General features: G+C 57.6%; 43 protein-coding genes, 1 tRNA gene and 3 pseudogenes. 23 read left to right on the top strand and 24 right to left on the bottom strand.

The annotated features are described in order from the left end of the window. The 4 genes from AC07XF_RS22225 to AC07XF_RS22210 all read right to left on the bottom strand — a co-directional run. Nucleotides 1-248, bottom strand: a 248-nt coding sequence (locus AC07XF_RS22225; RefSeq protein WP_495028192.1) for a DUF2790 domain-containing protein, incomplete at its 3' end; no start/stop codon positions are given. Nucleotides 249-806: 558 nt separating this feature from the next. Further along, on the bottom strand, nucleotides 807-1,547 hold the full coding sequence (locus tag AC07XF_RS22220; protein WP_495028191.1) for a Mut7-C RNAse domain-containing protein: 741 nt from the start codon (nucleotides 1,545-1,547) through the stop codon (nucleotides 807-809). A gap of 74 nt (nucleotides 1,548-1,621) precedes the next feature. Next, nucleotides 1,622-2,755, bottom strand: coding sequence for an ATP-binding response regulator (locus AC07XF_RS22215; RefSeq protein ID WP_495028190.1), 1,134 nt, complete (start codon nucleotides 2,753-2,755; stop codon nucleotides 1,622-1,624). Nucleotides 2,756-2,871: 116 nt separating this feature from the next. Continuing rightward, complete coding sequence (locus tag AC07XF_RS22210; protein WP_495028189.1) at nucleotides 2,872-7,725, bottom strand: HAMP domain-containing protein; 4,854 nt, start codon at nucleotides 7,723-7,725, stop codon at nucleotides 2,872-2,874. A gap of 283 nt (nucleotides 7,726-8,008) precedes the next feature. On the opposite strand from AC07XF_RS22210, the gene AC07XF_RS22205 reads away from it, so the two are divergent. Then, the gene (locus tag AC07XF_RS22205; RefSeq protein ID WP_495028188.1) at nucleotides 8,009-8,650 is read left to right on the top strand and encodes a response regulator; all 642 of its coding nucleotides are present in this window, start codon (nucleotides 8,009-8,011) and stop codon (nucleotides 8,648-8,650) included. A 195-nt stretch (nucleotides 8,651-8,845) separates the two neighbouring features. On the opposite strand, the gene AC07XF_RS22200 is transcribed toward AC07XF_RS22205, so the two are convergent. Continuing rightward, on the bottom strand, nucleotides 8,846-8,974 hold the full coding sequence (locus AC07XF_RS22200; RefSeq protein WP_495028187.1) for a hypothetical protein: 129 nt from the start codon (nucleotides 8,972-8,974) through the stop codon (nucleotides 8,846-8,848). Nucleotides 8,975-9,136: 162 nt separating this feature from the next. On the opposite strand from AC07XF_RS22200, the gene AC07XF_RS22195 reads away from it, so the two are divergent. Both AC07XF_RS22195 and AC07XF_RS22190 read left to right on the top strand, forming a co-directional pair. Continuing rightward, nucleotides 9,137-9,655 carry a response regulator gene (locus AC07XF_RS22195; RefSeq protein WP_495028186.1) on the top strand — a complete coding sequence of 173 codons (519 nt, stop codon included), beginning with the start codon at nucleotides 9,137-9,139 and terminating at the stop codon, nucleotides 9,653-9,655. 57 nt (nucleotides 9,656-9,712) lie between these two features. Next, nucleotides 9,713-10,009: a hypothetical protein gene (locus AC07XF_RS22190; protein ID WP_495028185.1), complete on the top strand. Its 297-nt coding sequence runs from the start codon at nucleotides 9,713-9,715 to the stop codon at nucleotides 10,007-10,009. 106 nt (nucleotides 10,010-10,115) lie between these two features. On the opposite strand, the gene AC07XF_RS22185 is transcribed toward AC07XF_RS22190, so the two are convergent. Further along, nucleotides 10,116-11,216: an alkene reductase gene (locus tag AC07XF_RS22185; protein WP_495028184.1), complete on the bottom strand. Its 1,101-nt coding sequence runs from the start codon at nucleotides 11,214-11,216 to the stop codon at nucleotides 10,116-10,118. 147 nt (nucleotides 11,217-11,363) lie between these two features. On the opposite strand from AC07XF_RS22185, the gene AC07XF_RS22180 reads away from it, so the two are divergent. Both AC07XF_RS22180 and AC07XF_RS22175 read left to right on the top strand, forming a co-directional pair. Beyond that, the gene (locus AC07XF_RS22180) at nucleotides 11,364-12,248 is read left to right on the top strand and encodes a LysR family transcriptional regulator (protein WP_495028183.1); all 885 of its coding nucleotides are present in this window, start codon (nucleotides 11,364-11,366) and stop codon (nucleotides 12,246-12,248) included. A gap of 165 nt (nucleotides 12,249-12,413) precedes the next feature. After that, a pseudogene (locus AC07XF_RS22175) lies at nucleotides 12,414-12,527 on the top strand (DNA adenine methylase); the annotation flags it as partial. Between the two features lie 30 nt (nucleotides 12,528-12,557). Here AC07XF_RS22175 and AC07XF_RS22170 read toward each other — a convergent pair. The 3 genes from AC07XF_RS22170 to AC07XF_RS22160 all read right to left on the bottom strand — a co-directional run bounded on the left by AC07XF_RS22170 (nucleotide 12,558) and on the right by AC07XF_RS22160 (nucleotide 14,376). Further along, the gene (locus tag AC07XF_RS22170; protein ID WP_495028195.1) at nucleotides 12,558-12,956 is read right to left on the bottom strand and encodes a hypothetical protein; all 399 of its coding nucleotides are present in this window, start codon (nucleotides 12,954-12,956) and stop codon (nucleotides 12,558-12,560) included. 350 nt (nucleotides 12,957-13,306) lie between these two features. Continuing rightward, the gene (locus AC07XF_RS22165) at nucleotides 13,307-13,741 is read right to left on the bottom strand and encodes a VOC family protein (protein ID WP_495028194.1); all 435 of its coding nucleotides are present in this window, start codon (nucleotides 13,739-13,741) and stop codon (nucleotides 13,307-13,309) included. Nucleotides 13,742-13,806: 65 nt separating this feature from the next. Beyond that, the gene (locus tag AC07XF_RS22160) at nucleotides 13,807-14,376 is read right to left on the bottom strand and encodes a DJ-1/PfpI family protein (protein WP_495028182.1); all 570 of its coding nucleotides are present in this window, start codon (nucleotides 14,374-14,376) and stop codon (nucleotides 13,807-13,809) included. A gap of 332 nt (nucleotides 14,377-14,708) precedes the next feature. Here AC07XF_RS22160 and AC07XF_RS22155 point away from each other — a divergent pair, with 332 nt between their 5' ends. Continuing rightward, on the top strand, nucleotides 14,709-15,059 hold the full coding sequence (locus AC07XF_RS22155) for a BON domain-containing protein (RefSeq protein WP_495028181.1): 351 nt from the start codon (nucleotides 14,709-14,711) through the stop codon (nucleotides 15,057-15,059). 380 nt (nucleotides 15,060-15,439) lie between these two features. Here the strand turns inward: AC07XF_RS22155 and AC07XF_RS22150 are convergent, their stop codons facing one another. The 4 genes from AC07XF_RS22150 to AC07XF_RS22135 form a co-directional block, all read right to left on the bottom strand. After that, nucleotides 15,440-16,270, bottom strand: a complete 831-nt coding sequence (locus tag AC07XF_RS22150; RefSeq protein ID WP_495028180.1) for an alpha/beta fold hydrolase — start codon at nucleotides 16,268-16,270, stop codon at nucleotides 15,440-15,442. Nucleotides 16,271-16,557: 287 nt separating this feature from the next. Next, the gene (locus AC07XF_RS22145) at nucleotides 16,558-17,514 is read right to left on the bottom strand and encodes an MBL fold metallo-hydrolase (protein WP_495028179.1); all 957 of its coding nucleotides are present in this window, start codon (nucleotides 17,512-17,514) and stop codon (nucleotides 16,558-16,560) included. Nucleotides 17,515-17,654: 140 nt separating this feature from the next. Continuing rightward, nucleotides 17,655-18,857 (bottom strand): NAD(P)/FAD-dependent oxidoreductase, encoded by a 1,203-nt coding sequence (locus AC07XF_RS22140; protein WP_495028178.1) that lies wholly within the window; start codon nucleotides 18,855-18,857, stop codon nucleotides 17,655-17,657. A gap of 244 nt (nucleotides 18,858-19,101) precedes the next feature. Next, nucleotides 19,102-19,494: a response regulator transcription factor gene (locus tag AC07XF_RS22135; RefSeq protein ID WP_495028177.1), complete on the bottom strand. Its 393-nt coding sequence runs from the start codon at nucleotides 19,492-19,494 to the stop codon at nucleotides 19,102-19,104. A gap of 389 nt (nucleotides 19,495-19,883) precedes the next feature. Here AC07XF_RS22135 and AC07XF_RS22130 point away from each other — a divergent pair, with 389 nt between their 5' ends. The 4 genes from AC07XF_RS22130 (at nucleotide 19,884) to AC07XF_RS22115 (ending at nucleotide 28,043) form a co-directional block, all read left to right on the top strand. Next, the gene (locus AC07XF_RS22130) at nucleotides 19,884-20,819 is read left to right on the top strand and encodes a LysR family transcriptional regulator (protein WP_495028176.1); all 936 of its coding nucleotides are present in this window, start codon (nucleotides 19,884-19,886) and stop codon (nucleotides 20,817-20,819) included. Nucleotides 20,820-21,043: 224 nt separating this feature from the next. Then, entirely contained in the window at nucleotides 21,044-26,515 is a 5,472-nt protein-coding gene (locus tag AC07XF_RS22125; protein WP_495028175.1) for a trifunctional serine/threonine-protein kinase/ATP-binding protein/sensor histidine kinase, read from the top strand. Nucleotides 26,516-26,671: 156 nt separating this feature from the next. Next, the gene (locus AC07XF_RS22120) at nucleotides 26,672-27,280 is read left to right on the top strand and encodes a lecithin retinol acyltransferase family protein (RefSeq protein WP_495028174.1); all 609 of its coding nucleotides are present in this window, start codon (nucleotides 26,672-26,674) and stop codon (nucleotides 27,278-27,280) included. 106 nt (nucleotides 27,281-27,386) lie between these two features. After that, on the top strand, nucleotides 27,387-28,043 hold the full coding sequence (locus AC07XF_RS22115; RefSeq protein WP_495028173.1) for a response regulator transcription factor: 657 nt from the start codon (nucleotides 27,387-27,389) through the stop codon (nucleotides 28,041-28,043). Nucleotides 28,044-28,192: 149 nt separating this feature from the next. On the opposite strand, the pseudogene AC07XF_RS22110 reads toward AC07XF_RS22115, so the two are convergent. Together AC07XF_RS22110 and AC07XF_RS22105 are read right to left on the bottom strand one after the other, a co-directional pair. Beyond that, nucleotides 28,193-28,318, bottom strand: a pseudogene (locus AC07XF_RS22110) (GNAT family N-acetyltransferase); the annotation flags it as partial. A gap of 125 nt (nucleotides 28,319-28,443) precedes the next feature. After that, the gene (locus AC07XF_RS22105) at nucleotides 28,444-29,328 is read right to left on the bottom strand and encodes a LysR family transcriptional regulator (RefSeq protein ID WP_495028172.1); all 885 of its coding nucleotides are present in this window, start codon (nucleotides 29,326-29,328) and stop codon (nucleotides 28,444-28,446) included. A 164-nt stretch (nucleotides 29,329-29,492) separates the two neighbouring features. Here AC07XF_RS22105 and AC07XF_RS22100 point away from each other — a divergent pair, with 164 nt between their 5' ends. The 7 genes and pseudogenes from AC07XF_RS22100 to AC07XF_RS22070 all read left to right on the top strand — a co-directional run. Continuing rightward, complete coding sequence (locus tag AC07XF_RS22100; RefSeq protein WP_495028171.1) at nucleotides 29,493-30,239, top strand: SDR family NAD(P)-dependent oxidoreductase; 747 nt, start codon at nucleotides 29,493-29,495, stop codon at nucleotides 30,237-30,239. Between the two features lie 65 nt (nucleotides 30,240-30,304). Then, nucleotides 30,305-31,153: an alpha/beta fold hydrolase gene (locus AC07XF_RS22095; protein ID WP_495028170.1), complete on the top strand. Its 849-nt coding sequence runs from the start codon at nucleotides 30,305-30,307 to the stop codon at nucleotides 31,151-31,153. A 58-nt stretch (nucleotides 31,154-31,211) separates the two neighbouring features. Further along, complete coding sequence (locus AC07XF_RS22090) at nucleotides 31,212-31,961, top strand: SDR family NAD(P)-dependent oxidoreductase (RefSeq protein WP_495028169.1); 750 nt, start codon at nucleotides 31,212-31,214, stop codon at nucleotides 31,959-31,961. 44 nt (nucleotides 31,962-32,005) lie between these two features. Continuing rightward, entirely contained in the window at nucleotides 32,006-32,755 is a 750-nt protein-coding gene (locus AC07XF_RS22085; protein WP_495028168.1) for an SDR family NAD(P)-dependent oxidoreductase, read from the top strand. 56 nt (nucleotides 32,756-32,811) lie between these two features. Further along, nucleotides 32,812-33,459 (top strand): glutathione S-transferase family protein, encoded by a 648-nt coding sequence (locus tag AC07XF_RS22080; protein ID WP_495028167.1) that lies wholly within the window; start codon nucleotides 32,812-32,814, stop codon nucleotides 33,457-33,459. 207 nt (nucleotides 33,460-33,666) lie between these two features. After that, entirely contained in the window at nucleotides 33,667-34,584 is a 918-nt protein-coding gene (locus AC07XF_RS22075) for an alkene reductase (RefSeq protein WP_495028166.1), read from the top strand. Between the two features lie 81 nt (nucleotides 34,585-34,665). Further along, a pseudogene (locus AC07XF_RS22070) lies at nucleotides 34,666-34,877 on the top strand (DUF924 family protein); the annotation flags it as partial. Between the two features lie 585 nt (nucleotides 34,878-35,462). Here the strand turns inward: AC07XF_RS22070 and AC07XF_RS22065 are convergent. Further along, the gene (locus tag AC07XF_RS22065) at nucleotides 35,463-35,693 is read right to left on the bottom strand and encodes a hypothetical protein (protein WP_033063455.1); all 231 of its coding nucleotides are present in this window, start codon (nucleotides 35,691-35,693) and stop codon (nucleotides 35,463-35,465) included. 175 nt (nucleotides 35,694-35,868) lie between these two features. Between AC07XF_RS22065 and AC07XF_RS22060 the strand changes: the two genes are divergently transcribed. Beyond that, nucleotides 35,869-37,530 carry a SulP family inorganic anion transporter gene (locus AC07XF_RS22060; RefSeq protein WP_495028165.1) on the top strand — a complete coding sequence of 554 codons (1,662 nt, stop codon included), beginning with the start codon at nucleotides 35,869-35,871 and terminating at the stop codon, nucleotides 37,528-37,530. A gap of 21 nt (nucleotides 37,531-37,551) precedes the next feature. Here AC07XF_RS22060 and AC07XF_RS22055 read toward each other — a convergent pair whose 3' ends face one another. The 4 genes from AC07XF_RS22055 to AC07XF_RS22040 all read right to left on the bottom strand — a co-directional run bounded on the left by AC07XF_RS22055 (nucleotide 37,552) and on the right by AC07XF_RS22040 (nucleotide 39,737). Further along, nucleotides 37,552-37,740: a ribbon-helix-helix protein, CopG family gene (locus tag AC07XF_RS22055; RefSeq protein ID WP_204123383.1), complete on the bottom strand. Its 189-nt coding sequence runs from the start codon at nucleotides 37,738-37,740 to the stop codon at nucleotides 37,552-37,554. A gap of 225 nt (nucleotides 37,741-37,965) precedes the next feature. Then, the gene (locus tag AC07XF_RS22050) at nucleotides 37,966-39,048 is read right to left on the bottom strand and encodes a 2OG-Fe(II) oxygenase (protein ID WP_495028164.1); all 1,083 of its coding nucleotides are present in this window, start codon (nucleotides 39,046-39,048) and stop codon (nucleotides 37,966-37,968) included. A gap of 211 nt (nucleotides 39,049-39,259) precedes the next feature. Continuing rightward, nucleotides 39,260-39,442, bottom strand: a complete 183-nt coding sequence (locus tag AC07XF_RS22045; RefSeq protein WP_495028196.1) for a hypothetical protein — start codon at nucleotides 39,440-39,442, stop codon at nucleotides 39,260-39,262. Between the two features lie 207 nt (nucleotides 39,443-39,649). Beyond that, nucleotides 39,650-39,737 (bottom strand) — tRNA-Ser (locus AC07XF_RS22040). Between the two features lie 123 nt (nucleotides 39,738-39,860). Between AC07XF_RS22040 and AC07XF_RS22035 the strand changes: the two genes are divergently transcribed. Then, nucleotides 39,861-40,532, top strand: coding sequence for a Bax inhibitor-1/YccA family protein (locus tag AC07XF_RS22035; RefSeq protein WP_007995889.1), 672 nt, complete (start codon nucleotides 39,861-39,863; stop codon nucleotides 40,530-40,532). Between the two features lie 60 nt (nucleotides 40,533-40,592). Here AC07XF_RS22035 and AC07XF_RS22030 read toward each other — a convergent pair whose 3' ends face one another. Then, on the bottom strand, nucleotides 40,593-40,922 hold the full coding sequence (locus tag AC07XF_RS22030) for a YceK/YidQ family lipoprotein (RefSeq protein WP_495028163.1): 330 nt from the start codon (nucleotides 40,920-40,922) through the stop codon (nucleotides 40,593-40,595). 56 nt (nucleotides 40,923-40,978) lie between these two features. Then, nucleotides 40,979-41,416 (bottom strand): Lrp/AsnC family transcriptional regulator, encoded by a 438-nt coding sequence (locus AC07XF_RS22025; RefSeq protein ID WP_007987480.1) that lies wholly within the window; start codon nucleotides 41,414-41,416, stop codon nucleotides 40,979-40,981. Between the two features lie 136 nt (nucleotides 41,417-41,552). On the opposite strand from AC07XF_RS22025, the gene AC07XF_RS22020 reads away from it, so the two are divergent. Further along, nucleotides 41,553-42,446: a DMT family transporter gene (locus AC07XF_RS22020; RefSeq protein WP_495028162.1), complete on the top strand. Its 894-nt coding sequence runs from the start codon at nucleotides 41,553-41,555 to the stop codon at nucleotides 42,444-42,446. A 15-nt stretch (nucleotides 42,447-42,461) separates the two neighbouring features. On the opposite strand, the gene AC07XF_RS22015 is transcribed toward AC07XF_RS22020, so the two are convergent. Together AC07XF_RS22015 and AC07XF_RS22010 are read right to left on the bottom strand one after the other, a co-directional pair. Continuing rightward, on the bottom strand, nucleotides 42,462-43,502 hold the full coding sequence (locus AC07XF_RS22015) for an FUSC family protein (protein ID WP_495028161.1): 1,041 nt from the start codon (nucleotides 43,500-43,502) through the stop codon (nucleotides 42,462-42,464). Between the two features lie 44 nt (nucleotides 43,503-43,546). Next, nucleotides 43,547-45,172, bottom strand: coding sequence for an NADP-dependent glyceraldehyde-3-phosphate dehydrogenase (locus AC07XF_RS22010; RefSeq protein ID WP_495028160.1), 1,626 nt, complete (start codon nucleotides 45,170-45,172; stop codon nucleotides 43,547-43,549). A gap of 266 nt (nucleotides 45,173-45,438) precedes the next feature. Here AC07XF_RS22010 and AC07XF_RS22005 point away from each other — a divergent pair, with 266 nt between their 5' ends. The 3 genes from AC07XF_RS22005 (at nucleotide 45,439) to AC07XF_RS21995 (ending at nucleotide 48,525) form a co-directional block, all read left to right on the top strand. Further along, nucleotides 45,439-45,825: a c-type cytochrome gene (locus AC07XF_RS22005; RefSeq protein ID WP_495028159.1), complete on the top strand. Its 387-nt coding sequence runs from the start codon at nucleotides 45,439-45,441 to the stop codon at nucleotides 45,823-45,825. 22 nt (nucleotides 45,826-45,847) lie between these two features. After that, the gene (locus tag AC07XF_RS22000; protein ID WP_495028158.1) at nucleotides 45,848-47,242 is read left to right on the top strand and encodes a D-arabinono-1,4-lactone oxidase; all 1,395 of its coding nucleotides are present in this window, start codon (nucleotides 45,848-45,850) and stop codon (nucleotides 47,240-47,242) included. Between the two features lie 74 nt (nucleotides 47,243-47,316). After that, complete coding sequence (locus tag AC07XF_RS21995) at nucleotides 47,317-48,525, top strand: DSD1 family PLP-dependent enzyme (RefSeq protein WP_495028193.1); 1,209 nt, start codon at nucleotides 47,317-47,319, stop codon at nucleotides 48,523-48,525. Nucleotides 48,526-48,607 lie beyond the last annotated feature (82 nt).

The following is a 48,607-nucleotide window of genomic DNA, read 5'->3' as shown; positions in this document are numbered from 1 at the left end:
GCGCCCCATTCGAGGAAACGGATCTTGTGAACCTCGCCCTCGCTGTCTTCATAGACCAGGGTCACCGGTACCATGCCAGTCTTGTCGGATGTATCGGTGCGCTGCAGTACCCGCTTTACATCGATCTCCATTCCGTAGTGGTAATCGACGGCTGAGACATGCGCGCCGGGCTCTTGCAGGCCGTTCTGGTCGAAGACACTTGGTGCGAGACTGGAAATCACGGCACTTACTACTGTAGCAATGTTCATAAGGCTGTACCTCTTCTGAAGTTCGCTTAACGGGGACTTAATGTGACACATGGTGAACGTGAAGTTCACTTTACCTCGACGAACGCGCCCGTCTGCAAAGCCTGTAGTGGCTGCAAACTCCCGGCAATTCCCCGCGCTTGACGCCTCTCGACCATTCGTCCTTTAACCCCCGTATTTGTTGGTCAAAGCCCGTTTCTGAAGGAGGTCATAACATGTCATGACGGATTTTCACGCAAGGTGAATCAGTGATTTCAATTCAGTTGGCTGAGTCCGAGAAGTCGCGAGCGCCGGCATTACCCAAGTCTGCCAGGGACTGGAAAAAAGTAGGTGGCCGAACAGGTCCAGGCCCAACTCGACACCCAATTGGTCTGGAAAAAATAGATATGTTCAGGCGGTGGTTGTGACGCTGTATGGACCGAAAACGCCTGCTATTGAGCCAGGGGAGAAATGTCAGGGATTGCCCGATTTCTGCCTGTCGCGACGGGCGGCATTCGACCCGTTTCAGCGGCTACTCAACGTTGTACTACGATTCACCTCCGGCGAAACACGCACACCCGGCTATCGGTCCAGCAGAGGTGCCAGCAATGCACACATACCGCGCCAGTGCGAACCCTCCCAGTAAACCCGTTGACAGGCGTCGCAGCGCAGGAAGTGCGAATAGAGGGCGCCAATGCGTGGCGGCACCTGCGTCCGAGCCAGTTCCGGGCTGATCTCGTGCAGCGGCAGGTTGCAATGAAGGCACAGGCTGAATGGCCGTGCGCTACGCGCCAGGTCGAGGCGCTCGTACAATTCGCGCAGCTGCAGCGACGGTTTCAGGGCGTGCACATAACAGCCATGGCTGATGATCCGCCGCTTGAGCAGTTCGCGGTCGCGGGTTAGCACGATGCGTCCTTGCTGCGCAGCGATCTCGGCGATCTGGCCATCCTCGAAGCCATTGTCATAGAGGGTGTCGAAGCCGCTCATACGCAGCAGGCTGGCCAGCCCGCCAAGGTGTGCATCAGCGACGAAGCGCAGCACCCGTAAAGGTTGCGCACGAACCTTGAGCAGCGGGCTGATGTCCAGCGCTTCGAACTTTGGATACACCGCCAGCCGGTCACTGTCGAGGATTACCCGCTCGAAGCCCACCGACTCGCCGTTGAGCAGCACCAGCTCGACCTCGGTGTGCGGTACCCCGAGCGCCTCGATCATGTGCTTGACCGTCGCCCCTCGCGCGCATTTGCAAGTGAAGGATTGCCGCCGCCGTTCGGCCGGCAGGAAATCGTTGAGCTCCTCGTAGAAGCGGAAGGTTGCACTGGTCATGCTGATCAGTATGGCAGGGCTGCAGGATGAGCGAGTCCAGTCCGGACATTTTCTCCGGCTGGTCCCAAACCGCGTCAGTCGAGTGGCAGCGATATCGTTAAACTCGTTCCTTTGTCCGGTGCGCTGTCGATCGTGAATTCCCCGCCCAGCATGCTGATGCGTTCCTTCATCCCCACCAACCCGAACGAGTTCAATTTTTTGCGATCCGTCATGCCTACGCCGTTGTCTTTGATCTGCAAGTAAAGCCGGCGACTGTTCCCGTAGAGTTCGATATGCACCTGTGTCGCTTGCGCGTGCCGGGCAATATTCGACAGCGATTCCTGCACGATGCGGAACAGCGTCGTGGCGGATTTTTCATTCAGATCGCAACGGAAATCCTGGTCGTCCACCGACATCGTGCAATCGATCGCGCTGCGCTGCCGGAACTCTTCAAGTTGCCACTCGATCGCTGCCTGCAATCCCAGATCGAGTACGGGTGGCCGAAGATCATTGATGATACTGCGGACACTGCGGATGGCGTTATCGAGGTGATTCAGAGCATCGCTGGCCTTTTCGTTGAGCTTGGGGTGCATGGTACTGGTGCGCGCCTGCAACATGGAGACATCGATTCGCAACGCCAGCAGACTCTGTCCCAGCTCGTCATGGATGTCGCGTGCGATGCGCTTTCGCTCTTCTTCCTTGATGTGCTCCTGATAGGCGGCCAGCTCACGCAGCAGCCGCTTCGATTGCAGCAATTCTTCGGCCTGCATCGTCAGTTTGCGCTGCAGATAGAACAGGTCGACAAACACCCGGATCTTGGCGCGAAGAACCTCGGCCACAATCGGCGAGAAGATGTAATCCACTGCGCCGGACGTATAACCGCGGAAACGCTCGGAATCCGTATCGGCCTCAGCGGTGACGAAGATAATGGGCGTGTGGGCCGACTTCGGGCGGCCGTGAATGAGTGCCGCGGTTTCAAAACCGTCCATCACTGGCATTTTCACGTCGAGCAGAATGACTGCGAAGTCGCGCTGCAATAGCAGGCGCAGTGCCTCGCGCCCGGAAGTCGCCGTGGCAATATCGAGGCCCATGTCGGCAATCACCGCGGCCAGCGCCGTAAGCTTGGCGTGATTGTCATCCACCAGCAACACGGATGCTGGCGCGCCATCAGGCGGGAGCGGTTGCCGCACCTGGGCTCTCTCTTTGAATACCGGGGGTTCCTGCTGCATGTTTATGCCACTCGGTTTGCGCTAGCGCCTCTTGCCGTAACGGCAGCACCGGTAAAATCGAGCCGGCCTTGCGCACATTGCCACCTTTGCTGTCGCGCAATGAGCGCGGTACAGAGTCATCGATAGAGCCATTTGCGCATCAGTGACAGTAGCTGGTCGGTGTCCACCGGCTTGCTGACATAGTCCGAGGCGCCTGCCTCGAGGCACTTTTCACGGTCACCCATCATCGCCTTCGCCGTCAGCGCAATCATGGGCAGGGTTTCAAATCTTTTGAAAGTACGGATCTGGCGCATGGTTTCAAAGCCATCCATCTCGGGCATCATGATGTCCATCAGCACGATGTCGGTATCGGGCTGCTGCTGCAGCAGTTCTATGGCGGTTCGGCCGTTTTCGGCCGTGGCCACCAGCATTTTGTTGCACTCAAGCACGCTGGTCAGGGCAAAAATATTGCGCACGTCATCGTCGACCACCAAGGCCTTTTTACCTTCGAGACTGTCCGAGCCCTCATAGAGTTTTTCCAGCATCCTGCGCTGGGTCTGCGACAGCCTGGCGACGACGCGGTGTAGAAACAGCGCGGTTTCGTCGAGTATGCGCTCGGGGGATTGAACGGCCTTGATGACGCCCTTGCCGAGCAGTGTCCTGAAGCGCTCGTGTTCCGGCTTGGACAGTGTTTCTGCACCATAGACGACGATCGGCAATTCACGCATTGCGTGGTCTTCCTGCAACGCCTCGAGAAACCCGATACAGGATGCGTCGGGCAGATTGAGATTGATTGCCATGCAGTCGTAGCGTTTCTTTGCCAGTTTCTTCAAGGCTTCAGCGCTGCTGTCGGTCGTTGTGATCTTCACGTCGGTGTTGCCGAGTAGATCGAGGATGCGGGCGCGGTGCCCTTCGTCGCCGTCGATGAGCAGCAGACTCCTGGTCTTGCGCCGTGCGAATGCCACGATACCGACCAGCGCATTTTGAATTTCGTCGGCTGTGACCGGTTTGAGCAGATAGTCGAAAGCGCCATAGCGCAGCCCGCGTGTACGGTCGTCAGCGATCGAGATGATCTGGACCGGGATGTGACGCGTGGCGAAATTTCGCTTCAATTGCTCGAGTAGCAACCAGCCATCGATGTCCGCCAGGCCCGGGTCCAGCGTGATCGCGGCGGGTTTGAAGCGCTGGACAAGCTCCAGTGCATCCGCGCCACGGGTTGTAACGATAGCCCTGAACCCCTTCTGGTGCGCGGCTTCGAGCAGAATGCCGGCGAATCGGGCGTCGCCCTCGAGCATCAGCAGCACTTGGTCCCCGGGTTGGACAGACTCGCGGTCGTCCAATATCTGTGCAGACGGGCCTGACATTAGGTCGCGCTTGGGTACTGTCTCTGTCGCTGATTCGTCTGGCGCCTGACGCTGGGCATCCTGTGTACGCAAGGGCACGTACAGCGCGAAAGTACTGCCCTTGCCGATCTCACCGGTGATCAGCCGCAGCTCACCGCCCAGCCGGTGTGCGAGCTCGCGGCTGATCGACAGGCCGAGGCCGGTGCCGCCATATTTTCGTGAGGTTCCGGTATCTGCTTGCTGGAACGCCTCGAAGATGAGCTTTTGCTTGCCGGCAGATACGCCAATACCGGTGTCGGTGACCACGAAGGCGATCACCGCATCGGCGCGATTCAGTTCGCTGTGATCCACGCTCCACCCGGACATTGCGGGTGCGATGCTGATATTGACGCTGCCTTGCTCAGTGAACTTGAAGGCGTTGGACAAAAGGTTCTTGACCACCTGCAGCAGGCGCTTTTCGTCGGTCCAGATGACGGGGGGGAGGGTAGGCGCCAGTTCAATCGTGAAGGTGAGGCCCCGGCTTTCGGCGACTGGCCGGAAGGTGCGTTCGATCTGGTCGTGCAGATCGGCGAACAGTGTTTCATTCAGATCCAGTGTGACCGTACCCGACTCGATCTTGGACAGATAGAGAATCTCGTCGATCAGCTCCAGCAGGTCTTTGCCCGAGCTACGGATGGTCTTGGCATATTCGACCTGCCTGGGAGTGAGATTATGTTGCGCGTTGTCGCTGAGCTGCTGGGCCAGGATCAGCAAGCTATTCAATGGCGTTCTGAGCTCATGGGACATACTGGAGAGGAATTCGGACTTGTACTTCGAGGTCAGCATCAGTTGCTCCGCCTTCTCCTCCAGCGACAGCTTGGTGATTTCGACTTCGCGGTTCTTGCGCTCGACTTCGGTTTTCTGCTCCGCCAGCAGTCCGGCCTTGTCCTCCAGTTCCTCGTTGGTCTGTCGCAATTCTTCTTGTTGCCTTTGCAGCTCCTGCGCCAGTGATTGCGACTGCTTGAGCAGTTCTTCGGTACGCATATTGGCTTCGATCGTGTTGAGCACGATACCAATCGATTCAGCTAGCTGATCAAGGAAGGTTTGATGAATGATGCTGTAGCGCGTGAACGAAGCCATTTCGACGACGGCCTTGACCTTGTTCTCGAACAGGATCGGCAACACGATGATATTCAGCGGGGCGGCCGCACCCAGTCCCGATGAAATCGCGACGTAATTTCCGGGTACATCGGTCAGCAGGATGCGCCGCTTCTCGTAAGCGCATTGCCCGACCAGGCCCTCGCCGAGCCGCCACTCATCGTTCACATTGATGTTTCCCTTGTACGCATAAGCCGACAGCAGTTTGAGTTTCGGAGGATCGGGCGGGCTCTCGTTCATCATGTAGAACACACCGTGCTGGGCGTTGATCAGCGGAGCCAGTTCTGACAGCACCATCTTGGAGACTGCCGCCAGATCGCGCTGGCCCTGCAGCAGGCGGGTAAATTTCGCGAGATTGGTCTTGAGCCAATCCTGTTCCGCGTTTTGCCGTGTGGTTTCCCGCAGGTTGCGGATCATCTCGTTGACGTTGTCCTTCAATTCCGCCACTTCACCCTTTGCTTCCACCTCCACGTAACGCGTCAGATCGCCTTTGGTCACGGCAGTCGCCACGTCGGCAATGGCGCGCACCTGATTGGTCAGGTTGGCCGCCAGACCGTTCACGTTGTCGGTCAGATCGCGCCAGGTGCCGGCAGCACCCGGCACGTTGGCCTGGCCGCCCAGTTTGCCCTCGACGCCCACTTCACGCGCCACCGAGGTCACCTGATCGGAGAACAGCGCCAGCGTATCGGTCATACCGTTGATGGTGTCGGCCAGTTCGGCGATCTCGCCCTTGGCTTCCAGTGTCAGTTTCTTCTTCATGTCGCCGTTGGCTACCGCGGTCACCACTTTCGCGATGCCTCGCACCTGGCTGGTCAGGTTGGCCGCCATGAAGTTCACGTTTTCAGTCAAATCCCTCCAGGTGCCGGACACGCCTTGCACCTGTGCCTGTCCCCCGAGCTTTCCTTCGGTGCCGACTTCGCGCGCCACCCGCGTCACTTCGGCGGCAAAGCTATTGAGCTGGTCCACCATGGTGTTGATGGTGTTCTTCAGCTCCATGATTTCGCCCTTGGCTTCCACGGTAATCTTGCGCCCCAGGTTGCCTTTGGCCACCGCCGTCGTCACGTCGGCGATGTTGCGGACCTGATTGGTCAGGTTGGCCGCCATGCTGTTGACCGAGTCGGTCAAGTCTTTCCAGGTGCCACCGACGCCCGCCACTTTGGCCTGGCCACCGAGCTTGCCGTCAGTCCCCACTTCGCGTGCCATGCGGGTCACTTCGTCGGCAAAGGTCGAGAGCTGGTCCACCATCGTGTTGATGGTTTCCTTGAGTTGGAGAATTTCACCTTTCGCTTCGGCGGTGATCTTGCGCGACAGGTCGCCGTTGGCCACCGCCGTCGTCACATCGGCAATGTTGCGCACCTGGGTGGTCAGGTTGGCCGCCATGCCGTTGACCGAATTGGTCAAGTCCTTCCAGGTACCGGATACGCCGGTCACTTCGGCCTGGCCGCCCAGTTTGCCTTCGGTACCGACTTCCAGCGCGACGCGGGTCACCTCCGCGGCGAAGCTGGAGAGTTGGTCGACCATCGTGTTGATGGTGTTTTTCAGTTCGAGAATCTCGCCCTTGGCTTCAACGGTAATTTTCTTGCCGAGGTCGCCGCGCGCCACCGCCGTCGTCACCTGTGCGAGGTTGCGCACCTGGGTGGTCAGGTTGGCCGCCATGCCGTTGACCGATTCGGTCAGGTCGCGCCAGGTGCCTGATACGTCGCGCACTTCCGCCTGACCGCCCAACTTGCCTTCGGTACCGACTTCCAGCGCCACGCGGGTCACCTCCGCAGCGAAGCTCGAGAGCTGGCCGACCATCGTGTTGATGGTGTTTTTCAGTTCGAGAATCTCACCCTTGGCTTCGACGGTAATCGTCTTGCCCAGATCGCCTTTGGCCACTGCGGTCGTCACGTAAGCGATGTTGCGCATCTGGGTGGTCAGATTGGCGGCCATGTCGTTGACGGAGTCGGTCAGATCTTTCCAGGTGCCGGACACCCCTTTGACATTGGCCTGCCCACCGAGAATCCCTTCAGTGCCGACTTCGCGCGCCACGCGGGTCACCTCGGAAGCGAAGGAGCCCAGTCGCGTCACCATGGTGTTCACGATCTCGGCGGACTTGAGGAACTGGCCCCGGAGTTTCAGACCATCGAGTACCGGCGGTACCTGCTGGCTCAGATTACCCTCGGCAACCGAACCGACAACGCGAATGATTTCGTTCATCGGGCTGATCAGGTCGCTGGTGAGCGCATTGCTCGAGTTGACGATCTTTTGCCATGAGCCTTTCATCATCGGCAATTCGATACGCTCATCGACCTTGCCCTGCTTGCCGATCAGTCGCGCCACGCGTTCGAATTCGGTGGTGGTGTCGGCTGCCATGTCGATGATTTCGTTGAGCGTGTCGGCGATCTTGCCCGGCATGCCGGTCCAGTCTTCCGGCATCCGCGTGGTGAAGTCACCTTTGCGCAACGACTTCAGCGCTGCCAGCAACGTCTTCATGTCGAAAACTTCGATCGGGGTCGTCACTGTGGCCATGCCTCTGTCCAGTCAAAATTGATGCCACGCGCAAGGCATTACCCATGGGCGTGCAGACACACCTCAGAGCTTAGGCGCCGCTAACGCCTGAAGCAAAAGTGCAAGTGCGCTACCTGCCTGCTAACGTAAAACTCTGCAGCAGATTCCATGGCTTGCTGGCCACTGGCCGCAGAGTTAGTGTGGGAGTGCATGAGCGCGCGCCACTGTGCCGGCGGGTTCAACATCATCTGTACATCGAGACACGATACGGCCAGGGCCTTGCGGGTGCGAATGGAAAATACAGATGACTGACCACAAAATCAGAGTCTTGCTGGTGGATGATCACAGCATCGTGCGTAACGGCGTGCGACGCATGCTGGAGACTGCCAACGAGATCGACGTAACGGGTGAAGCAGAGACGGCACAAGAAGCAATGCTCCGGGTCCGGGAGCAAGATTTCGACGTGGCGCTGGTAGATATTCAACTGCCCGATAAGACTGGCCTGCAACTCCTCAAGCTCATGCGTGCGGAGAAGCCCAAGCTCGCCGTTCTGATGTTGAGCATGCATTCGGTCGAGGCCTATGCGTTACGCGCAATCAAGCACGGCGCTGCGGGATACCTCACCAAAGATATTTCCGCCGCCACCCTGGTTGCGGCGGTTCGCAAGGTCGCCTCAGGCGGCAAGCACGTCAGTCCTGAGCTGGCAGAAAAACTGGTCAATGCTATCGGTAGAGGCGACGCGGCACCCCACGAAGCGCTATCCGACCGGGAACTTGAAGTATTAAAGCTCCTCGCTGCAGGCGAGAGAATTGTCCGCATCGCTGAGATATTGCACTTGAGCCCGAGTACCGTCACGACGTACCGGGCACGCATCCTGGAAAAAACAGGGATGGACAGCAACGCGAAACTGGCCCGCTATGCACTCGAAAACGGCCTGTTAACCTAGAACGCCCTGCCATCATTGTCATGCTGCTCACTTAAGAGATAGAACGAACAATAAGCAACCTGTGGCGAGGGAGCTTGCTCCCGCTGGACTGCACAGCAGTCCCCGGCTCTTTAGGGGAAAGAAGGGCCGCTTCGCGCCCCAGCGGGAGCAAGCTCCCTCGCCACAGATACAGTGTTCGTCCCTAAGTGAACAGCATTACGGCCTCATTGAATCGTTCTGGTTGAACTTCAGGTGCGGTTTGACGAACTGTGCAGGAATGATGCGCAGCACATGCCCAGCTTCGCCGAAGCGTCGCCCGATCCAGCCTGCTTGTAGTGGAATCACTACAAGCTCCTGGCCGATATCTCCACAAAGAAGTCCTGCTAACGTCGATAGTGGTGGCGGCTCCACTCAAGCATAGTTACCTCTCTGCAAGATTTCGTCTGCTGAATAGAGTTGTCTTCGTCGGCGTCTTGCACTGCGATGTCAAAAAAGAGAGGTCAAATCATGCAGGTCACCAACACAGAACCATTGACTGCACTGATACCAACCAGAAACTCAGGCCCTTTGCGCCTGTTTGTCATTGAGGATTCGAACGTCGTTCGAGTGCTGTGGCGCACGGAGTCGCCGCGGATCGCGGGCCTGTCACTTGCCGGGGTGTTCCACCGCGCATCGACCGCTATCGCCGCCATTCGGCGTGAACAACCCGATGTCGTCTTGCTGGACGTCAATCTCAGCGACGGTAATGGCATGGAAGTATTGCGAGTGGTCGCAGCTGAGTATCCGCTGATAAAAGTCATAGTGGTCAGCAATTGTGCTGGTCCGAGACATTGGAAGTACTTCACAAACGCGGGAGCCTACGCCTCCTACGACAAGATCCATGAACTTGCCACCATGCGCCGTATGTTGGAGCGTTTAGCCAAGTCCCTGTTACCAGCCGCTCAAACCACTCGCCTGCTTCAGGATATGCATAAGAGCAAATTGTGCGACTCAGAAAAGACACTGGAATCGATATTCGTAAGTTGAGCGCGGAGTGCGCGCTGCATTCATGTTGAATCAATGTTTTAACTGGAGGACATCACGATGATAGGTTATTTGTTGTGCGCGTTGCTGTGGGGTGTGGTGCTGCTGGAGGAGATCCAAAGCATGCCCCTTCAAGAATGGAAAGACGAGGGTCTGAAAAAGGTTCTGCTGCTGCGCCGGACTAGAACCCGGACCGGCTACTTTTTTGCGTTGATCGCGGGCGCCTTGTGCCTTTATAGCGAAATCCTGGTGGCGCCGGTCGATCAGAATATTTTCAATCCGGAGCTGATACTTGCCGTATGTGGTGTTCTTTGGGGTGTTTATCTTTCCGTAGCCTGCATGAAGGGGAAGCGATAGATGCCTATCTTCATGACTGCTACGGGTAATTGATATTTCACGGATGAATTTTTTTGCGGAGAGGTAGCTGGGGCACTATGACCCCAGTTACCGGCGATGCAGATTTTCACGCGACTTCAGAATGGAAAGGATAGTCCGTGTAACCCACTTCCGTGCCACCGAAGAATGACTCGCGGTCGTACGGGTTCAGCGGCCAGCCGTTGCGCAGGCGCTCTGGCAAGTCAGGGTTGGCGATGAAGTGGCGACCGAACGCGACCAGGTCTGCATCGCCGGCCTCCAGGATCGCGTTGGCCGATTCACCGGAGAAGCCGCCCGCCGCGATAAGGGTGCCCTTGTAGTGCTGGCGAATGAGTTGGGACGCCACCGGATTCTGGTCCCGGCGCTCGTCTTCGACAAGACCCAGGATGCGCGGCTCGATCAGGTGCAGATAGGCGAGGTCCAGCTTGTTCAGTTCGCGCGCGACATAGGTGAACAGGCCAACGGGGTCGCTGTCGGACATATCGCCGAAATTGCCGCTCGGCCCCAGTCGTACCGCCACCCGATTACTCCCCCAGACAGAAATCACCGCCTCTACCGCCTCAAGCAGGAACCGGCTGCGGTTCTCGAACGAGCCACCGTAGATATCCGTACGTTTGTTGCTGCCGTCCTGCAGGAATTGATCGAACAGGTAGCCGTTGGCTGAGTGCAACTCCACGCCATCGAACCCGGCTGCGATACCGCGTACGGCCGCGGTGCGGAAGCTTTCTACCAGCCCACGGATTCCCGCGATGGTCAATTCTCGCGCCGGGCTGGCGGGGGTCCAGCCAGTCTCGGTGAAGGCGAGGCCGCCGTGCTCCACGACGGAAGGGGCCACCGGCTGGCCGCCGTCCGGCTGCAAGAGGCTATTGGACTGGCGCCCCGCATGATAGAGCTGCAGAAAGATTTTGCCGCCCTTGGCATGAACGGCGTCGGTCACAAGCTTCCAGCCGGCGATTTGGCTATCGTCATACAAACCGGGAGCACCGAGGTATCCATTACCATTGGCTGCGGCGATAGTAGCTTCGCCGATCAGCAGGCCACCGGCGGTGGTACGCTGGGCGTAGTACTCGGCCATCAGCGGGCCAGGGATGTCACCCGGCTCGGCACGCATACGGGTCAGTGGCGCCAGAACGACGCGATGGGAAATCTGGTGTGGGCCTATCTGGATGCTCGTGTGCAGTTTGGACATGACAACGATACCTATCAGTGGTGGGATGGGGGCAATGTAGGCGTAAAATTCGTTGAGAAAAATATCCCGCGGTGCCGAACATTTCGGATGTTTTTTCCGTAATCCCGCCTTGTTGGCGGGGTTCTGCCGGAGCAAGCAGGAAAAGTGATGGAAAGTCTGAATGGCATCTCAATGTTCGTGCAGGTTGCCGAAACACGCAGCTTTACCGAGTCCGCCCGCCAGTTGGGGGTGTCGTCCTCGACCGTGGGCAAAACCATCGCCCGGATGGAGGAGCGCTTGCATGTACGGCTGTTTCATCGCAGTACACGCAGTATCACGCTGACGGCCGAGGGAACCCTGTTCCTGGAGCGATGCCGCCGCATCCTCAGCGAGGTCACCGCTGCCGAGTCCGAACTGTCAGGCCTGGCTGGCAATCCACGCGGGCGGCTTCGCGTGGGCACTCCTCTACTGGGCGACCTGATGATGCCGGCCTTTGACGGGTTCATGGAGCGGTATCCGGAAGTCGAACTGGATATCGATTTTTGCGACCGCATGGTCGATGTGATCGAGGAGGGGTTCGATGCGGTGATTCGGACCGGCGAGCAATCCGATTCTCGCTTGGCCGCGCGCCGCCTGGGATCCTGCGCCCATGTGCTGGTGGCGTCGCCCACGTATCTCAAGCGGCAGGGTGTACCCACTAATCCGCGTGAGCTGGAACGCCATTCATGCCTGCAACACAAATTCCCCGCTACGGGAAAGCTGGAGCGTTGGCCGCTGCGGCTCGAAGCCTCCGAGGCTGAATTGGTGCTGGCCGCCACGATGACGTCGAACACGATCGAGCCTCTTGCCTACGCTGCAATCCAGGGCAGGGGGATTGCCTTTCTGCCTGCCTTCCTGGTGCGCGAAGCACTGGAAAGCGGCCAACTGGTCACAGTGCTGGACGATTACATTGACCGCCAGGTCGTCTTCTGGATGCTGTGGCCAGCCAGTCGATATGCTTCGCCAAAGTTGCGCGTTTTCATTGACTACATGAGTGCACATTTGCGCATCTGATTGCTCACGCCTTCAGCCTCAGGCGCACGACGTCACGGTTGGAGATCTCGATGGCGTCGATCAATTGTTGTTGCGTTTCCCTGCTTCGATATGCACCGTCAGCACTGCCCCGTTGGAGGCGGCAAGGAGGGCAAGGCCAAGGCTTCAGGCAAGCGACAGAAAGTCGTGCTTGAAGTGGCCGATCGCCTTATTCCGCTGTTTCCACCTCACGAATGCTACGTCGAAGTCTTTGCTGGCGGTGCCGCGCTGTATTTCATGCGGCCTCAGGCGGCGCCTGTGTTGCAGGTGGATTGATCCCGTGGCTTCGCACTAGCGACGATAGTAGCGATGGTCGTCCTCGTAGCGGTGCCACATGGCCCGATCCTGGTGGCGCTCCCAATCACGCCGGCGCTCGGCCTCTCGGCGGGCTTGCTCTCTACGCCAATTATCTCTATGCCAGTCGTCTCGGCGCCAATCGTCTCTACGATCGTGCCAACGGCCGTCATGCCAGTATCTGTCGTCATGGGCAAGCAACGGCCCTGGCTGCTTGCCGGCCATACTGGCCAAGGTCGGCCAAGGGTTACCGGCAGCCAGGGCCGGAGCCTGAACGGCTGCGACTTCCGTTGCGAAAACAGGGGTTGAGGTCTTCATCTGTGTTGCTGATGCCGAGCCCACTGCCGCGAACGCAAGCAGGCCGAAGAGCACCATCCGTGGATCATGGAATTTCATGAACGAAGACAACCTCTGATTGACAATTGGACGTGTGGCCATCTGGCGACGGGAAGCCTGCGGGGTCGCGCTTACCAAGCGGATGTGCCTGTCCACATAGACCGATAAATAGGGAAAAGTTCTAGGGAGCCGCTGCTTAAATAGCCAACCGCCTCAGTGTTCAGCCCCTTTGGGGTTTACTAACTCGATGTCTGATACTGGCCGATTGCTGTCTGTCGCGAAGGGCTGCAATCGACCCGAAGGCGAATTTCGTTCCGACTCGCCAGACGGCCGGAAAGCCGGCATGCAAGGGGTTAGGCGGCTGCCTGCCTGCGCGGTGATTGTCGTGCGCGCTAGCGAGCCGCCCGCCCTTAGCCGAGTTGCTCGGCAAGCCCGACGATGATGCCCTCAGGCCCACGAATATAGGCGAGCCGGTACGATTTCTCGTACTGCATCTGGCCAATGAGTTCTGCGCCATGGGCCTGCATCCGTGCAACGACAGCATCGATCTCATCGACGGCAAACATGATGCGACGAAGGCCCAAAGCGTTCACTGGCGCGTCCACGGGCCCAAACCTGACTGCGTTTGGCGTGTGGAATTTGTCCAGTTCAATTCCCTGCCCATCGGGAGTCCGCAGCATCGCGAGGGTGGCTCGGACGTCTCCAAGCCCTAGGAGGCTTCCGATAGAGGGTCCTTCAACCGTGGTTTGGCCCTCAAGCTTGAGGCCCAACTCGATAAAGAACGCCTTCACCGCTTCGAGATCGTCGACAACTATCAGGACGTTGTCCATTCGCTTGACTGTCATGTCCTTCGGTCCCTCTTTCAACGGTGTCGCCATCACCTGATCGGCTGTTTTGCAGGACGAAGCGGTCACCCATGTTCCGCTGCCAACATTGACCTGAACTGAGAAATGATCTCTGAAGATAGCCCGGCACCTTCGAACACTGCGCAGGTGAAGCTAACGGGCGCAGGGCCTGGAGCAGTTATAATGCGGTCCGCAACCACAGCTACTGGACTGCTTCGATAAAGCGTGCGCCCTTCATAACCTACGGCATTCTGTTGTAAGAAGTCAGCGCTGTTCGAGGTATGAGGAACCGTGTCGAGAAGCCCGGCCCTCGCAAGTGCCAGCGTTCCCCCACAGATACCGGCAATTGTCGCCCCACTTGAGCGACTGGCATGAAGAAAGTCTCGAATATCCGGTGCTTCTGCACGTTCCCAGACCATTCCTCCAATGACGACAACAACGTCCGGTTTCCAGTCCAGACATTGCTGCAAACTGCTATCGACAGTTACAGCCAATCCGCCCTGCGAGCGGAACTGCCCCGGAGCAGGAGCGAAAAATCTGACATCGATCCCGTAAAACGGGGACGCAGTTCCAGCAATGAAAGCATATTCCCAGTCCGCAAAACCGGGTGTCAGTATCAAACCCACACGTGCCATCAGTCAGAATCCTCCATGAGTACCAATAACATAGGGTGACAACAAATAGACATCAAGGGCTGCTTCGGGTTGATCAGGGCTGATCGCAATAAGGACTGTTTGGAGTGCTCTGCAGGTGTTGCGCCTGGCACAGAGCAACCAAGGCGGACGTTCACGGGGACAGCGCTCTGACCGCAGGCAACGGCCGTACTATAATTAATTTCTGTCAATGTTTGCGTGGCGAGCGCTCCAAAACGAATCAGGTATCCATAGCGTTCACCTGAGAGGCAGAGGGCGGCAGCACAGCAAATGGGATGGACAGTACGTCTGATTACGCGAGAGAGGGTTCAGCCATGAAAATTCACTCCTTCCAGCATTACTCTCATGGTCTGGAAATGGCCGTTCACGATGCATGGATTACCGCCAAGGTGAAGTCGGCCCTGGCATTTTCCGATCCGACCCTTAGCCTGCATATCAATGTCAAAACCCATGCGGGCATAGTGGGGTTAAGCGGCCGCGTCAACACTCATAAACAGTGTGAACAGGCCATCGGTCTGGCCCGTTCGGTTCATGGTGTCGCCGAAGTCGATGCCAGCGACTTGCAGACCCATGTGTTCACGCCAGGGAGTTTTCCAGAAGCGCCCAACGCCGAAGAGAGCACTGAGCGCCGGCCACAATCGTCAACAAAGATGGACGACAAATGATAATGGCAACTTTGTAGGCGCCGCGCTCCCAGTCGGGAACCGAGGGCGGAGGGAAGCTGAATGCCTGTGTGCCCCAGAGTGAATCGCCCATGGTTTTGTGGACATTTCCGACTGGCTGCTTGTGGCCCAGGCTGTGTGAAAACGTTTTAAAGCAGGTTTGATTGTCGGGACTGCATAGAAAATCACGTTCCTACGCAAATTTCCGGCCTTGCTGACTATGCAAATACCAACAGATTTTAGGTAGCAACGCAGACTTCAAAAGGGCGCATGCGTTTTCACACAGCCTGGGCCGGTTGCTGCCCGTCAGCAAGATTGAAATGATCGTTGATCCAAAATCAAACACCGCGACGGCGATCAGACCGCCGTCACGGCGTTAGTGCTCAACCGCGAATGAACGCCAACAAATCGTCGTTGATCTGATCCGCGTTGGTAGTCGGCATACCGTGAGGAAAGCCTGGGTACGTTATGAGCGTGGAATGCTTCAATAGTTTGGCCGAGAGCGGCGCAGAGTCGGCAATTGGCACAATCTGATCATCCTCTCCGTGCATGACCAGTGTTGGCACCTGAATCGCCTTCAGATCTTCGGTGAAGTCGGTCTCGGAAAACGCTTTGATGCAGTCGTAATGAGCTTTTGCACCGCCCATCATGCCTTGACGCCACCAGTTGTCGATTACGCCTTGCGAAACCTTGGCCCCGGGTCGATTGAAACCGTAGAACGGCCCCGATGGCACGTCCACGTAAAACTGTGCGCGGCTGGCGGCCAGAGCCGAACGGAATCCGTCGAACACTTCCAGAGGTAAACCGCCGGGGTTCTTCTGCGACTTAACCATGATTGGGGGAACCGCGCTGATAAGTACGGCCTTGGCAACGCGTCCCGGTTTGGCTCGAGCGGCGTAGCGCGCTACTTCACCCCCACCGGTCGAATGGCCGACATGGATCGCACCTTTAAGGTCGAGCGCATCGGTCAGCTCGATGACGTCAGCGGCATAGGTGTCCATATCGTTGCCCACCCACGTTTGGGTCGAGCGCCCGTGACCGCGGCGGTCGTGCGCGATCACCCGATAGCCTTTGAGCAAGAAAAACATCATCTGGTTGTCCCAGTCGTCCGCGCTCAATGGCCAGCCGTGGTGAAACACGATGGGCGTCGCGTCTTTCGGACCCCAATCCTTGAAGTAAATCCGGGTGCCGTCTTTGGTCGTAATGGAGTTCATGGTGTGCATCTCCTTGTGATCTGGTTTGTGTTGGGTTGTAGAGGGCTTGTTAGCGGCCTGCGCCAACCCGGAAAAACTGGAAAGCGGAACCAGCAAACTGGCGGCCACTACTGCTGAACTTGTCAATATGGCCCGACGCTGGAGATCTATCTCTCGATTGGAGTCTTTCATTGGCGGTCTCTCGATCTGTTTTGTTGCTCAGGGAGATTCGCGCTTCTGCCCATCCTCTACACCCCCGTGCGAACGGGCTGACTTGGCTTGGACGCAGGCGCAAACCCAACTAGCGATCAGTAGTCCCAGAAGGCCGCTACCCAGCGAAAAGCGTCACCGTCCACCGCCACCCGGCCAACGGAGGGGAACGGCAGGTGAGTAGCCACGAACAGCTCACCGCTCGCCGCCGCCTCCTGCATAAGGCGGACACGGACGCGAATCGATTCCTCAGGGTCATGTTCAAAGCCGTTATGCCAGTCGGGGTGTTCGAAGGCGACCGGGAACAGGGCGTCGCCTGCGAAGGTCAACCGCTCACCGCCGGATGTCACGTAGACCACGCTGTGCCCTGGGGTGTGGCCGCCGGTGAGCTTGACGACCACGCCTGGTGCCACCTCGTACTCCTCCTGGAACGTGCGCACCTTGCTGCGGTATTCGTTAATGAACTGATTGGCCGTTGCCCGCAGAACGTCCGGCACAGGCGACGGCATGGCGGTGAGGGAGAAATCGGGCGACTCCCAGAACGCGACCTCGGTGGCTGAAACGTGGATACGAAGATCCGGACGCAGTTGGCTCTTCACCTCATCGACAAGCAGCCCGCCAATATGGTCCATGTGCATGTGGGTGATCACCACGTCGGTCACGGACGCAAGATCGATACCCGCGGCCTTCAGTCGTTTGGGGAACTGCCCGGCCCGCGGAAATCCGGGGAATTGCCCGCCCAGTCCAGCGTCGACGAGGATGAGCTTGTCGCCACTGCGCACAACCAGTACGTTCAGCGCCCAATCAAACGCGTCCGGTCCCAGGAACATGTCCTTGAACCAGGCCGCGCGGGCGGCTGGGTCGGCATTGGTGGACATCGTCTCGGTCGGCAGAGGCAGCACTCCATCGCTGACCACCAGCACGTCAATCTCGCCGATCCGCAGCGCATAGCGTGAAGGAACCAGCTCCTCGGAGCCCATGATTGACTCCAACTGACTGTTGCTTTTCTGATGCGTTCCATCCTTTTGGGTGAGGTAGTTCAGATGCTGTGTCATGGTCGTTCTCCTATGGCTTGGGTCAAGAACTTCAGGCGAAAGCCGCTCTCGGCGCGAGAGCGACGGATTTCCTCGAGAGGTACAGCGATGCCCGGCGGAGCTCGCGGTGCTGGCACGAGCGACACGTTCAGGCGGGGTCTTCAGGCCACCGGAATCATCGGGTCAGCTGCTGCCAGGGCGGTGGCCCGATTAGCTGCAGGCGGGTAGATCCACAGGGTGTTGATCTGCGTCTTGAGCTCTTTGGCCGGTTCTTTCACCAGCTTGAGCTGGCGATCCCAGCCTTCGGTAAACACCGCCCCCCAGGCGCCCAGATCGAGGCAGGTCACGTACTTGGGCTGACGGTAGGGGGTGGGCGCGACACCTAGCAGGTCCGCAGCGACGTTATTCCCGGCGTGACGGCCTAGAGAGATCGCATGCTGGCAGGACATTGCTGCGAAGTTGCCGAGGTCGTCGGTGGCGGCATAGGCGACGTCTCCAGCAGCGTAGACATGCTCCTGGCCAAGCACCTTCAGGTTCTCATCGACGTGCAAGCGTCCCTGAGCATCACGAGCGCTGGACATCTGTTCGGTGAGCGGGCTCGCGCGAAAACCGACAGTCCAGATCACGGTATGGCTTTCAATGCGACGACCATCGGCGAGGGTAGCGCCGTTGGCATCTACCGCCGCCACACTGGTGTTGAGCACCCATTCGATACCCAGGTGTTCAGAGGCCTCGACGATCGACGGGCGAATCTCATCCCCCATGGCAGCTGCGATCCGAGTACCTCGGTCGACGATGATCACGCGGATGTCCTGATCGTCACCGAGTATTGACCGCAGGCGTGCCGGCATCTCGGTGGCGGTCTCGATGCCGGTAAAACCTCCACCTGCAACGACTACAGTGTTGCGGGCAATGCTCACGGGGCGGTTTTTGAGGGATTTCAGGTGGCTCTCCAGACGCACCGCCGATTCGATCTGATCAACATCAAAGGCATGGGAGCCGAGACCTGGCACTGCCGGGCGGGATAATTGGCTGCCTGCCGCCAGTACCAGACGGTCGTAGGTCAACGTGCACCAACGGCCAGCCTCATCGCGGTAACCAACCGTCCTTGCAAGTTCATCAATGTGCTCGGCGGTGCCTTTGATGAAACGCACACCTACCGAGTCGAACAACCCGTCCAGGGGAGCGAACATTTTGTGTACGTCGCTTTCATAGAAACGGGGACGTATGCGCAATTGCGCCTGGGGCGCCAGCAGTGTGATTTCCACGTCGCTACGACTGTGCTTATCCAGTAGGCGGGCGGCACTCAATGCACTCCATACACCACCGAACCCCGCACCAATAACCAGAATATGCTGTTTCATCAGTTGTTCCTCAAAAAAGGTTTTCAATGTTCTTGAAGTTATTCTTCAAGTTTGGTGGAGCGATACGCTGGCGCCGAAAGTTAAGGCGTCTATGTTGAGTTCAGCAGGTCGCCCGCTGTGGATTTATGTTATTTCTGGATTCTTTCCGGCGCACTTCTACATCGGTTCAGAAAATCCATACGTCAGTGGTATGGGGATATACGAAGGTTTGTATTGGATGCAAAAGAGGGCGTTCAGAGTGCTTTCAGTTTTGCTGGAGGAGGGCTGTTTCGATGAAGCTCAGAAGCTTCTTGGTTTCACAAGGTTTAGACAGACAGGCAATCGGCGCAGACATATCGATGCCAAGGGAGGGGACGGCTTCAGGGTAAGCCGTGATGAATAGAGTGGGAATGTGAAAGCCCATCGCGACGAGCTGCTTATGAAGCTCCAAACCGCTCATTCCCGGCATCTGGATATCGGAAACAAGGCAATGTGTCTGAGCGGGGTCATTCGTGTTGAGAAACGCCAGAGCACTGCAATAAGTTTTAACTTTGTAACCAGCGGATCGCAGCAAACTTTCAAGCGCTGTCCGAACCGAGTCATCATCATCGACGATTGCGATAGTCATTGAGTTGCGTATTTGCGTATCTTGCTTCATGTGGGGGCGCTCGTGACAGCTTCTGCCGTTACTACAACATACGCCAACTTATAAGGCATAGAAGTATACCAATGTATGATCTGCTGAGACCAAAGTGTAGATGGTCTACTTAAACGTTCGATGAAATCACCCAGGTGAGTCTTGTGCTACGGAGTCGCGATTCATTTTAGAAAATCGCGTGTCCGGTTTTGCAAGAGATCTGGGTATACCCATGTACTAGGCGGCACAACCAAGGGATGCATCGGTTGAACCCAGGTACAAGTGACGTCTTGCCGTTGGCCTGCATAAGCTTGAACCACCTCGCTGGCCTCCGGCAAAACGGGTTGTGCAGCGAACCGTTGCTGGATGTCCCCTTACCCATGCGGCCTTGTGCCTAGGCGGTGAACGTGATGAACAGAAATGATCTGCGGCGTGCCGACATCAATCTGTTGATTGTCTTTGAAACAGTGATGCGTGAACGCAACGTTACCCGGGCCGCAGAGAGACTTTTCCTGTGTCAGGCCACTATTAGCACAGCCCTCGGACGACTGCGTTCGATGTTCAATGATCCGTTGTTCATCCGCACTGGCAGGGTGATGGAGCCGACTGCGCGGGCAGAAGAAATTCATGCGCGGCTGACGCCAGCGCTGGATGGCATCGCTATCGCCTTGAGTTGTGCCCAGACGTTCGACCCACTGACCAGTGACGAGACCTTTCATATCGGACTCTCTGACGATGTCGAGTACGCGCTGCTTCCACGTTTGATCAAGCATCTGCGCGATGAGGCGCCAAACATCACGCTCGTGGTGCGCAGAGTGGACCATCGGCAATTACCCCAGTTGCTGGCCTCGGGAGAGATTTCCGTGGGTATCAGCTTTGCGCAAGAACTGCCGGCCAGTGCCCATTGCAAAAGACTGCGGCCGATGCACCCCATGCTATTGCGCGCCGATTCGGACCCCGGCGCCCTCGATCTGGATGACTTTTGCAGACGGCCTCATGTGGTTGTCTCTTCGATGGGAAATGTCATCGATGATGCCGACCATGCCCTGAGCCTGGTTGGTCGGCAGCGCAGGGTAGTCCTGGCTGTTCCGCAGTTCAGTGCCTTGCCCGCTTTGCTCGCCGGCAGCGACATGATTGCGATCGTACCGGACTACGTCGCCCGGGCCATGGCGCGAATGGAAGGGATGCGTGCCGACTTTGCGCCGTTGGCGCTACCGGCGCCGGACTTGTCCATGGCCTGGCGCGGCGCGGCCCACAACGACCCTCGGGAATGCTGGTTGCGTTCGTACTTCTGTCGCTATCTCGGTCAACATCAAGAGCAGCCCGTGCCTCTGGCCGTAGCGTGAATTGAGGCTACGTTGTTCCGTGAAGCCCCCCCGGTAGCTTTATCACTGGAATTGATCTTTGTGCTGACCGTGGGTAGGGTCAGATCTAAGTTCTAATGGTACTGGAAGCTGTTGTAGGCTATTGCGGCGGTATCGGCATGTGCGGCGCGACACTGGATACAGCGCGACGGCAATATGCGGCAGTCAAGAACCTACTTATTGTTCCCGCTCCGACGGATAACAACATGCAGATACTATGGAACGATGGTGAGCGCACCTTCTGTCGGGAGCTGCGCTCGGGTGTGAAAGGCGACCGCAGTGTTCTCGTTGCGCGACCCACTGCTGAACAACCGCTTCCGGATTGTCTTGGCCGTTTCGCCCACGAGTTTGGCCTGAAGGATCAACTGGATGGCTCTTGGGCGGTGCGTCCGCTTGAGATGGTGCGGGAAAGTGGGCAGATGTATTTGCTGCTGGAAGATACGGGTGGCACGCCGCTTGGGCAGCTACTGGTTGCCCCCATGGAAACGCCAACGTTCCTGCGTCTTGCGATTAGCATCGCGCAGGCATTGGGAAAGCTCCACCAGCGCGGACTCGTCCATAAAGACATCAAACCCTCTCATATTTTGGTGAACTGCTCCGACGGTCAGGCTCGGTTTACAGGGTTCGGCCTCGCCTCGTGGTTACCGCGTGAGCGACAGGCGCCTGAGACCATCGCCGGCACACTCGCCTACATGGCACCTGAGCAGACCGGCAGGATGAATCGCTCGATCGATTTGCGCAGCGACCTCTATTCCTTTGGCGTCACGCTTTACCAGATGCTGACGGGCTCGCTGCCGTTTACGGCATCTGACCCGATAGAATGGGTGCACTGCCATATCGCCAAAAAACCGCAGCCACCGAGCGTGCGGGTCGAAACCGTCCCTGATGTGCTTTCCCGGATTGTCATGAAGCTGCTCGCCAAGACCGCCGAAGAGCGCTACCAGACGGCTGCGAGTGTTGAACATGATTTGCGGCAATGCCTGGCAGACTGGGAGACCTTGGGCTACATCAATGCCTTCGCGTTGGGCGAGCAGGGGACATCCGATCGGCTGATGATTCCCGAGAAACTCTACGGGCGCGAGTATGAGGTCAGTACCTTGATCGCCGCGTTCGATCGGATCATCGCAAGCAGCGCGCCGGAACTCATGTTGGTCACCGGCTATTCCGGTATTGGCAAATCCTCTGTGGTCAATGAACTGCACAAAGCGCTGGTCCCGCCGCGAGGACTCTTCGCTGCCGGCAAGTTCGATCAATACCGGCGCGATATTCCCTATTCGACACTGGTGCAGGCATTTCAAAGCCTGGTGCGCACGCTGCTTGGCAAGAGCGACACAGAACTGGCGCAATGGCGTGACGCATTACAGAGCGCACTGGATGCCAACGCGGGGCTCATGACTGACCTCATTCCCGAACTGAAACTCATCATTGGTGAGCCGCCACCGCTGCAGACACTTGAGCCTCAACAGGCGCAACGCCGTTTCCTTCTGGTGTTCCGGCGCTTTATCGGTGTATTTGCCCGGGCGGAGCATCCACTTGCCCTGTTTCTGGACGATCTGCAGTGGATCGACGCGGCAACGCTCGACCTGCTGGAGGATCTGTTGACCAGCTCGGATGTGCGGCATCTGATGCTGGTGGGTGCCTACCGCAGTAATGAAGTGAGTGACGTCCACCCGCTAACGGGCAAACTTCAAGCCATTCGGAACGCGGGGGGCAGGGTAGATGAAATCACTCTGGTACCGCTCGCGAAGGGACACATTGAGCAGTTGATTGCGGATGCGTTGCATGACGAGCTTGCGCACATTGAGCCCCTGGCGCAGTTGGTGCTGGACAAAACCGCCGGCAACCCGTTCTTCGTGATCCAGTTTCTGCAAACCCTCGCTGACGAACAACTGCTGACCTTCGATCATCCAGCAAGGCAGTGGTGCTGGAGTGCGGATCGCATCCATGCCAAGGGTTACACCGACAACATCGTGGACCTGATGGTCGGCAAGCTGACCCGCTTGCCGACTGAAACGCAACTGGCATTACAGCAGCTTGCCTGTCTGGGGAACGTTGCCGGGACCACGACGCTTTCGACCGTTCTGGGCATCCCCCAGGCACAGATCCGCACGGTAATGTGGGAAGCCATACGCCAGGAGTTGGTTCAGCGACTGGAAGGCGCTTATGGTTTTGTTCATGACCGTATTCATGAAGCGGCCTATTCACTGATCCCCAAGGGAGCTCGCGCCGAGGCTCATCTGCGAATCGGCCGGCTGCTCGCAGCGCAGACGCCCCTGCAAGGGCGGGAGGAGGCGATCTTTGACATCGTCGGCCAGCTCAACAGCGGCGCAGTGCTGCTCACCGATCAGGCCGAGCGGGAGCAATTGGCAGAGCTCAACCTGATGGCCGGCCAGCGTGCCAAGGCGTCAACGGCCTATGCTTCGGCGCTCAACTATCTGACCACGGGTGCGCAGCTGTTGGACGACAGCTGTTGGACGCGTCTACATGGGTTGATGTTCGCGCTGGAATTGAACCGGGCCGAATGCGAGATGCTGACTGGACAGTTATCAGTTGCGGACAAGCGCCTGGCGGCGCTCTCGGATCGCGCCACGACTACGATCGAACGAGCCAATGTCGTGTGTCTGCAAATGGATGTCTACCTGCTCATGGATCGCAGCGATGGCGCGGTCGCTGTCTGTCTCACCTATCTGCGGCATGTGGGCATCGAGTGGTCGGCCCATCCAAGCGACGATGAAGTGCGCCAGGAGTACGACCATATCTGGTCGTTACTGGGCGATCGGGAAATCGAGGAACTCATCGATTTGCCGCTGATGGAGGATGCGGGCTCCCTCATGACCGTCAGCGCTCTGAGCAAGCTCTTCCCGCCTGCCTTGCAGACGGATGCGAACCTGACGGACCTGTTGATCTGCAAGGCGGTCAGTCTGAGTCTTGAAGGGGGCAACTGCGATGCTTCATGTGTGCATTACGCCAATGCATTCAGAGTTGCCGGACGGCGTTTCGGCGACTACCAGGCTGGATTTCGATTCGGCCAACTCGGCTGCGAACTCGTTGAACAACGAGGCCTGAAGCGATTCGAAGCCAGTACCTATCTTTGCTTCTCGAATTTTGCCGTGCGCTGGATGAAGCCCGTAGAGCAATGCCGTGACCTGCTGCGCCGTTCATTTGTTGCGGCGAACCGGATCGGTGATCTGCCGTATGGTGCTTATGCGGGCAACAGCCTTACCTCCGACTCCCTTTTCGCCGGCGAGCCATTGTCCGAGGTACAAGACGAAGCCGAACGTGGTCTGGTTTACGCCAGGACCGTGCGTTTCGGGCTGGTCACCGATTTCATTGGCACACAACTGGCGCTGATCCGGACGCTCCGGGGTTCGACGCCAATTTTCGGTTGTTTTGATGATGGACAATTTGATGAGTCAGGCACCGAAATCCACCTGTCCGGCAATCCGGACCTGGCATTGGCCGAGTGCTGGTATTGGGTCCGCAAATTACAAGCCTGCTACCTGGCCGACGACCCCGGGGCAGCCATGCAAGCCGCGGCAAAGGCACAGCAGTTGCTATGGACGTCATATCTGTTCTTCGAGGAGGCTGAATTTTACTTCTATGACGCGCTGGCTCGTGCCCGATGGTGCGACAGTGTCCCGGTCGACGAGCGTGCGCAGCATTTGATTGCAATGGCGACGGATCACCGGCAACTCCAGATCCGGGCTCAACAGTGCCCAGAGAATTTCGCGAGCCGGGCCGCGCTGGTCGACGCCGAAATCGCCCGCGTCGAAGGGCGGATCATCGAGGCCGAGTTGCTTTACGAACAAGCCATCCACTCGGCGCAGAAGAGTGGCTTTGTCCATATCGAGGCGCTTGCCAACGAACTGGCGTCTCGCTTCTACGCGGCCCGCGGTCTTGGGAAAGTAGCCCGCGTTTACCTGCAAGACGCCCGCTACGGCTACCTGCGTTGGGGTGCTGATGGCAAGGTGCGGCAGCTTGAGGCGCGGTATCCATTGCTGAGGACCGAAGAGCAAACGCTTGGCCCGACAACGACGATGGTCGCACCGGTCGAACACCTCGATCTGGCCACCGTGATAAAGGTCTCGCAGGCCGTGTCGGGAGAAATCGTCCTGGAAAAACTCATCGACATGATCATGCGCACGGCCACCGAACAGGCCGGTGCCGAACGAGGCGTGTTGATTCTGTCGGACACGGGTGAGCACCGCATAGCCGCGCAAGTGACCACTGGCAGCCATTCGATGCAGTTGCGCGATGAACCGATGACTTCGGCGCTGCTGCCAGAGTCACTTCTCTACCATGTCCTGCGCACCGGTGAGAGTGTTTTTCTTGATGATGCCCTGACTGAGGCCCCGTTTGCCGAAGACCCTTATATACGTCAGCACCACGTCCGATCGGTTCTCTGCCTGCCGTTGATGAACCAGGCCAAACTTACCGGTGCGCTCTACCTCGAAAACAATCTGACCGCCCGTGTGTTCAGTCCAGCCCGGATTGCCGTATTGAAACTGGTGGCCTCACAGGCTGCTATTTCGCTGGAAAATGCCCGTTTGTACCGTGAGGTCGCGGAGCGCGAAGGGAAGATTCGGCGTCTTGTAGACGCCAACATCATCGGGATCCTCGTCTGGAATGCCGACGGTGACATCATCGAGGCCAATGATGCATTTCTTCGCATGTTGGGATACGAGCGAGAGGATCTTGTCTCGGGCTGTCTGCGCTGGAGAGATCTGACAACACCGGAGTTTCGTGAACTCAGCGAGCACTTTTTGGCGCAAGCCGTGCGGACCGGCTATGCCCAACCCTACGAGAAGGAATATTTCAGAAAGGATGGTAGTCGCCTGCCGGTGATTGTCGGTTTGGCTATGTTCGAAGCCAGCAGCAAGGAAGGGGTTGCATTCGTGCTGGATCTGACCGAGCGCAAGCAGGCGGAAGAAAAAATCCGCGAAAGCGAACGACGCTATCGCGAGGTGCAAACGGAGTTGGCCCACGCGAACCGCGTCGCGACCATGGGGCAGCTTGTGGCCTCGATTGCTCACGAAGTCAATCAACCGATTGCTGCGGCCATCCTCAATGCCGACGCCGCGTTGCGCTGGCTGAACGTCCAGCCGCCGGAGATCGTAGAGGTCCGGACAGTACTTGGCAGTCTCATCACGGATGCCAATCGGGCAGCTGATGTATTGGGTCGGATTCGTCGGCATATCCGCAAGGCACCACCGCAAAAGGGGGCGGTGGACATCAACGCCGCGATTCGCGAGATGATCGAGTTCACCCGTGGCCAGATCATGAAGAGTGGGGCCTTGATTCGGACTCAACTCAAAGACGGTTTGCCATTTATCGAAGGCGACCGCGTTGAACTGCAACAGGTGCTGCTCAACTTGATCATGAATGCGCTCGAGGCCATGAATGGTGTGAGCGAGGGTGAACGCCAATTGCACATCAGCGCTCTGTTAAATGACGCCGGTTGTGTGCTCGTCAGTGTGAGCGATTCGGGGCCAGGGTTTGCCTCGGAAAACACCGAGCAGATTTTCGCTTCTTTCTACACCACCAAGCCCACCGGATTGGGGATGGGGTTATCAATCTGTCGCTCGATCATCGAGGCACATGGCGGCCACTTGTGGGCAAGCTTCAACCGCCCACGCGGTGCTACCGTTCAATTCACACTTCCTGTCGAGCATGGTTGAATCGACTGCACTCTGGTCGCCAGCAACCAGGTGTTCTGTTTAATACTTAGGTTTAGGGGAGGTATATTAATGGTTGCTTGAATTAATCATGTGTACAAATGAAGCTTCGCAGTCCTGGCGATATATTACATAACAAGGGTCTGCGGAGAATTTGTCGTGAATACTCTAGCTATCAAGTTGATGAGCGTGTTTTCATTGCTTCGATCAGCAATCGTTTTTTGCCTGACGATAATAACAATAGATCTCGCTGGTTATTTGAAGGTGATGAGGCTCGAAAGTTGTCTGTTTGTCGAGCGCTACAATAGTAGTAAGTCGCCAGGAGAGTCTTTCATATTTCCATTGGGGTTAGTGCATGTCAAAAGGGGTACAGGTTATTTGCCAATAGGCTCACACTTGATTAGCCCGCGCAAATTTTACTTGCATCATGGAATATACCTTGGGTGTGGAGACGTAGCTCATTACTCTGGATTTAGCAGTTCACTCAAACCAGGACCCATTGAGGTGACTGACCTTGAAAGCTTCGCAAACGGCAAGCCAGTCTGGTTGATACGGGAGTCGTGTGAATATTCAAGCGATGAAATTGTCAGTCGTGCGCGTTCAAGAATGGTTGAAAGTCAATACAGGATTCTGTCCAATAACTGCGAGCATTTTTGCAACTGGTGCATTAGTGAGAAAAACTGTAGTGTCCAAGTCAAGGCGTTTCTCCATTGTCCACGTTATCTGCTTTCTTTTATTTCAGCGTTGGAACTGTATTTTATTGCATGATTTTCCCCGTGCTTTCGGGTGGTTATAACCATGTTTGTGTGCACGCTTACGCAACATAAAGTGTTGTGCTACAATTTTTTCTTCATCTGATCAGAGGGAGTTGTGCATGAGCGGGAATCCACCAGTCAATGAGAATGAGCAAGTCAGTAACGGTTCTATGGTATTCGTGGTGGATGACGACGCTTCCATGCGCAACGCATTAAGCAATCTTTTACGCTCCGCCGGTATACAAGTCGAGACGTTCGCATCCACTGCGGAATTTCTTCAACAGCCAAAAACAGATGGTGCAAGCTGTTTAGTCCTTGATGTACGACTGCAAGGTAACAGTGGTCTTGAGTTCCAAAGCCAGTTGGCTAAGTCCAATGCCAATATTCCAATTATTTTCATCACTGGGCACGGGGACATCGAAATGTCCGTTAAGGCGATGAAAGCCGGTGCGGTGGATTTTTTGGCAAAACCGTTCCGTGAGCAGGACCTTTTGGACGCGGTGTCTACCGCACTGCAGGCAGATGTCAGACGCCGGCAAATTGAGCAGCAGTTTTCAGATCTGCATGCCCACTATCAGACGCTGACAGTTCGTGAGAAAGAGGTAATGGCCCTTGCAGTCAAAGGTCTGATGAATAAACAGATTGCAGGGCAGATGAATCTGAGCGAGATCACCGTGAAAATTCACCGCGGGCATGCAATGAAAAAAATGCACGCAAAGTCGTTTGCTGATTTGGTTCGGATGGCAGAGTCATTAGGGGAGCGCCTTGCTCGTTGATCAGAGCAACAGGTTTGAATGGTTCCTGATTTTTTGGACGCACCCGATTAATCGCTTTTTGGCTGTCAGCCTGTATTCGCGGCTCAGGCAGGGCGGCAATGAGGGCATCATGCCCCCGTGCGAAAGGCAATTACTGGAACTTCACCCATCTAAATCGAAAGGCCAAACCGATAGTCGTGCTCTGTCTCTTCTTGCCGGGATATATGTTCGATAAAGAAGCCACACCGTTTGAGTACTTTTGCCGAGCCGACATTTGCAGCGTATACGGTTGCTAAAGGCATTCGAAAAAGTCTCGTGTCATCCGGTCCGCTCACAAGGCCTGACAAAACTAGACATGAGGACGAATGCGAGCGGGTGGCCAGAACGAATCCAACATGTCTTCCCTTTATTTCTACAGCTTTCACTTCGGTGCCGTCAGTTCGCCGAGCCGCGACAGAAACAGCTTGAGAGTCGGCGAGGTGTTCGACTTGCTGTAGCCCACCGCTAAATCGATCATCGGTGCATCGCCTTCTAGCGGACGGCTGACGACAGACCACGGCAGCAAATTCCTGGCATAGGCGGGCATCAACGCCAGACCGCGGGTGGAGGCGACCAAGGACATGGCCATCGCCAAATTGTCCACCCCGTGATCCAGTTTGATGTCGAGCCCCGAGCGACGGAGATAGTCTTCGGTGACTGCACGCAGCACCGTGGCCTTGTTCGAGCCGCCGATGAAAATCTCGCCCACTAAATCTTGCGGGCGCACTGCTTCGCGCGCGGTGAGGCGATGGTCGCTCGGCATCAGGACGATGAGTGGCTCCCGGTCCACCACGTGGTACTCGAGGTCGTAATCCGGTTCTACGCGCAGGAAGGCCAGGTCCAGCCGGCCGCGGACGAGCGCTTCGGCGAGATCCGGTGAATAGTCGCTGGAGACCATGACCTGGATGTTCTTCATTTCGTCGCGCAGCACGTGCATCGCTCGCGGCAACCAGTTCATCTCGTGCCCGGTCTGGAAGCCGATGGAGAATGTCTTCCTTGTCGGCTGCGCCGCCCTGCGTGCCGTTTCGACCGCAGCATCGACCTGCATCAGCGCCAGGCGGGCGTGGTCGAGAAAGGCTTTGCCCGCAGCGGTCAGTTCGACGCCATGAACGCTGCGCGACAGCAACTCGACCCCGACATGATTTTCCAGATCCCGGATCTGCCGGCTTAACGACGGCTGCGAGGTGTGCAGTCGTTTCTCGGCTGCTTCCGTCAGGCTACCCGTCTCGGCGACGGCAATGAAATATCGAAGATGTCGCAGTTCCATGGTGCTCTCATGCCTGTCAGGTATGCCCACAGCTTACAAAGTCTTTTTCAACTTCGCCATAAGCCCCTAGCTTGTTGCCTATGGCGGCGTCGGGGGATTTCTCCCTGCGCCGAAACCATCCGGCTATCTATACGCCGCAAGTCATACCTTGCAGGAGCTTAAAAATGAACAAGCCCGTTATTCTGATCACCGGAGCCCTCACCGGCATCGGCCGCGCCACTGCCGTCGCCTTCGCCAGGAAAGGTGCGAAAGTGGTCGTTGCCGGTCGACGCGATGAAGCCGGCAAGGCACTCGTTGAGGAGTTGCGCTCTTTCGGTTCGGAAGCCGAATTCATCAACGCCGACGTCCGCAACGAAGATGACGTCCGCAATATGGTCGACAAGACCGTTGCGCGGTTTGGGCGTCTCGATGTCGCCGTGAACAACGCCGCCACTGAAGGTGTGGTCGGCCCGATCACGGACCAGACCGCGCAAAGCGTTGCCTTGACGTTCGATACGAACGTTCTCGGCGTGGTCCTGAGCATGAAGCACGAGGTGCGTGTCATGCAGGCCCAGGGGAGCGGTAGCATCATCAATATTTCCTCGACCTACGGGCACAAGGGCGCGGCCTATGCCTCGATTTATGTGGGCGCCAAGCACGCTGTCGAAGGCATCACCAAGTCGGTGGCGCTCGAACTCGCCGCATCGGGCATTCGCGTGAATGCGGTCTCGCCGGGCCCCACGGACACCGGCATGCTCACCCGTTTCACCGGCACGCAGGAGAACAAAGCGGCCTTGGTGGCGCAGGTTCCGCTGGGCCGACTCGGCCTCTCTGAGGACCTTGCCAACGCGATCGTCTTCATCGCATCGGACGAAGCTTCATTCATCACCGGCCATGTCCTCAACGTCGACGGCGGTCATACCGCTAACTGATCCTGCCCGGGTGCGCAGATTTGCTCCGCACCCGGTTAAGGGGGGCATCATCAGAGGGAATCTCAATGACTCAGCACAATCATCAGAGCGCGCCGACGCAGTTCGTGGACGCAGCGGGTATTCGGTTCGCATACCGACGCTTCGGCAAATCGGGTGGGGTTCCACTCGTCCTCAATATGCATTTCACCGGCACGATGGATCACTGGGATCCTGCAGTGACGGACGGATTGGCGCACGACCGTGAAGTCATTCTGTTTAACAACGCCGGTATCTCCAGCAGTTCGGGGGAGGTGCCGAACTCAATTGATGAAATGGCCGCCAACGCCGCGGTCTTCATCAGGGCGCTCGGCCTCACACAGGTGGACGTACTTGGTTTTTCGCTCGGCGGCCTGGTTGCGCAGGAACTGGCGCTAGCCGAACCGGCGCTCGTACGGCGGCTGATCCTGGTGGGGACCGGACCGCGCAGCGGTGAAGGTATGGCCTCGCTGACACCCGAAGCGCAGGAGATCTTCGGTGCGACCTACGACGAGCCTGATCACTTGTGGCTCAGGGTGTTCTTCACCCCGTCCCAAGCCAGCCAAGCGGCGGGCCATGCTTATCTCAAACGCTTTCGACAACGCACAGTGGATCGCGATCCAGACGTTAGCGACAAGGTCGGACCTGCGCAGATCGAGGCGTTGACCAAGTGGGGCGCACCACGCGGGAACCCCTTCGATTACCTGAAGGCGATCAAGCAGCCAACGCTGATCGTCAATGGTGACAACGACGTGATCATCTATTCGGTGAACTCTTCGATCTTGCAGCGGCATCTGCCGAACGCGCAACTGATCCTCTACCCGGATGCCAGCCACGGTTCGCAGTATCAATACCCCGAGCGCTTTGTCGGCCACGCGTCCCTGTTCCTTTCTGAGTAGACCAGGCACGCCTGAATCTGGCACCGGGATTCTGGATCAAGACCAAGGGATGCTTATCATGACCAACCTCTATGGCAAGACGGCGCTCGTCACCGGTGCCTCCCGCGGCATCGGCCGTGCCAGCGCACTTGCGCTGGCACGAGCCGGCGCTCAAGTGCTCATCCACTACGGTAGCGCAGAGAAGGAGGCGACAGCAGTGGTCGCCGAAATTCGCAAAGCGGGCGGGAAGGCCGAGAAGATCTCCGCCGACATGGGCGCAGCGGACGGGCCGCATTTGCTGGCCGAGCGCGTGCGCGCCATCGTCGGTGGTCGATTGGACATCCTCGTCGCCAATGCCAGCATCTCGAAGGCCGACACGATCGAGAAAACCACCATCAAGGACTTTGACGATCTCTTTGCGGTGAACGTGCGCGCCCCGTATTTCCTGGTGCAGCAGTTGCTACCCGCTCTGTGCAAGGGCAGCAGTGTCGTTCTCCTGTCATCGCGTGCAGCAGCGCACACCGGCGTTGGGATGCTGTCCGCCTATGCAGCCACCAAGGGCGCCATCGATACCCTGGTCAAGTACTTCGCATCGGAACTGGGCGGGCGGGGCATCCGCGTCAATGCCGTGGCACCAGGCGTGGTTCTAACCGAGATGTCCAGTTTCGCCAAAACCGATGCGGGGCGGGACTTCACGCTGAGCATCCAGGCGCTTAAGCGTATGGCCCAGCCCGATGACATCGCTGAGGCCGTTGTCTTCCTCGCTTCCGATGACGCCCGTTGGATCACCGGCGACACCCTGCACGTCGACGGCGGCACAAAGCTCTGAACGATGGTTCTTCGAGCTACGAGTACTTAACCAGGATAAAGCAAATGTCTACTCAATCTGTTGTTCTCATCACAGGCGCACTGACCGGCATCGGTCGAGCGACCGCGATCGCCTTCGCTAATGATGGTGCCAAAGTTGTCGTTTCCGGACGCCGTGAAGAAGAGGGTCAGAAACTGGCGGCCGAACTCCGTGCGCTGGGCGCCGAAGCGGAATTTTTCATGTCCGACGTGCGTCATGAAGATGAGGTTCGCAATCTGATCGAAGCAACGGTCGAACGCTTCGGCCGGCTGGACATTGCGGTTAACGCCGCGGGGACAGAGGGGCAGTCCATCGCCGTAACGGAGGTGACGCCCGAGAATTATGCGGCAACGTTTGATACCAATGTGCTCGGCACGTTCCTCAGCGTGAAACACGAGATGAGGGTGATGTTGGCGCAGGGTAACGGCAGCATCATCAACATTTCGTCAACGATGGGCGAACGTGGTGGCGCTAATTTATCCCTCTATACCGCCAGCAAGCATGCCGTGGAAGGTCTGACCAAGTCGGCTGCTCTTGAGGGTGCAGCCTCCGGTGTGCGGGTCAATGCAGTTGCCCCTGGACCGGTTCAGACAGCGATGCTCGACCGGCTAACCGGTACGGCCGAGCGCAAAGCCGCTTTCCTGATGAGTGTTCCACTCAAGCGTGCCGGAGCCCCGGAAGAGATTGCCGACGCCATTGTGTTTGTCGCATCCGGTAAGGCGACCTTCATTACCGGCCAAATCATTCGAGTCAACGGCGGCAAGACCGCTTCATGACCCGTGCCCGTCATCAAATTGCTCTACCTCTGAGTTCTCACAAAGGAAATCAAGCCATGACCGCCAATACACTCAAACTCTATCAATCCGCGGGCTCGCCCAACTCGCGGCGCGTGCGCATTTTTCTCGCCGAGAAGGGCTTGTCGATTCCGCTCGTCCCGGTCGATCTGGGCCAAGGTGAACAGCATTCCGAGGACTACCGTGCGATCAACCCGCGCCGGGTCGTTCCGACTCTGGTGCTGGAAGACGGCACCGCCATCGGGGAGGTGCCTGCCATCATCCGATACCTTGAAGAGGCCTATCCGCAAACGCCATTGCTCGGCGAGACCGCAATGGAAAAGGCATTAATCACGATGTGGGAGCGGCGCGCCGAACAGGAAGGTTTCGCGACCGTCATGGAGGCCATCCGCAATGCCGCACCGGGCCTCAAGGGGCGCGCGATTGCAGGCCCCTATGACTACGAGCAAATCCCGGAACTGGCCGAGCGCAGCAAGCTGCGGGTGAAGAACTTCTTCGCCGACCTTGATGCCCGTTTGGCTGGGGTTCCGTTCGTGGCGGGTGATCGCTTCTCCGTGGCCGATATCACGGCCTTGGTCACCGTGGATTTTGCGGCTAAAGCGATCGACTTCCCCGTACCGGAGGAACATGTCGCCCTGAAGCGCTGGTACGACCAGGTTTCAAAGCGCGCGGGCGCGTCGGCCTGACAACAAGCAGGAATTTACGCATCGGCTTTCCATGGTTCTTTTGCGACGGTGCGCGGCGCGCTACCTGAAGTAGCAAGCAAGACGGCGCGAGGCTGGGCGACGGCTGCGATGAATGCAAACGGTGTTCCGCGGCTTCGGCCAAGCCGCCGCTGTTGGCCCAATTTGAACAGCTTGGCGCATTGGTGCCGGGCGATGGAGATTGTTGTCATGACTACTGCACGTGAACTCTTCGAAGCCCTTCGCCTTGGTGCGATCGACCTTACTCATCGAGTTGTCCATGCCCCTACGACGCGATTACGCGCCGAGACGGATGAAAGCCCCAGTGCAATGATGATTGAGTACTATCGCCAGCGTGCTTCAAAAGGCGGCTTGCAGATTACCGAAAGCGCCCACCCCTCCCATGGGAGTCGTGGCTACCTTGGCGCCCCGGGCATTTACACCCAGGCACACGTTGATGCCTGGCGTAAAATCACTGATGCGGTTCACGCCAAAGGCAGTCAGATTGTCATGCAAATCGCTCACTGTGGTCGTCATTCCCATGTCAGCCTGAGCGGAGGTAGAGCACCCATTGCGCCCTCTGTGGTGCCATTTGAAACCCAGGTGCTGACCCAGGATGGCTGGATGCCGAACTCACCTCATCGGGCGATCGAACTTTGGGAGATTCCGGTATTGGTGGAGTCCTTCCGTATAGCCGCCGTGCGGGCAAAGGAAGCAGGGTTTGATGGTGTGGAGTTGCACAATGCCAATGGCTATCTCGTTGACACCTTCCTTCAGGATGGAACCAACAAACGCACCGATGCCTATGGAGGGAGTCTGGAAAATCGCGCCCGGTTTTCTCTCGAAATACTGGATGCGATGATCTCGGTGTGGGGCCCTGGCAGAGTTGGTATCCGCGTCTCGCCAAGCGGGCAGGGGGGAAACATCTCGGACAGTAACCCTGAAGCGACTTTTGGCTATTTCGCCGCACGGCTCAATGAGTATGAGCTGGCTTACATGCACATCATCGAGCCGCGCATCAAGGGCGCGGAGGTGTCCCAGCGACCGGTGGCAGTCGCCACGCTACGTAATATCTTCCGCGGACCGATCATCGAAAATGACCATCTCGCTTTTCCATTCGCAAACTGACGGTTGACGTGCACCAACCCAATAATCAGGTTGAGCATAGATTGCGCCATACGGTGCGCTATTCAATGTGAGGATTTGATACTGGCCAATACAGCAAGTGATTCGCCCCACACACCACTGGTGGTCATAGCGTTTTGAAAGCAGGCAGGGCCACAGAAATGGTTCAAGAAAGACGAAGCGTTCGATAACCAGTTTCGGGAAGCATTCTCCACATTGCATTTCGGGCTGCCAGACGTGAGCTGGAGCATTGGATGGCAACCCCTGAAGGGGCGTTGGCATTACTGATTTTGCTCGCCCCAGGTGAATGACCGCTTCAGCCGATAGCGGTCAGTCCGGTGTCATCATCGTACGATGCGAAGATCGTGTCAGTTCGCGCCCAACTTCAATTTGATGTTGTTTGAGGGCCACCAAGACCACGATGGCGGTGGTGTGTAGCAGCCTGGTTGATTAGCCGGTGTGGCATCACAACGGACGGAGTAGCCCTTGCTGGTTATTTCTCTTCCGCCTTCACCAGTACCGCGCTCACTGTACGAGGAGCAGCCACCGAGCAAAGCGACAGCCAGAAAAATCGTTGTGTACTTCATAAACACCTCCATGTGTGGAGCGTACAGCTTAGCCATTGAGTCCCGCCTATTGTGGGATTTTTTATGTCTGGAGAAAAGTGATGACTGCAGCCGACAACCTTGCCAGTCGCCTCGCAGCCAATGAAGCCAGCGGCCATTCCTGCGCTGCCGCCGCAAGCAAGGCCGTTGCCCGCGCCGCCGCTCCGTCTTCGATTATGTCGTCGTTTTTGGAGCCAGCCCCGATGTAGCGACTTTGACTGGCTAGATACTCGATCTTCACTGACATGATCATGTCTGCAGGGCGTGATCCAAGGGTTAAAAGTGGATTTCAGCGGTCTTGAGGCCCAGGTCTCGAAGCTCGGCGATCAAGTCATCCAGATGCCCGAAAGACTCGACTTCCTCGTTGTCATCAACCAAGAAGTAACTTCTCCCGGCGTCCTTCTTGAAGAACACAATCCACTCCTTGGGGTTGGTCGGGTTTGCGATCACATGGGTGTCAAAGGTCACGCCTTCGGCATGTTTGTTTTTCACAGCTTTACGATTCATGTCAGTCACCACGCTACGCGCGTTCTCAAAATTCTCTATTTGCAGTGCATGCCCGCCCAGCTCCATCTGAGCTTTCACTATAAACATCTCCAGCCGCATGAAGCGGTGGATCAAGGGCATTTCGATTATCACAGTATGATAATATTATGCACATGCATCCACTGAGGAGCTAGCCATGATTGCGATAGGTGAGGCATGGAAGGCGGGGTTGTTGGGGCGAGGACACTGGCTTCGCAATGTGGTGTCTGGCGTGATCGTCGGGGTCGTGGCGCTCCCCTTGGCAATGGCGTTTGCCATTGCGTCTGGCGTCAAACCTGAGCAAGGCATCTACACCGCGATCATCGGTGGTCTGCTGGTTTCACTCTTTGGGGGAAGCCGCTTGCAGATTGCCGGGCCGACAGGTGCGTTCATCGTGATTCTGGCGGGAGTCACGGCCAAGCATGGTGTTGACGGTTTGCAAATCGCCACGATGATGGCGGGGGCCATCCTGTTATTGCTGGGATTTGCCCGGCTCGGTGCAATCATCAAGTTCATTCCCGACCCGGTGATTGTCGGATTCACCGCGGGCATCGGCGTGATCATCTGGGTCGGACAGTGGAAAGACTTTTTCGGTTTACCGACGATCAGTGGAGAGCATTTCCATGAAAAGCTCTGGCATCTGCTCCAGGCGCTCCCGGATCTTCATGTAGCCACCACCCTGCTGGCGGTACTTAGCCTTTTCCTGGTCATCACCGCTTCCAAAATTCCCGTACTCAAACGCGTACCTGGCCCGCTAATCGCAATGGCGGTAGCTACAGCGATACAGTCAACCTTTCATTTCGAGGGGGTAGCCACAATTGGCAGCGCATTTGGTGGCATAGCTCAAGGCCTTCCAGCGTTTAGCCTGCCTGAAATTACGCTGTCTCGCGTCATCGATTTGATTGGTCCGGCGTTCACTATCGCCATGCTTGGAGCAATCGAATCTTTGCTGTCCGCAATGGTGGCCGATGGCATGGCGGGCACCAGGCACGACTCCAATCAGGAACTGATCGGTCAGGGGTTGGCCAACCTGGTCACGCCATTGTTTGGCGGCTTCGCAGCAACCGGGGCCATTGCCCGCACTGCAACCAATATCCGCAACGGCGGCACGAGCCCGCTGGCCGGCATTACGCACGCGGTCACCTTGGTGCTTATTATTCTGTTTCTGGCACCTCTGGCCTCAAACATACCGCTGTGCGCCCTGGCCGCCATTCTTTTCGTGGTCGCGTACAACATGAGCGAGTTGAAGCACTTCAAGCGCATGGTCCAGCGAGCCCCACGCGCAGACGTATCCATCCTGCTCATCACCTTCAGCCTCACAGTGTTCAGCGACTTGGTGATCGCCGTGAATATCGGCGTCATTCTTGCGATGCTGCACTTCATGCGCCGCATGGCCTCATCTGTGGAGGTGCAACAGGTAGTCGAGCACGAGCTTGAAGAAGAGCTGAGGGCCAATGGGCATACTCGCCTGCCGCCAGGGACATTGATTTATACGATTGAAGGGCCATTGTTCTTTGGTGCGGTTGAGACCTTCGAGCGCGTCTTGGCTCAGACCCATACCGACCCCCGCCTGCTGATTATCCGTTTGAAGCGCGTACCGTTCATGGATATCACTGGCTTGCAGGTTCTGGAGGAGGTCATTCAGCAGCTGCACAAGCGGCATATCGTCGTGAAGCTTTGTGAGGCGAATACCAAGGTGCTCAACAAGCTCGATAGGGTGGGGATCCTGCAAGCAATCGGCGCAGAGCATTACCACGTCGATTTCAACACCGCACTGGCCAACGCTATCAGTCACGTAGAGGGTACGTCGACCCTCTAGAGGCTAACTGCCCGTGTTGGGTTATGACTTGGTGCTGGTGGCATGCTTACTCTTGGTCGAATAGCTGGCACCGTGAGTGTCCAGGTAGTCACGGATCAGTTGACGGACCACCTGTGAAGGCGTCAGGTCTTGTGCTGCACAGAGTTCCTCGAAAGCTTTTTTCTTGATGGGGTCAATGAGCACGGTGAGGCGCGCAGTCTTGCTTTCCATGGGGTATTCAATCACTCAGTCGCTAGATGTTAATCAAATTGTAATTGCCTTGTCCGGTGCTGTCACGGTACAGGCGGTGTGCTGATCGCTACCTCGACTTCACTCTCAGGAAAAGATTTGGTTCTCACGGTAGGTGCTGGGTCGGAACTGCTTTGATCCAGCGTAGATAATCCCAATCAACGAAGAAGGGAACAGAAGTGACAGCTGAATTGTGTTGAGCACCAGTCAGCTTCCAAGAAATGGGAGATTCTCTTCTCGAATGACGCGAGCAGCATCATCGTATAGAAACGGGAGAAACATATAACGGCGACCTTTGGTTACGGGAGTGGCTTCGTGCAAAAGTGAACACGAAAACACCACAGCCCCTCCCGTTGGGGCGCTGTAAAGCGCTTTTCCAAATTCTGGAAAATGCAGAAAACCGCCTTCGTACTCTCCCGAATTAAGAAACAGGGAAACGGCAAAACGGCGATGCGCTGTACCCTTCGTGGTGTTATCCCTATGGGGCCGGAAATGTCCGCCTTCCTCGCTGTTGTAGCAGGCCACCAGATAGCGCTCCATTCGAGTGGCATTGAACTGGAACGCTTTATGTAGCTCTGGAAGCAGACGGTTGGCTATACGCAACGAACATGCTTTGGATAGAGCGTCGTCTTCAATAACGCAGTCACGACGTCGCTTGTGGCCATGGTCGGTGATGTGGACGGTTTTACCCGACTGCTCCAACATAAACCCGGAGTCCTCTCCGCCACGTTCGTCGTAGTAACTTACTAGTGCTTTACACAGCTTGGGCTCAAATATACGGGGAATCACCAGGACTGGTGCGTGTGGAGTGGCGGTATGTGGCGGCGCCAGTGCGGGTAATTTATCCAGAAAGCGCATTAATGAGGGGACGTGGTTATCAACCGGTGCCTCTATCGGGACGATGGCCAGGACACGCAGTGCAGGATCCAGCACATAGGTCATTTGCCTGATGCTGCCGTCTAGCTGCAATGTACCGTAGAGCTTACTAACTGACCGATCGAAATCCCAGATGAAGCGCATGCCAGGTATCGAACTTTCTACCCGCTTCAGCTTTTCATCATCTGGATCTACGGATACACCAAAGAAGCAGACGTGATCGTCATTGAACCGCTGGCGATGGGCCTGAACACCTTCCAGAACTTTAATTGATGCGAGATCAGCCGCAGAACCGAAAAAAGAAAGCACTACATATCGACCGGCAATAGTGTCGAAACAAAAGCGCTCTCTTTGTTGAGTGCGGCAATGGAACCAAGGGGCAGGTCCACCGATTGAAAACGCTGTGGCGCGCATCACAACTCCTTGCCGGCAGGCAGTGGATCGCTATTAGGAATAACGCCAGGAGACTCATGCTGAGCACTGATTTTTTCCCAAAGGTGCCGCGTACAAATGGGCTTGCGGTGACGCTCGTTGCGATGCCGAAGCAGGAAGCACCCGAAGCTTGCAGGTTAAATTAGTTCAGTTTTGTTGAAGCTGCCCAGAGCGCAGATGGCGACTTTCTCCTTCATGAGTGGCGGCCCTGTTTCACCGACCCGTTGAATCCACAGGGTGAAAGCAGCCGCTTGGGTGTCATCAGCACCACCAGCGTCATCTGGATGAGCTCTTCATTCTTGTCGATGGCTTCCAGGGCGAGCTGGTTTTCGTTGAGCTTGAACGGCAGGGAAGGGAGCAGGTCAGAGTTTGGCATCGCGAATCCTCCGTGGAGTTTTCAGCGTAGCAGCAGGATTTCTCGGGCGGTGCTCGGGGGTGCTGGCAGGATGCGGAAAGGCGGGGAAAACGGGATAGTTTTGTAACGCCAGCCGAAAAGTTTTGTAACGCTTCGGGTGTAGTCGGATTTTCACCAACCCCCAGAAACGACAAAGCCCTGAATAATCAGGGCTTTGTCGTATAAAGATGGCGGAGGCGATGGGATTCGAACTCATGGACCTGTTACAGTCGACGGTTTTCAAGACCGTTGCCTTAAACCACTCGGCCACACCTCCGTTTGCGTTGCGGGCGCCATAATACCTGAATGAAACACACTGTCAAACTCTCTGCATAGCTTGTTACAGAGCGTCTGTTATGATCTTTGCGACTGAACGTTTCAAACCAACAGGAGTGTCGCCATGCGCGAACAGGATTACGCAGTTAATAACAGCGTGCAGGCTGAGCAGCTAGAGGTTAGCCGCGTCCTGCGCAACACATACGGCTTGCTCGCCCTGACCCTCGCATTCAGCGGTGTGACAGCCTACGTTGCCCAGCAGATGCGTGTTGGCTACCCGAATATTTTTGTGGTGCTGATCGGCTTCTACGGTCTTTTCTTCCTCACCAACAAACTCCGTGATTCGGCCTGGGGCCTGGTGTCGGCATTTGCCCTGACCGGTTTCATGGGTTTCCTGCTTGGCCCGATCCTCAACCGTTACCTGGGTATGCAGGGCGGCGCTGAAGTGGTCAGCTCGGCTTTCGCGATGACGGCGCTGGTGTTCGGCGGTCTGTCGGCGTATGTGCTGATTACCCGCAAGGACATGAGCTTCCTCGGCGGTTTCATCACTGCAGGCTTCTTCGTGCTGCTGGGTGCGACGCTGGCGGGCATGTTCTTCCAGATCAGCGGTCTGCAACTGGCGATCAGCGCAGGTTTCGTGCTGTTCTCCTCGGTCTGCATTCTGTTCCAGACCAGCGCCATCATTCATGGCGGCGAGCGTAACTACATCATGGCCACCATCAGCCTGTATGTATCGATCTACAACCTGTTCGTCAGCCTGTTGCAGCTGTTCGGCATCATGGGGCGCGATGATTGATCGTCGGCCTTGAAGTAAAAAACCCGCTCAGGCGGGTTTTTTATTACCTGGAATTCAGGATTACTCGGCAATGACAATGCTGCCGTCGGCTTGTTGCCGGTAGATGGTGTAGGGCAGCAGCAACGTATCCATCGCCCCGGACACGACTGCGTCGAGCAGCACTAAAGCGGGGGCGGGACCATGTACCTGCGCATCCCGACCCTCTTCGAGGGGCGCATTCAGGTAGCAAAAATCGTAGGTCACGCCGCTGTAGATTCGCGGTACCGCGCCGCAATAACTCTTTTGGTCCTTCAGGTCCTTTGCGGCCACTTCGTCGCTGCGCACAACCGTTTGAATCGTGCCACAACCCGCAAGCAGCATCGCCACGAGTAGCATTGCCTGAGTTTTCATACCGTCAATCCTTCGCCGGAAACGATCAATCTACTTCAGTCTGAAACAAATATCACTCACGCCATGGGCGGCAACCGGCGCTTGACCGGGGTTTTCTTGACGATCGCCGTATTGGTTTCAGCGTGGGTGTTGAGGCGGTCGAGCAGGGTGTCCAGTTGTTCCATCGAGCGCACATGCAGGCGCGCAATGAAACAGTCGTCGCCGGTCACCTTGTCGCACTCGGTGAATTCGGGAATGGCCATGATTTGCCGTTCCACTTCCTGCAATTGCCCCGGCAACGGGCGAATACGCACGATGGCCTGAAGTTGATAGCCAAAGCATTTCGGGTCGATTTCAACGGTGTATCCCTTGAGCACGCCACGCTCTTCCAGGCGGCGCAGACGCTCGGCAACACTGGGGGAGGACAGGCCACTGATTTGCGCCAGTGCCTTGAGCGAGCGTCGCGAGTCTTCCATCAGGGCCGTGATCAGCACCTGGTCGATGTCATCGGTCATGGCGAAAACCTCTGTTAGGCATTTTTTAAAAACAGCCTTGATAAAAAAGGCAGATCCAGAGTTTAGCCTGCTTTTTGCACTGGAGTAGCGCCTGGGTGCATTGGCATACTTTGGCCACAAATACAGGAGTCTGATGATGGACAAAACCCTACGCCGCGGTTCGTTCGAAATGACGGCCGCCATGTTGATCTCCGGCACCATTGGCTGGTTCGTGCTGGTGTCCGGGCAACCGGTGCTGGATGTGGTGTTCTGGCGCTGCCTGTTCGGTGCCGGTACCTTGCTGTTGATTTGCGCAGCTTTCGGCTTTCTGCGCCCCGGCATTTTGACTCGCACGACCTTCCTGCTGGCGGTGCTCAGCGGGGTGGCGATTGTCGGCAACTGGGTGCTGTTGTTCGCGTCTTATTCCCGGGCGTCAATTGCCATCGGCACCGCCGTTTATAACGTCCAGCCGTTCATGCTGGTTGGGCTGGCGGCGCTGTTCCTCAACGAAAAAATCACCACGCAGAAACTCGTCTGGCTGGGCGTTTCGTTTCTCGGGATGCTGGCCATTGTCAGCGCCCATGGCAGCCAGGGCGAGAGCGGCAGCGATTACCTGATGGGCATCGCCTTGGCGTTGGGTGCGGCGTTTCTCTACGCGATTGCCGCGCTGATCATCAAGCGCCTGACTGGAACCCCGCCGCATTTGATCGCGCTGATCCAGGTCAGCACCGGCGTGTTGTTGCTCGCGCCATTTGCGCATTTTTCGGCACTGCCGCAGGCGCCGAGTGCGTGGGCCAGCCTGGTGACACTGGGTATGGTGCACACCGGTGTGATGTACGTGTTGCTGTACGGCGCGATTCAAAAACTGCCGACTGCGCTGACAGGCGCGCTGTCCTTCATTTACCCGATTGCGGCGATTTTCGTCGACTGGGTTGCCTTCGGCCATCGCCTGGAGGCGCTGCAATGGATCGGGGTCGCGGCAATCCTGCTGGCCGCTGCCGGCATGCAGCAAGGGTGGTCGCTGAAATTTCGGCGTACGGTGACGCCGTAAGCCGCTACGCAGGCATCAGATGTTCCAGTGCGGCGCGCTCCTGACCAGTCGCTGGCGCATCTCGCTGATGTTGGCGGCCAGTTGTTGAGTCAACAAGCGATACCCGTCCAGGGTGTTGTAGACCGGCGCGTCGAGGCTGACAGCGGGCAAACTGATGGGGCGACTGAGCCGCTGGCAGGCGCCGGATTTCAATGCCCGGGCCATGCCGATCAATTGCACGCGAATCTGCCGGTGTTCAGCTTTCAATGCCGTTTGCAGGAGCGTCATCGCCTCGGGGTCATTGGCGTCCGGTCGGGTATTGCCGAGGATTTCCAGGGTGCTGACGCACATGCGCAAGTTACGCTGGATGGCATCCAGGTCAGTCATGGAAATTTTCACTTCCTTGGACACCGAAGGCATCAGTGAGCGCAGTTGCACCATCACCGCGTTCAGGCGGGTCATGAGTTTGAGGTGTTCGTCGGCAGTGATGGCTTGACCGTCAATGATGCGCCCGTAAATTTTCGCGCAATCACGCAGCGCATCGGCCAGATTGTAGCGCCAGGAGTAAACCGCGTACAGCGGCAGGGCGAAGGAAAACACCAGGGCCAGGGCAATGCCGATCAGAATGTCCACCCCTCGCCACAAGCCATCGGTGACCGGGTTGTCGCCATGCCCGGCGACGATGAACACGGTAATCGCCGACAGCAGTGCGGTGTAACCGCCTTTGCCGATGGCGTGATACGAGAAAAAACCGCAGACCACCGACATCGCGAAATAGGTCAGCAAGGGCATCCCGAGCCAGGCCTGTTGTGCCACCAACGCCAGGCCGACGCCGGCCCCGATCAAGGTGCCGATGGCGCGCTCGGCGGCTTTCTTGCCGATGTTGCCGTGGTGCTGCAAGCCGCCGATTACCACCAGCATGGTCACCGACGCCCACTCACCGTGGGGCAGATGGATGCCGGTGGTCAGCAGGATCGTTGCCAGCAACCCCAGCGACACGCGTACGGCGTGAATCACCCGGGCGTGGCGATAGCGCCGATACGGGTCCAGCAACGGACGCAGCAGTCGGCGCAGCAACGGTGGCAGCCAATGGGCTCTGGATGTGCTCAGGCTGGTGCTCCTCAGAAGATGTAGTCGGTCGTCAGGAAACTCGAACTGCGGCCGCTGATGATTTCGCTGATCAGGTCCTTGTTGGTCTCCTGGAACTTGGTGGCCACCAATGTGCGGATCGAAAACACCCGCAGTGCGTCATGTACCGACAAGGTGCCCTCGGCCGAGTTCTTGCGACCATTGAAGGGATAGGTGTCCGGGCCGCGCTGGCACTGGGCATTGAGGTTGATGCGCCCGACCTGATTGGCGAAGGTGTCCACCAGGCGGCCGACCGCGACCGGATTGGTGCCGAAGATGCTCAACTGCTGGCCGAAGTCCGATTCCAGCACGTAGTCGATCACGGTATCCAGATGACGGTACGGCACGATGGGGACCACAGGGCCGAATTGTTCTTCCTGATAAACGCGCATCTGCGGGGTGACCGGGTAAAGCACCGCCGGGTAGAAAAACGACGCTCGGGCCTCGCCGCCGTTGGGGTTGACCACTTTGGCGCCTTTGCTCTCGGCGTCCGTCACCAGTGAGTGCAGATAGTCGACCTTGCTCGACTCAGGCAGTGGCGTCAGGGATACGCCGCTGTCCCAAGGCATGCCGGGTTTGAGCGTAGCCAGTCTGGCATTGAATTTCTCGATGAAGGACTCGACCACGTCTTCGTGGACAAAGAGGATTTTCAACGCTGTGCAGCGCTGGCCATTGAAAGACAGCGAACCGGTGACTGCTTCGCTGACGGCGTTGTCCAGATCCACTTCCGGCAGGACGATGCCCGGGTTTTTCGCATCCAGGCCCAGCGCCGCGCGCAAACGGTGTGGTTTTGGATGGAGTTTTTTCAGGTCACTGGCGGCCTTGTTGGTGCCGATGAAGGCAAAGATGTCGATCTTGCCGCTGGCCATCAGCGCACTGACCGTCTCGCGGCCGCTGCCGTAAATGACATTGATCACCCCGACCGGGAAGCTGTCGCGGAAGGCTTCCAGCAGCGGGCGAATCAGCAGCACGCCGAGTTTGGCCGGCTTGAACACCACGGTGTTGCCCATGATCAGCGCCGGGATCAGCGTGGTGAAGGTTTCGTTCAACGGATAGTTGTAAGGTCCCATGCACAGGGCGACGCCCATCGGCACACGACGGATCTGGCCGAGGGTGTCCTGTTCAAGTTCGAAACGGCTGGAACGACGGTCGAGTTCTTTCAGCGCGTTGATGGTGTCGACGATGTAGTCGCAGGTGCGGTCGAACTCCTTTTCCGAGTCCTTGAGGTTCTTGCCGATTTCCCACATCAGCAACTTGACCACGGCGTCGCGCTGCTCACGCATGCGCCCGAGGAAAGTTTCGACATGCTGGATACGCTCGGCCACGCGCATGGTCGGCCACAATCCCTGGCCGCGGTCGTAGGCGCGGACAGCCGCGTCGAGGGCGGTCAGCGCGGTGTCGGCATCCAGCAGCGGCGTGCTGCCGAGGATCACTTGCTCATCGCCATTGGCACCAGCCAGGTACACCGGGCTGCGGACCTGGGCCAGTGGCCCGTTCCAGGTTCTCAGTTCGCCATCGACCAGGTACTCACGTTGTTCGGTCTGGCCGTCAAGGCGGTACTTTTCCGGGATGTCGGCGGGGCTCGGGAACAGGTTTTGGAGAATATTGGCTGTGGTCATGTCGCTACCCCTCTGGATTGGGTGATGCACTGATGAATCGTTTTAGCAGACCTCAGCAACCCTTGTCATGACTCATCTCAGCGTTTTGCCGCACGGCGTGATGGATCGCGGATTTATCGACACTCTCAGTCATGGCCTCAGAAGCGCCCCTTGTTGGCCCCCAATGCCCTCAACCTGCCCGCGTGGAGTGCCTTAGTGTTGATTTCTCCTTGATCACAACAAAAAAGCTGCACCCGGCCGACCGGGCAGCCAATGAGAGGACAGCCATGCGGGCAAGCCGACTAACTGAAAAGCCTAGCCTTTGTTTGGCCTTGGTGGGGGGTGTCTTTGCGGCGTTGCTGGCGGGGTGCGGCGAAGAGCCGAAAAACCCGCCGAGCCGTAACGAAGCCGGCGCCGCGAGGCCCGCCGACGCCGAGCTGGCGCAGGTTTACGACAACAGCTGCAAGCTTTGCCACGCCAACCCGTCGGCCGGGGCGCCGCTGACCGGTGACCTAAAGGCCTGGGAACCACGGGTGGTGCAGGGCGCCTACACGCTGCTCGATCACGCGATCAACGGTTACAACGGCATGCCGCCGATGGGCATGTGCATGCAGTGTTCGCAAGAGCAGTTCCTGGCGCTGATTGCCTTTATGTCCGGCCAGCAAATCCAATAACAAGAACGGCAGGGTGCGATTCATGACGATGGACCTGACACGGCGTCAGTTGTTGCAACGGGCGAGCGTCATTGGCGCCTTTACCGCGCTCGGCTCATCGCCGGCACTGGCCGAGCTGTTGCGCGCGCCACGGCTGATTCCCTGGCGCAACTGGTCGGGTGGCCAGAGTTGCCTGCCGGCGGCGCGGCTGGCGCCAAAGAACCTGGATGAGTTGACTCAAGTGGTGCGCCAGGCCCCCGGCAAGATACGTCCAGTGGGCTCGGCGCATTCTTTCAGCGCGCTGGTGCCCACCGACGGCACTTTGCTGTCGCTGAGCTATTTCTCGGGCTTGCTCGATCACGATCCGCAAACGCTGCAAGCAGAGTTCGCCGCCGGCACGCCGATGTCACGCATGGGCACGCCGCTCAAAGACATCGGCCAGGCCCTGCAAAACATGGCCGATATCGATTACCAGACCCTTGCCGGCGCGATCTCGACCTCGACCCACGGTACCGGCAAGAATTTTCAATCTTATTCGGCGCATGTCTGTGGCTTGCAGTTGGTGACCGCCACTGGCGAGGTATTGGACTGCGACAGTACGCGTCATCCGCAGGTGTTCAACGCGGCGCGGGTGTCGCTAGGCGCACTCGGGGTAGCCACGAAAATTCGTCTGCAAAACCGTCCGGCGTATCGCCTGAGGGAGCGCCAGTGGATTGCCAAAACCGAAGAGTTGCTGGAGGAGCTGGACAAAAACACCCGGGAAAACCAGCACTGGGAAATGCTCGTGGTGACCCATTCCGACTACGCCTTGTCGATCGCCCTGAACGAAACCACCGACCCGGCCACACCGCCGGTCCCGGCGGATGAGGAGGGCGGCAACGAGTTTGTCACGCTGATCGAGAAGATCGACAAATACGCCAGCGACTTCCCGGACCTGCGCCGCACCATGCTCAATAACCTGCGCCACCTGGCCAGCTTCGATGAGCGGGTGGGCGACTCGTTCGACATCTACGCCAACGTGCGCACGGTGCGTTTCAACGAAATGGAATATTCCGTGCCGGCCGAATATGGTCCGGCGTGTTTGCGCGAGATCCTCAAACTGATCCAGGACAAAGACCTGCGCACCTGGTTTCCGATTGAATACCGTTACGTCAAAGCCGATGACATTCCACTGAGCATGTTCGAAGGCCGCGACAGCTGTTCGATCTCGGTCCACCAGCATTACCAGATGGATCATCACAACTTTTTCGCCGCCATCGAGCCGATTTTCTGGAAGTACAACGGCCGGCCGCACTGGGGCAAGTTGCATACGCTGAACGCGAAAAACCTGCAACCGCTGTACCCGCGCTGGCAGGAGTTCATTCAGGTGCGGCAGGCACTCGACCCCAGCGGCAAATTTCTCAATGCGCATTTGTCATCCATTCTGGGGGTGAGCTGATGGCCGTCAATCGCCGCAAATTTTTGCTCGGCAGCGCAGGCGTCGGCGCCTTGTTGGTGGGTGTCGGGGCGTGGCTGCGGCCGGGTGACCGAGGTGCGCCGTACAGCGATTATTTCCGCACGCTGAACCGCGAACTCAAGGACCACGGCCCGATGCGACCGGTGATACTGATCGATCTTGATCGGCTGGATCACAACATCGATGTGGTGATGCAATCGGTCAAGCGCGGCGGCAAACACCTGCGTCTGGTGGAAAAATCACTGCCGGCACCGGGGCTGTTGGCCTACATCGCCAAGCGCGCCGGCACGCAACGCCTGATGTCGTTTCACCAACCGTTTCTCAACCATGACGCCGTGCAGTTTCCCGAGGCCGATATTCTGTTGGGCAAGCCGCTGCCGGTGCGTTCGGCGGAGTTGTTTTATCAGTCGCACAAGGGGCCTTTCGACCCTGCGAAGCAATTGCAATGGCTGCTCGATACACCAGAGCGTTTGCAGCAATACCTCGCCCTGGCTCAGGGGCTGGGCACGCGAATGCGGGTGAACATCGAGCTGGATGTCGGGCTGCATCGCGGTGGTATCCGTGACCTTGGCGCACTCGGGCAGATGCTGGCGCTGATCAGCCAGCATCCGCAGCACCTGGAATTCGCCGGGTTCATGGGCTACGACCCGTTCGTGGGCATGGGCGTGCCGGGGATTCTGGGATCGCCCGAAGAGCTGTTTGCCAAGGTGATGGTGATTTACAACCGCTGCGTCGATTTCACTCGTCAGCAATACCCCGGTTTGTGGCACGAAGGATTGACCCTCAATACGGCCGGCAGCCCGAGCTATCGCCTGCATGAGCACGAACAGCTCAGCAGCGAAGTGTCGGTGGGGACGGCGATGCTCAAGCCCACTCACTATGATTTGCCGTCACTGGTGGAGCATGTGCCAGCCGCTTATATCGCCACGCCGGTGTTGAAAAGCACCGGGGCGGTGAATATTCCAGCGCTGGATGATAAGTCCAGGTTGTTTTCCTGGTGGGACACCAATCAGCGCGAGACGTTTTTTATCTATGGTGGTAACTGGATGGCGGAGTTCGAATCGCCACCGGGGTTGCAGAGCAATGGGGTGTATGGCCGCAGCTCGAACCAGGAAATGGTCAATGGTTCGGCGGCGGTGGGGCTGACGGTTGAGGATCAGGTATTTTTGCGGCCGACCCAGACGGAGTCGGTGTTGTTGCAGTTTGGGGATTTGCTGGCGGTTCGGGGTGGGCGGATTGTGGATAGCTGGCCTGTGTATTCCTGATATTTGTTGGGTGTTTGGTACATCGCCTTCGCGAGCAAGCCCGCTCCCACAAGGACAACGCTGCACCCTGTGGGAGCGGGCC

This window comes from Pseudomonas sp. GW821-FHT01C01, assembly GCF_059422645.1.
Note: the sequence above shows the minus strand (reverse complement) of the source record. Positions and strands in the feature narration are given on the sequence as shown.

Coding starts and splice junctions, on each gene's coding strand:
- AC07XF_RS22100 (WP_495028171.1), top strand. CDS start 29,493: ATGAACAAGCCCGTTATTCTGATCACCGGAGCCCTCACCGGCATCGGC.
- AC07XF_RS22055 (WP_204123383.1), bottom strand. CDS start 37,740: ATGGAAAGCAAGACTGCGCGCCTCACCGTGCTCATTGACCCCATCAAG.
- AC07XF_RS22020 (WP_495028162.1), top strand. CDS start 41,553: ATGGACAAAACCCTACGCCGCGGTTCGTTCGAAATGACGGCCGCCATG.
- AC07XF_RS22000 (WP_495028158.1), top strand. CDS start 45,848: ATGACGATGGACCTGACACGGCGTCAGTTGTTGCAACGGGCGAGCGTC.
- AC07XF_RS22195 (WP_495028186.1), top strand. CDS start 9,137: ATGCAGGTCACCAACACAGAACCATTGACTGCACTGATACCAACCAGA.
- AC07XF_RS22030 (WP_495028163.1), bottom strand. CDS start 40,922: ATGAAAACTCAGGCAATGCTACTCGTGGCGATGCTGCTTGCGGGTTGT.
- AC07XF_RS22065 (WP_033063455.1), bottom strand. CDS start 35,693: ATGAATCGTAAAGCTGTGAAAAACAAACATGCCGAAGGCGTGACCTTT.
- AC07XF_RS22140 (WP_495028178.1), bottom strand. CDS start 18,857: ATGAAACAGCATATTCTGGTTATTGGTGCGGGGTTCGGTGGTGTATGG.
- AC07XF_RS22180 (WP_495028183.1), top strand. CDS start 11,364: ATGGAAAGTCTGAATGGCATCTCAATGTTCGTGCAGGTTGCCGAAACA.
- AC07XF_RS22045 (WP_495028196.1), bottom strand. CDS start 39,442: ATGCCAAACTCTGACCTGCTCCCTTCCCTGCCGTTCAAGCTCAACGAA.
- AC07XF_RS22205 (WP_495028188.1), top strand. CDS start 8,009: ATGACTGACCACAAAATCAGAGTCTTGCTGGTGGATGATCACAGCATC.
- AC07XF_RS22220 (WP_495028191.1), bottom strand. CDS start 1,547: ATGACCAGTGCAACCTTCCGCTTCTACGAGGAGCTCAACGATTTCCTG.
- AC07XF_RS22025 (WP_007987480.1), bottom strand. CDS start 41,416: ATGACCGATGACATCGACCAGGTGCTGATCACGGCCCTGATGGAAGAC.
- AC07XF_RS22075 (WP_495028166.1), top strand. CDS start 33,667: ATGACTACTGCACGTGAACTCTTCGAAGCCCTTCGCCTTGGTGCGATC.
- AC07XF_RS22185 (WP_495028184.1), bottom strand. CDS start 11,216: ATGTCCAAACTGCACACGAGCATCCAGATAGGCCCACACCAGATTTCC.
- AC07XF_RS22005 (WP_495028159.1), top strand. CDS start 45,439: ATGCGGGCAAGCCGACTAACTGAAAAGCCTAGCCTTTGTTTGGCCTTG.
- AC07XF_RS22010 (WP_495028160.1), bottom strand. CDS start 45,172: ATGACCACAGCCAATATTCTCCAAAACCTGTTCCCGAGCCCCGCCGAC.
- AC07XF_RS22145 (WP_495028179.1), bottom strand. CDS start 17,514: ATGACACAGCATCTGAACTACCTCACCCAAAAGGATGGAACGCATCAG.
- AC07XF_RS22135 (WP_495028177.1), bottom strand. CDS start 19,494: ATGAAGCAAGATACGCAAATACGCAACTCAATGACTATCGCAATCGTC.
- AC07XF_RS22085 (WP_495028168.1), top strand. CDS start 32,006: ATGTCTACTCAATCTGTTGTTCTCATCACAGGCGCACTGACCGGCATC.
- AC07XF_RS22105 (WP_495028172.1), bottom strand. CDS start 29,328: ATGGAACTGCGACATCTTCGATATTTCATTGCCGTCGCCGAGACGGGT.
- AC07XF_RS22095 (WP_495028170.1), top strand. CDS start 30,305: ATGACTCAGCACAATCATCAGAGCGCGCCGACGCAGTTCGTGGACGCA.
- AC07XF_RS22060 (WP_495028165.1), top strand. CDS start 35,869: ATGATTGCGATAGGTGAGGCATGGAAGGCGGGGTTGTTGGGGCGAGGA.
- AC07XF_RS22170 (WP_495028195.1), bottom strand. CDS start 12,956: ATGAAATTCCATGATCCACGGATGGTGCTCTTCGGCCTGCTTGCGTTC.
- AC07XF_RS22080 (WP_495028167.1), top strand. CDS start 32,812: ATGACCGCCAATACACTCAAACTCTATCAATCCGCGGGCTCGCCCAAC.
- AC07XF_RS22215 (WP_495028190.1), bottom strand. CDS start 2,755: ATGCAGCAGGAACCCCCGGTATTCAAAGAGAGAGCCCAGGTGCGGCAA.
- AC07XF_RS22050 (WP_495028164.1), bottom strand. CDS start 39,048: ATGCGCGCCACAGCGTTTTCAATCGGTGGACCTGCCCCTTGGTTCCAT.
- AC07XF_RS22160 (WP_495028182.1), bottom strand. CDS start 14,376: ATGGCACGTGTGGGTTTGATACTGACACCCGGTTTTGCGGACTGGGAA.
- AC07XF_RS22090 (WP_495028169.1), top strand. CDS start 31,212: ATGACCAACCTCTATGGCAAGACGGCGCTCGTCACCGGTGCCTCCCGC.
- AC07XF_RS22165 (WP_495028194.1), bottom strand. CDS start 13,741: ATGACAGTCAAGCGAATGGACAACGTCCTGATAGTTGTCGACGATCTC.
- AC07XF_RS22210 (WP_495028189.1), bottom strand. CDS start 7,725: ATGGCCACAGTGACGACCCCGATCGAAGTTTTCGACATGAAGACGTTG.
- AC07XF_RS22150 (WP_495028180.1), bottom strand. CDS start 16,270: ATGAACTCCATTACGACCAAAGACGGCACCCGGATTTACTTCAAGGAT.
- AC07XF_RS22155 (WP_495028181.1), top strand. CDS start 14,709: ATGAAAATTCACTCCTTCCAGCATTACTCTCATGGTCTGGAAATGGCC.
- AC07XF_RS22130 (WP_495028176.1), top strand. CDS start 19,884: ATGAACAGAAATGATCTGCGGCGTGCCGACATCAATCTGTTGATTGTC.
- AC07XF_RS22115 (WP_495028173.1), top strand. CDS start 27,387: ATGAGCGGGAATCCACCAGTCAATGAGAATGAGCAAGTCAGTAACGGT.
- AC07XF_RS22190 (WP_495028185.1), top strand. CDS start 9,713: ATGATAGGTTATTTGTTGTGCGCGTTGCTGTGGGGTGTGGTGCTGCTG.
- AC07XF_RS22035 (WP_007995889.1), top strand. CDS start 39,861: ATGCGCGAACAGGATTACGCAGTTAATAACAGCGTGCAGGCTGAGCAG.
- AC07XF_RS22125 (WP_495028175.1), top strand. CDS start 21,044: ATGCAGATACTATGGAACGATGGTGAGCGCACCTTCTGTCGGGAGCTG.